The organism is Limosilactobacillus albertensis, assembly GCF_014145555.1.
Lineage (GTDB): Bacteria > Bacillota > Bacilli > Lactobacillales > Lactobacillaceae > Limosilactobacillus > Limosilactobacillus albertensis.
Genome location: NZ_JACIVD010000076.1, coordinates 57,672 through 111,518 on the forward strand (window position 1 = coordinate 57,672; position 53,847 = coordinate 111,518).

43 protein-coding genes and 1 pseudogene (1 of these 44 cut by a window edge) are annotated in these 53,847 nt (G+C 38.3%); 38 read left to right on the forward strand and 6 right to left on the reverse strand.

Features of this window, described 5'->3' with window-relative positions:
• Window positions 1-218: the end of a prenyltransferase gene (locus H5S41_RS11260; protein WP_182603371.1), read on the forward strand. 682 nt of this gene lie to the left of the window's left edge; the window shows 218 of its 900 coding nt (coding positions 683-900); its start codon lies beyond the left edge, outside the window; its stop codon occupies window positions 216-218.
• A gap of 79 nt (window positions 219-297) precedes the next feature.
• Here H5S41_RS11260 and ubiE read toward each other — a convergent pair whose 3' ends face one another.
• Together ubiE and H5S41_RS11270 are read right to left on the reverse strand one after the other, a co-directional pair.
• Complete coding sequence (gene ubiE / locus H5S41_RS11265) at window positions 298-999, reverse strand: bifunctional demethylmenaquinone methyltransferase/2-methoxy-6-polyprenyl-1,4-benzoquinol methylase UbiE (RefSeq protein WP_182603372.1); 702 nt, start codon at window positions 997-999, stop codon at window positions 298-300.
• Window positions 1,000-1,019: 20 nt separating this feature from the next.
• Window positions 1,020-2,243 carry an MFS transporter gene (locus H5S41_RS11270; RefSeq protein ID WP_510609832.1) on the reverse strand — a complete coding sequence of 408 codons (1,224 nt, stop codon included), beginning with the start codon at window positions 2,241-2,243 and terminating at the stop codon, window positions 1,020-1,022.
• A 173-nt stretch (window positions 2,244-2,416) separates the two neighbouring features.
• Between H5S41_RS11270 and H5S41_RS11275 the strand changes: the two genes are divergently transcribed.
• The 19 genes from H5S41_RS11275 (at window position 2,417) to H5S41_RS12030 (ending at window position 32,796) form a co-directional block, all read left to right on the forward strand.
• The gene (locus H5S41_RS11275) at window positions 2,417-3,268 is read left to right on the forward strand and encodes a metallophosphoesterase family protein (RefSeq protein ID WP_182603373.1); all 852 of its coding nucleotides are present in this window, start codon (window positions 2,417-2,419) and stop codon (window positions 3,266-3,268) included.
• A gap of 143 nt (window positions 3,269-3,411) precedes the next feature.
• The gene (rpsN, locus tag H5S41_RS11280) at window positions 3,412-3,681 is read left to right on the forward strand and encodes a 30S ribosomal protein S14 (protein ID WP_003667006.1); all 270 of its coding nucleotides are present in this window, start codon (window positions 3,412-3,414) and stop codon (window positions 3,679-3,681) included.
• Window positions 3,682-3,994: 313 nt separating this feature from the next.
• Window positions 3,995-4,690: a hypothetical protein gene (locus H5S41_RS11285; RefSeq protein ID WP_182598700.1), complete on the forward strand. Its 696-nt coding sequence runs from the start codon at window positions 3,995-3,997 to the stop codon at window positions 4,688-4,690.
• A gap of 95 nt (window positions 4,691-4,785) precedes the next feature.
• Window positions 4,786-5,448: a serine dehydratase beta chain gene (locus H5S41_RS11290; RefSeq protein ID WP_182603374.1), complete on the forward strand. Its 663-nt coding sequence runs from the start codon at window positions 4,786-4,788 to the stop codon at window positions 5,446-5,448.
• A gap of 17 nt (window positions 5,449-5,465) precedes the next feature.
• Window positions 5,466-6,347 (forward strand): L-serine ammonia-lyase, iron-sulfur-dependent, subunit alpha, encoded by an 882-nt coding sequence (sdaAA, locus tag H5S41_RS11295; protein WP_182603375.1) that lies wholly within the window; start codon window positions 5,466-5,468, stop codon window positions 6,345-6,347.
• A 96-nt stretch (window positions 6,348-6,443) separates the two neighbouring features.
• Window positions 6,444-7,007 carry an alkyl hydroperoxide reductase subunit C gene (gene ahpC, locus H5S41_RS11300; protein ID WP_153710659.1) on the forward strand — a complete coding sequence of 188 codons (564 nt, stop codon included), beginning with the start codon at window positions 6,444-6,446 and terminating at the stop codon, window positions 7,005-7,007.
• A 13-nt stretch (window positions 7,008-7,020) separates the two neighbouring features.
• Entirely contained in the window at window positions 7,021-8,688 is a 1,668-nt protein-coding gene (locus tag H5S41_RS11305; RefSeq protein WP_182603376.1) for an FAD-dependent oxidoreductase, read from the forward strand.
• A gap of 784 nt (window positions 8,689-9,472) precedes the next feature.
• The gene (locus tag H5S41_RS11310; protein ID WP_182603377.1) at window positions 9,473-14,539 is read left to right on the forward strand and encodes a mucin-binding protein; all 5,067 of its coding nucleotides are present in this window, start codon (window positions 9,473-9,475) and stop codon (window positions 14,537-14,539) included.
• A gap of 262 nt (window positions 14,540-14,801) precedes the next feature.
• Window positions 14,802-15,806 (forward strand): sugar transferase, encoded by a 1,005-nt coding sequence (locus H5S41_RS11315; protein WP_182603378.1) that lies wholly within the window; start codon window positions 14,802-14,804, stop codon window positions 15,804-15,806.
• Window positions 15,807-15,951: 145 nt separating this feature from the next.
• A complete protein-coding gene (gene secY2 / locus H5S41_RS11320; RefSeq protein ID WP_182603379.1) occupies window positions 15,952-17,142 on the forward strand; it encodes an accessory Sec system protein translocase subunit SecY2 in 1,191 nt (396 codons plus the stop codon).
• Window positions 17,143-17,144: 2 nt separating this feature from the next.
• Entirely contained in the window at window positions 17,145-18,668 is a 1,524-nt protein-coding gene (asp1, locus tag H5S41_RS11325) for an accessory Sec system protein Asp1 (RefSeq protein ID WP_182603380.1), read from the forward strand.
• Between the two features lie 10 nt (window positions 18,669-18,678).
• Window positions 18,679-20,166, forward strand: a complete 1,488-nt coding sequence (gene asp2, locus H5S41_RS11330; protein ID WP_182603381.1) for an accessory Sec system protein Asp2 — start codon at window positions 18,679-18,681, stop codon at window positions 20,164-20,166.
• A 2-nt stretch (window positions 20,167-20,168) separates the two neighbouring features.
• A complete protein-coding gene (gene asp3, locus H5S41_RS11335; RefSeq protein ID WP_182603382.1) occupies window positions 20,169-21,056 on the forward strand; it encodes an accessory Sec system protein Asp3 in 888 nt (295 codons plus the stop codon).
• Between the two features lie 3 nt (window positions 21,057-21,059).
• Window positions 21,060-23,408 carry an accessory Sec system translocase SecA2 gene (gene secA2, locus H5S41_RS11340; RefSeq protein ID WP_182603383.1) on the forward strand — a complete coding sequence of 783 codons (2,349 nt, stop codon included), beginning with the start codon at window positions 21,060-21,062 and terminating at the stop codon, window positions 23,406-23,408.
• Window positions 23,409-23,420: 12 nt separating this feature from the next.
• Window positions 23,421-24,959 (forward strand): accessory Sec system glycosyltransferase GtfA, encoded by a 1,539-nt coding sequence (gtfA, locus tag H5S41_RS11345; protein WP_182603384.1) that lies wholly within the window; start codon window positions 23,421-23,423, stop codon window positions 24,957-24,959.
• Complete coding sequence (gene gtfB / locus H5S41_RS11350) at window positions 24,952-26,283, forward strand: accessory Sec system glycosylation chaperone GtfB (RefSeq protein WP_182603385.1); 1,332 nt, start codon at window positions 24,952-24,954, stop codon at window positions 26,281-26,283. The genes gtfA and gtfB overlap by 8 nt, the downstream gene beginning before the upstream one ends.
• Complete coding sequence (locus tag H5S41_RS11355; RefSeq protein WP_182603386.1) at window positions 26,276-26,473, forward strand: hypothetical protein; 198 nt, start codon at window positions 26,276-26,278, stop codon at window positions 26,471-26,473. The genes gtfB and H5S41_RS11355 overlap by 8 nt, the downstream gene beginning before the upstream one ends.
• Before the next feature lie 72 nt (window positions 26,474-26,545).
• The gene (locus H5S41_RS11360) at window positions 26,546-28,615 is read left to right on the forward strand and encodes an SP_1767 family glycosyltransferase (protein WP_182603387.1); all 2,070 of its coding nucleotides are present in this window, start codon (window positions 26,546-26,548) and stop codon (window positions 28,613-28,615) included.
• 197 nt (window positions 28,616-28,812) lie between these two features.
• Entirely contained in the window at window positions 28,813-32,796 is a 3,984-nt protein-coding gene (locus H5S41_RS12030; RefSeq protein WP_231833134.1) for a serine-rich glycoprotein adhesin, read from the forward strand.
• Between the two features lie 77 nt (window positions 32,797-32,873).
• Here H5S41_RS12030 and H5S41_RS11375 read toward each other — a convergent pair whose 3' ends face one another.
• Window positions 32,874-34,277, reverse strand: coding sequence for a C69 family dipeptidase (locus H5S41_RS11375; RefSeq protein WP_182603388.1), 1,404 nt, complete (start codon window positions 34,275-34,277; stop codon window positions 32,874-32,876).
• Window positions 34,278-34,416: 139 nt separating this feature from the next.
• Here H5S41_RS11375 and H5S41_RS11380 point away from each other — a divergent pair, with 139 nt between their 5' ends.
• The 4 genes from H5S41_RS11380 (at window position 34,417) to H5S41_RS11395 (ending at window position 38,718) form a co-directional block, all read left to right on the forward strand.
• A complete protein-coding gene (locus H5S41_RS11380; protein WP_182603389.1) occupies window positions 34,417-36,246 on the forward strand; it encodes a cation:proton antiporter domain-containing protein in 1,830 nt (609 codons plus the stop codon).
• An 82-nt stretch (window positions 36,247-36,328) separates the two neighbouring features.
• Window positions 36,329-36,514, forward strand: coding sequence for a 2-hydroxymuconate tautomerase (gene thmT / locus H5S41_RS11385; protein WP_003663508.1), 186 nt, complete (start codon window positions 36,329-36,331; stop codon window positions 36,512-36,514).
• 136 nt (window positions 36,515-36,650) lie between these two features.
• Window positions 36,651-38,159 carry a glycerol kinase GlpK gene (glpK, locus tag H5S41_RS11390; protein ID WP_182603390.1) on the forward strand — a complete coding sequence of 503 codons (1,509 nt, stop codon included), beginning with the start codon at window positions 36,651-36,653 and terminating at the stop codon, window positions 38,157-38,159.
• Window positions 38,160-38,217: 58 nt separating this feature from the next.
• Window positions 38,218-38,718, forward strand: coding sequence for a hypothetical protein (locus H5S41_RS11395; RefSeq protein WP_182603391.1), 501 nt, complete (start codon window positions 38,218-38,220; stop codon window positions 38,716-38,718).
• A gap of 41 nt (window positions 38,719-38,759) precedes the next feature.
• Here the strand turns inward: H5S41_RS11395 and H5S41_RS11400 are convergent, their stop codons facing one another.
• Window positions 38,760-38,996: a hypothetical protein gene (locus tag H5S41_RS11400; RefSeq protein ID WP_182598683.1), complete on the reverse strand. Its 237-nt coding sequence runs from the start codon at window positions 38,994-38,996 to the stop codon at window positions 38,760-38,762.
• Window positions 38,997-39,005: 9 nt separating this feature from the next.
• On the reverse strand, window positions 39,006-39,581 hold the full coding sequence (locus H5S41_RS11405) for a sigma-70 RNA polymerase sigma factor region 4 domain-containing protein (protein ID WP_182603392.1): 576 nt from the start codon (window positions 39,579-39,581) through the stop codon (window positions 39,006-39,008).
• Between the two features lie 220 nt (window positions 39,582-39,801).
• Here H5S41_RS11405 and H5S41_RS11410 point away from each other — a divergent pair, with 220 nt between their 5' ends.
• The 12 genes from H5S41_RS11410 (at window position 39,802) to H5S41_RS11465 (ending at window position 51,226) form a co-directional block, all read left to right on the forward strand.
• On the forward strand, window positions 39,802-40,521 hold the full coding sequence (locus H5S41_RS11410) for a hypothetical protein (protein WP_231833135.1): 720 nt from the start codon (window positions 39,802-39,804) through the stop codon (window positions 40,519-40,521).
• Between the two features lie 109 nt (window positions 40,522-40,630).
• Entirely contained in the window at window positions 40,631-41,101 is a 471-nt protein-coding gene (locus tag H5S41_RS11415) for a winged helix-turn-helix transcriptional regulator (RefSeq protein ID WP_231833136.1), read from the forward strand.
• Between the two features lie 319 nt (window positions 41,102-41,420).
• Window positions 41,421-42,422: an LCP family protein gene (locus tag H5S41_RS11420; protein ID WP_182603393.1), complete on the forward strand. Its 1,002-nt coding sequence runs from the start codon at window positions 41,421-41,423 to the stop codon at window positions 42,420-42,422.
• 19 nt (window positions 42,423-42,441) lie between these two features.
• Window positions 42,442-43,317, forward strand: a complete 876-nt coding sequence (locus tag H5S41_RS11425) for a YveK family protein (protein WP_182603394.1) — start codon at window positions 42,442-42,444, stop codon at window positions 43,315-43,317.
• An 18-nt stretch (window positions 43,318-43,335) separates the two neighbouring features.
• Window positions 43,336-44,088, forward strand: coding sequence for a CpsD/CapB family tyrosine-protein kinase (locus tag H5S41_RS11430; protein WP_182603395.1), 753 nt, complete (start codon window positions 43,336-43,338; stop codon window positions 44,086-44,088).
• Between the two features lie 23 nt (window positions 44,089-44,111).
• Complete coding sequence (locus H5S41_RS11435) at window positions 44,112-44,771, forward strand: sugar transferase (protein WP_182603396.1); 660 nt, start codon at window positions 44,112-44,114, stop codon at window positions 44,769-44,771.
• 20 nt (window positions 44,772-44,791) lie between these two features.
• The gene (wecB, locus tag H5S41_RS11440; RefSeq protein WP_182603397.1) at window positions 44,792-45,934 is read left to right on the forward strand and encodes a non-hydrolyzing UDP-N-acetylglucosamine 2-epimerase; all 1,143 of its coding nucleotides are present in this window, start codon (window positions 44,792-44,794) and stop codon (window positions 45,932-45,934) included.
• A 5-nt stretch (window positions 45,935-45,939) separates the two neighbouring features.
• Window positions 45,940-46,713: a WecB/TagA/CpsF family glycosyltransferase gene (locus H5S41_RS11445; RefSeq protein WP_182603398.1), complete on the forward strand. Its 774-nt coding sequence runs from the start codon at window positions 45,940-45,942 to the stop codon at window positions 46,711-46,713.
• A gap of 87 nt (window positions 46,714-46,800) precedes the next feature.
• Window positions 46,801-47,322 carry an acyltransferase gene (locus tag H5S41_RS11450; RefSeq protein ID WP_182603399.1) on the forward strand — a complete coding sequence of 174 codons (522 nt, stop codon included), beginning with the start codon at window positions 46,801-46,803 and terminating at the stop codon, window positions 47,320-47,322.
• 10 nt (window positions 47,323-47,332) lie between these two features.
• Window positions 47,333-48,379, forward strand: a complete 1,047-nt coding sequence (locus tag H5S41_RS11455) for a glycosyltransferase family 4 protein (protein ID WP_182603400.1) — start codon at window positions 47,333-47,335, stop codon at window positions 48,377-48,379.
• A gap of 17 nt (window positions 48,380-48,396) precedes the next feature.
• Window positions 48,397-49,629 (forward strand): O-antigen ligase family protein, encoded by a 1,233-nt coding sequence (locus H5S41_RS11460; RefSeq protein ID WP_182603401.1) that lies wholly within the window; start codon window positions 48,397-48,399, stop codon window positions 49,627-49,629.
• Window positions 49,630-49,645: 16 nt separating this feature from the next.
• On the forward strand, window positions 49,646-51,226 hold the full coding sequence (locus H5S41_RS11465; protein WP_182603407.1) for a putative polysaccharide biosynthesis protein: 1,581 nt from the start codon (window positions 49,646-49,648) through the stop codon (window positions 51,224-51,226).
• A gap of 334 nt (window positions 51,227-51,560) precedes the next feature.
• Here H5S41_RS11465 and H5S41_RS11470 read toward each other — a convergent pair.
• Window positions 51,561-51,917, reverse strand: a pseudogene (locus H5S41_RS11470) (ATP-binding protein); the annotation flags it as partial.
• Window positions 51,918-52,204: 287 nt separating this feature from the next.
• Between H5S41_RS11470 and rfbB the strand changes: the two are divergent.
• Window positions 52,205-53,245 carry a dTDP-glucose 4,6-dehydratase gene (rfbB, locus tag H5S41_RS11475; RefSeq protein ID WP_182603402.1) on the forward strand — a complete coding sequence of 347 codons (1,041 nt, stop codon included), beginning with the start codon at window positions 52,205-52,207 and terminating at the stop codon, window positions 53,243-53,245.
• Between the two features lie 82 nt (window positions 53,246-53,327).
• On the forward strand, window positions 53,328-53,847 hold a 520-nt coding region (locus tag H5S41_RS11480), incomplete at its 3' end, for an SDR family oxidoreductase (protein ID WP_182601935.1).

Below are 53,847 nucleotides of genomic sequence, written 5' to 3' on the forward strand. Positions count from 1 at the left end.
AGAATGTCCTAGCGTTTTTAGCAATTATTTTTGCTGTTGTTCTGCGCTTGGCTCCCTGGACAGTTTTGCTTACGCTGTTAATTATCCCATTTGTTATCAAACAGACGCGAATGCTATTTGCTAAACAGGTAAAAAAAGAAACGTTTCCTTGCGCGGTTAAAATTTTATTAGTAGGATCACTAGTCCAAGTAGTTACATATGCAATTGGTTTGATTTAAAAAATAACTTTATTTTCGACAAAAACTCCAAGAATCGACGTTAACAAGTCAATCCTTGGAGTTTTTATATACTTTCTTTTTATTTATCACCAAAATGCAGTGCCGCAGCTCCCCAATTCAACGGCTGGTAATGAACTTTCTTAAAACCAGCAGCCTTCATCATTCGTGCCAATTGATGAGCAGAGACAAATTGCTGGCTGGTCTTTTTCAAGTATTGGTAGTCTTGATAATGCCCGCCAGCTAAAGATGCCATTAATGGGAAGGCGTTGAAATATGCTTTCCATCCTAACCGAACGACTGGATTAGTTGGCTGTGACATTTCGAGGCTTACAAATTGACCACCTGGCTTTAAGACGCGGTAGATTTCACTCAATGCTTGGTCAGCGTCGGGCACGTTGCGAAGGCCAAAACCAATTGTAACAATATCAAAAGTATTATCATCAAAAGGCAGGTGCATCGCATCCCCCTGAATTAAAAAGAGGTTGCCAATCATTTTTGTCTTTTCAAAAGCAAGCTTAAGCATTTTTTGGTTGAAATCTAATCCGGTAACACGACCGTCAGGAATCCGCTTAGCTAATTCAATTGCTAGGTCGCCGGTTCCGCAGCAAACATCAAGGGCATTGGCAGTTGGCTTGATTTGCAGCTGTTTAAAAAGGTCATGACGCCATAGCTTTTGTGTTCCAAGGCTAATTACGTTATTTAGCAGGTCGTAACGTGGTGCAACCCGTGAAAATAGGTCATTTACTTGGTGTTCATTTAATAGTTTATTTGTTTGAACCATAATTGTCTCTCTTCTTTTTATTATTTTGCAATTTGTTTCTTCGGCTTAACAAGCATGACAAGGATAAAGTTAATAAGAAGGGTTAATCCTGTAATGATAAAGACCATCTGATAACTAGAAATCCCGGAAATAAAGGAACCGAGGATTGAACCAAGAACAGCTCCTGCAGCTTGGAATGATTGATTATAACTAAAAATTCGCCCGAATGCTTCAGTTGGAACATCCAGAGTCAGAACGGTCTGCGTTGCAGGCATTAAGGCGGCGTTTGCTAATCCGAGGATAAATCGCCAAAATGCTAATGCCCATGGTGAGTGAGTAAAGGTCATTGGAATAAATAAGATGAACGCGGTCATAATTCCAATTCGTAATACTTTTTCAGGTCCGATCTGATCCATTGTATGACCGACTTTTGAAGCAGCAATTAGCGTCCCCAATCCCGGCGTGGCAGCAACGATTCCTGCAACTAATGCAATATTACCATGTCCGCCCATTAGTTGACGAACATATAAACTAATAATCGGGTCAATTGACATTGTTGAAGAAGTAACGATCATTGTAGTTAGAAACATTACGATAATAAGCGGCGGATTTTCAAGGTTGTGCATGATCTCTTTCATTGGTTTCATGGCTTCTTTTTTGATTGGGGTAAAATGCTCAATCGTTAGTAACCATGTACTAAGAAACACACAAAACATAAGGCCGCCAGTGATGAAAAATGGAATTCGGTAACCGAATATCCCAGATAGGAAACCACCCAATAAGGGGCCGACAAGATTACCAGCAACCCCGGCAGTTGTCATGGCAGCCATTACCCATCCGGAACGATTATGGGGAGTTTCACCAGCCATCATTGCGGTTGCGTTGTTAATATAACCGGAAAATACTCCTTGTAAAAATCGCATTCCGATAATCATCCAGACACTGCGGGCAAAACCGATTGCGCAAATTGTACAAGCCATTACACCAGACGCCCGCATACACATTAATTTCCGTCCTTTTTGATCAGCGAGGTTCCCCCAGAAAGGTGAGACAATCGCTTGACTAATAAAGGTAACGCCAAACGCTAATCCGGAATAGATGTTTAATTGAAAGCGAGTAAAACTACCCAACTCAGCAATAAATAATGAAATAAACGGCATCGTCATCGAGTAGCCCATCCCGGTGATAAACGCGCCGAGCCAAAGGGTATAAAAAGTTCGGTGCCAACCGTGAGGAAACTTTCCTCTTGCGACTTCCGAATCCATTTTGAATATCATCTCCTAAATTAAATGTGTTCATGCATAAAATATTATTATAACAAAATAAGCACAAATCTTCCTCTTCTGGAATAGATAAGGATAAAATCATTAAATATCTTTACCATTCTTTTGAAGAAATTTGCTATATTATTAATGAAGAAAGAAAGGGGATATCATTAGTGAAAAAGAGGATTGCGGTTTTTTCAGATACCCATGGAAATTTAACAGCGCTGCAAGCAATGTATCAAGATAGTATTCAACAACGTGCAAACGAATATTGGTTCATTGGCGACCTATTGATGCCCGGCCCAAGTGTCCGTGCAATCTGGGATATTTTGCAGGAAATGAAGCCAACAGTTATTGTGCGGGGTAACTGGGATGACCTTGTTGTTAGAGGGGCTCGTGGAATGATGGATATGGAACGTCCGTCACACATTTACTTTGCCCGGCTTGCCCAGTATGTTGCCGAACATTCTTCGGAAAATATGATTGATGAGATTGCTCGCTGGCCCATGCACGTCACGAAACGAGTTGGCGGACTTAATTTTGGTATTTCGCATAATTTGCCGTGGCTTAATATGGGACAAGATTTATTTCCAACACAAGCAAGTACAAATTTCGATAAATTATTTAATGTTGCGGGAGAACCGGTAGATGTAGCAATATACGCCCACGTTCATCATGACTTGCTGCGTTATGGCAGTGATGAACGAATTATTCTTAACCCTGGAGCAGTTGGAGAGCCGTTTAACCATTGGCAACCGCTTCAAAGAGACCTGCGAGCCCATTATTTAATGCTAGAAGTTGATGATATTGGGTTAGCAGAGACTAGCTTTCGTCATGTGCCATATAGTCGGGATCAAGAGAAAAAAATTGCAGATAATAGTGACCTCCCTTATCGTGATCTCTATAAAAAAATGATGGTTACTGGCCGTGCTTATACTCATGATGACGACTTGTTAACTAAGTATAATAGCCAGTACGATTATGCGGATGAATACCGTAAATACGCGCTAAAAATTAATGGTTAAGAAAAGTCAAAATGTAATGCGAAATCCTTGTATTTTTTGTAAGTATCAGTAATAATATAAAATGAAAAGAATTCGCAGATGTTTTAATTTTAAGCAGTAATGTAGTAGATATAGTTTTTAATATATAAAAGGAGAACTACTGAATGGCAAAAAAGTCAAAGATTGCTAAATTACATCACCAAGAAGCTTTAGTAAAGAAATACGCAGAAAAACGCAAGGAATTAAAGGCAAAGGGCGATTACATCGGTCTTTCTAAGCTTCCTCGTAATTCTAGCGCAGTTCGTCTTCATAACCGTGACCGTTATGATGGTCGTCCACATGCATATATGCGTAAATTTGGCATGTCACGAATTAAGTTCCGTGAACTCGCACATAAGGGACAAATTCCTGGTGTGCGTAAGGCCAGTTGGTAATAGATAGCTATAGTGATATAAGCTAAAACACTGATAAGTATTAGGCGGACTAGTTAGTGATTTTAACTATTATGTTTATAACATGCACGATGTCCGCGTTAGCTTACTCAAAAGTTGAGCGAAAGGTTTTGCTTTTCGCTCAATTTTTTTAAATTAATTGTCCAATTACAAGCGAATTTTGATAAGCAATTATGCAATCTTAAGCAAAAATTTTGATATTCTTCCAAAAAAATCGATTTTTTAGCTTCGTTTGGAGTCAATAACTGCTATACTAGGATTAGTATGACGAGTAAAATCGGGCGGTGGAAATATAATGAACGAAAAAGTAGTTTTTGATCAACTAAATAAAGATGTTGCTGATCAAGCACGTGTTAGACAAACGTACAAGTACTTTAATGGTACTGAGCGTTCTAAGGGCCTTTATGATGAGGCGATTAGAATGGGGGAAGATGTCCTTCAAGAGCACAAAGAGGGACATAATGAGCCTCAGGCAATGGTCGACCTTATCGATCAGGCGATTTATAACTCACGTAAGGCGTTAAATGGACAGCAGACTGATAAGCATTCGCTTCAAATGCAATTATCACGCGCTGGTCAATTCTTACGTAGTCAGGAGTTCACGGGTCTCCCAATTAAAACACAGCAATATTGGGAACGTGAGATTGCAGAAGCTCATAATATTGAGGTTGCTTCAAACACTGATCAAGCAATGGCTAATAAGACAGCGATTAAGGTCGCTACAATGTTTGATACAATGGAACAGATGCGTCCACAGTTAATGAAGGAAGCGGCTCAACAACGTGCAGCCCGTGCTAAAAGGGCAATTGCGGCTCGTAAAGAGGCTGAAAAAGAGCGTAAGAAGCGGGAAGCAATTCTTGCGGAACAAAAAGCGCTTGCTGAAAAGGCGGCTAAGGAACATAAAAAAGAAAAGAAATCACCAAAGAAGAAAAAGTCTGGTGGTATGCGCGGCTTTTGGTCATTCCTTGGCTTTCATAAGAGTAAAAAATAATTATAATGTAGAGGGTGAGGAATTAATCGATTTTCTCACCCTTTATTGTTAAAAAATTTAACGAATAGAAAATAAGGCTGACGAGGATAAAGAGAATGAGGAATAACTATAAAAGTGTTTTTGATATCATCGGTCCTATTATGATTGGACCGTCAAGTTCACATACTGCCGGTGCGGTTCAGATCGGGAGGGTAGCAAACAAGCTTTTTGAAACCATTCCGCCAAAAGTAACAGTACATTACTATGGGTCCTTCGCCCAGACTCATCGTGGACATGGGACGGACTATGCAATTGCAGCTGGTATTATGGGCTTTTCCGCCGATGATTCGCGAGTTCCGCTTGCACCGACGATTGCCCGAAAACGAGGGATGGACTTGCGATTCGTTGAAGAAGTTGGCGAAAGTCCAATTCATCATCCCAACACTGCCATCTTAAAAATGACTGATGGCACGAAGAAAATAACTGTTGCAGGCTGTTCAATTGGTGGCGGTGCTATTGAAATTAGGGCTATTAGCCTTAATGGGGTTGACATTTTGCCAGCCGGCCCGCTACCAATAGTTATTTTTCGGGATTACAGTAAAAAAATGGCAAATGCGCTAGCAATTAACGCGGATTTAGAAGAAAAGGCGCCATTTACACGACGACAAGTATTACGAGCAGAGAACTGCGATATTTATGTTTATGACATTCAAAATAAAATGCAGCCTGATACGATTGCCTATTTTGAAAATAAATATCCAAATATAGTTTGTCTTTAAAAGATGGAGAATGATTTATGTATGAGAGTGTTAGAGATTTAGTGCATGTTGCGAAAAAACGGAAAAAAGCCTTATCAGAATTGATAATCGAAGAGGAATGTCATGATTCTGGAATTAGTCGTAAAAAAGTATGGCAACGAATGCGAATAAATTTGTTGACGATGCAAAATGCAATTAAGCAAGGCGAAACAGGGGATGGTGTTCGCTCACGGACTGGCTTAACGGGTGGTGAGGCAATCAAACTTAAAAATTATCGTGAACGTGGCAAGACATTATCTGGAGATGCAATGATGGCGGCTGTTGAAAATGCTGTTGCAACGAATGAAGTTAATGCCGCGATGGGAGTTATCTGTGCAACCCCAACAGCTGGCTCATCAGGAACCTTGCCAGGGACATTATTTATGTTAAAGAAGCGGTTGCAGCTAACAGAAGAGCAGATGATTCGCTTCTTATTTACTGCTGGCGGATTTGGGCTGATTATCGCTAACCATGCTGGAATTGCCGGTGCAACTGGCGGCTGCCAAGAAGAAGTTGGTACAGCTTCAGCAATTGCAGCTGCCGCAGCGGTTGAAGCTGCAGGAGGAACACCTGAACAAAGCAGCCACGCTCTAGCAATTGCACTAAGCAACCTTTTAGGACTGGTTTGTGACCCGATTGCTGGTTTAGTCGAAGTTCCTTGTGTTAAGCGAAACGCAATTGGGGCAGGTAATTCATTAATTGCCGCCGATATGGCATTAGCGGGTTGTACTAGTGCAATCCCCGCTGATGAATGTATCGTTGCTCTTGACCGTGTGGGACGATCAATGTCAGTTGAATTACGTGAAACAGGGATAGGCGGATTGGCAGGAACACCAACGGGTCAAGCGATTAAAGCACGGATTTTTGGAAAAAAGCTTTAATTTCTTAGAATTATTCTAAAAAAGCTTGCAATAAAAATTAAATCGATTATACTTAAGGTGTAGTTAAGAATGATTCTAATTAAGGAGAGGATATATATGAATTTTGTTGGACACGAAATTGAAGACTTTAAGGTAAATGCTTATCAAGATGGTGAAACTACCGAAGTATCAAAGAAGGATGTTTTAGGTAAGTGGAGTATTTTCTTCTTCTACCCAGCAGATTTCTCCTTTGTTTGTCCTACCGAATTGGAAGCCTTACAAGATAAGTACGAAGACTTTAAGAAGGCTAATGCAGATATTTATTCTGTTTCAGAAGATACCGAGTTCGTTCACAAAGCATGGGCACAAGCTTCAGAAAAGATTGGCAAGATTAAGTACCCAATGCTTGCTGACCCTGCTGGTAAATTAGCACGGATGTTTGACGTCCTTGATGAAGATGCTGGTCAAGCATATCGTGGGGTCTTCATTGTTGATCCAGATGGAATTATCCAATCCTACACAATTAACAACATGGGTATTGGTCGGAGTGCTGACGAAATCTTACGGACTCTTCAAGCAGCTCAATTTGTTCGTGAACATGGTGACCGGGTATGCCCTGCAAACTGGAAGCCTGGTCAAGATTCAATTAAGCCAAGCCTTGACCTAGTTGGTAAGCTTTAATCTGGTGAGTGAAATGGCAGAACAACATTTATATGATTTGATCATTGTTGGTGCTGGTCCAGCTGGTTTGTCTGCCGGTTTATATGCTGGCCGGGCGACTTTAGATACCCTGATTATTGAAGGGGATACAGTTGGCGGACAGGTAACAACGACTTCTGTGGTATATAACTACCCAGCTGTTGAGAAGATTGATGGTACCCAACTGATGAATCAAATGCAAAAACAGGTTACTGATTTTGGCGTTGAGATTAAACACGATGAAATTACTGACTTTGATATTGACGGTGAAGTTAAGACATTAGTCGGTAAGAATGGACAAAAATATACCGCGCGAAGTGTCATTATTGCGACAGGGGCTAATCCGAAAAAGATTGGTTTCCCAGGTGAAAATGAATTTCGTGGACGGGGAATTGCCTACTGTTCAACCTGCGATGGTGAATTATTTACCGGTCTTCAAGTCTTTGTTGTTGGTGGCGGATACGCAGCCGCTGAGGAAGCCGATTACTTAAGTCGTTTTGCTAAACATGTCACTGTTTTAGTTCGTGGAGACCATTTTAGCTGTCCGGTATTGACTGCTAAGCGCGCTCTTGATAATCCTAAAGTAAGCGTTGAATATAATACTGAAGTCAAAGAGGTAAACGGGGATGATTATTTAACAACCGCGACCTTAGTTAATAATAAGACTGGTAAAGAAAATGTTTATCATGTAGATGATGGCGATCAAACGTTTGGAATGTTCATCTATATTGGGACGCAGCCAGCAACTAAACCATTGGCTAATACCTTAGACTTAGATGATCGTGGTTACATTAAAACTGACGAAAATGGCAAGACAAACGTTAATGGGGTATACGCTGCCGGGGACGTTATCGAAAAGAATTTACGCCAGATTGTTACCGCCGCCTCTGATGGTGCAATTGCCGCCACAGCAGCGGAACGATACATCATGATTCAAAAAGAAAAACAGGGTGTACCAATCCATGCTGAGATCAATAAGAAACCAGCAAAGCCAGTTGGTCAAACAAGTGAACTTGATCAACAGGAAAATACTACCCCGCACGAAGGTAATTGGCTGCCCGCAGAAATCGATCAACAATTACAACCGATTTTTGCCCGCTTAACCAAGGATGTTCAATTATTAGTCCTAACTAATGGTACTGACCTTAGTGATCAATTAGTTAGCTTTGTTGACGAATTTGCATCTCTTGATAACCACCTTCATGCTGAAAGAAAGCCAGCGCCAACAAATGTAAAATATTTGCCACAGCTGCGCTTAATCGATGCTGAGGGTAATGATACAGGTTTGCATTATGCCGGAATTCCAACTGGTCATGAACTGAATTCATTGGTTCTTGGCGTTTATAACGTTGCCGGCCCTGGTCAAACTATCGCGCCTGAAATGGTTGAACGCATTAAAAAGCTGCCTGCCACAAATATTCGGATTGGCGTTTCACTTACTTGTCACTTCTGTCCAGATGTAGTTGCTACATGTCAACGAATGGCATCATTAAATCCAGCAATTACGGCAACAATGATTGACTTGCAGCATTTTCCTGAGTTACGGAAAGAAAAGAAGATCATGAGTGTGCCGGCGACGATGATCGGTGATGATCCAGTTATCTTTGGTAGCCAGTCATTAGAAGAACTTGTAAGTGCTGTTGAGAAACATCATCAAATATAAATATCTAAAGAGGTTGAGCCGTTTCGACTCAGCCTTTTTCTTATACCTGGAGGGTAATTAGGGGAATGATATAATGCTTGCTTATCTAGGGGTAATTCATAAAGTGGTAATAAGAAAAAAGTGAGTGTGATGAAGACACTCGATAATTACGTGTTGTATGCTGGAGAGTCATCTTATCAATTGATAAAAGCTGAAAAAGCAGGCTCCTTAACTAGATACATGAAATAGTTATCATTTGTTGGTTGAAAAATAAATTTAATCTTTTTGCAACAATCCTCATAAAAGCTTTATTTATCAATGCTAAGAAAGTTTAAAATGCTGTTAATTGCTGAAAAAAGGCGAAAAGTTTTAATTATATATTGATATTTATTTAAATCCTGTTATTCTATAAGTGTAGATAAGTTATATATAATTTATCGCATGGTAATTATTATAACAATGCAGAGAGCAAAGGTTTATTGCTATGACTTAACATTTATGCAATGCTTGCTTAATTACTTACAGTAATACTCGATGCATTGTCTAAAAAAACTGACTTACGATAGTGGTGTCGTAAGTCAGTTTTTTTGTTAGCGCATTTTAAATTCATTTATCATCTTGTAATTATATTTAGAATGTTTTATTATATTTGTGAATTGATGTTTAAGCCATATGTATCAACCATCTATCAATAGAGAAGTTTAATAAATACTTATTAATCGATTTCTGTTGACTAATAATTAACCTTCTTTTATTAATGGATCGATCAGTAAAAAATTACTGTAACTTATGGGAGGAGTTTGTATTGACTTCAAAAAACAACCAGGTTGAGCGATTGGCTAAACGGATGCCACTAACTCAACGCTTTGCATTACGGAAATTAAGTATTGGTGTTGCCTCGGTCTTGCTGGGGACAAGTATTGCGATGGGGCTCAATGGTGAGATTGCACATGCTGATATGTCAAATAATCAATCCGTAACGATGGATAGTTCTTCAACCCCGGTACCGGCATTAGTGTCTATACCAACTGCTGGTAATGATCAGTCAGCTGCTTCCTCAACAGCTGCCGATGATATAAAGGCAACTGTTCCGGTCGATGATTCAGCATACACTGTTAATAATGTTAAGGCTAGTTCACTACAAGGCAATGGTACTGATCATACGGGTCAAACAAATTTATCATTTGACCTTAATGTTGATATTGCCCATCATGATATTAAAGCGGGTGACTATATCAATGTTTCGATGGGAATACCATACCGATTGACGGCAAACAATCAGCAATATACTTTGTCTTATGGCGGCAGTGCTAGTCAGCCGGTACCGATTAATGTTGAATATCAGACGACTAGCGGGCAAAACTATTCTTCCGTTATTGGTTACATGCGTCCAATAACTGCTAATAATCGTTCATACGCGGTTTCAAATCACCAGTCACCGGTACCTGATCCGCAAAATGTAACTTGGCGGCCAGCTACTAATGATAATAGCCTCGGAAGTAATGGTAACGGTGGGGCAAATGATTCTTATCAAATAGTTTTCAATGATAACCTCACAAATATTAAATCCCAGTATGGTGATGCAAATCTTTCAATGGCACGGATGCATTTTAATTTGACCTGGCATAATATTACTGGTTTTGATCTTGATGAGGCACCATTAGACACTCGGTACTTCCACCTGTATTCAGCCACGGCTGCTGTCCCGCGGATTTTAGTGCCAGAGAATGATATTCAAATCGGTGATAAAAAATTTACCAGCGGATTTAAGATTCCAATCGTCGCAAAGGCAAACCTAAAAGATAACTTTAATCAGACTATTCTGCCAGAAAGTGCAAGTAAGTATGCGGCACATACTTGGTATTATAACCTGCAAACTCAGGAGTGGACCTTAGGAGATGAGGCGCTTCGTTATCCTGATCATGTGGAAGCCGTTGGATTAGCTAGTCAAAATGCGGATGGAATTAAACTCGGCCAGCAATTTACAATTACTGTAACCAAACCAGCGCAAAATGATTATGTAGATTATCAGTTTATCAGTAATGATGATGTAAAAGCAGCAATTGAAAAGAATGTTGTTACTGATTTCCAAGATTACAACTTAGATCCAGTTACAGGAGCTACCGATACATATGTCACGCGGAAAATGCTCTCAGCGCTCCCTCCGCAGGTTACTGTTGAGAGTAGGGATGCTAGCGATGGCTTAACAAGAACTTATACGATTAAAATCGATGGTAATTATCAAGGATTTAAGAAAGATAGCGGCATCGGGTTAATTAGTTGGCGGCCTAAAGATTTAAATGGTGTACTGCCACCTGAAAATATTAAGAGTCCTAATGAAGATCGGATACTAACGAAAGGGTATTACCAGGGAGTCGCATTACGTAACACCGGATTACAAAGCTTCCTTGAACAGCATCCGTGGGAACTAACGGTTACTAATAATCAAGGGCAAGAACTTCTAAATCAGCAAGCTGGTTATTATATCCAACCATATGTTTACCGTGATGACGTGACAAGCAACAGTGGCTTATTGACGGGAACTGTAAATAACGTTGAAAATCGGCAGGTTAAAGAAACTATTCACTATGTATTTAAGGATAGCGGGAACGAAGCGGCACCAACATATACTGCTAATTTAGGGTTTGCGCGAATCAACGAAAACGGCACATGGCAAGCTTGGACCCCTGTTAACGATACTTTTGATGCTGTGGATGTTCCAGAGATTGCAGGATTTCATGCGGTCGATGAGAGCGGTAATCCTGTAAAGGCGATTGACAAGATAACTGTTCAGCATGATTCACCAGATATCGATATCACCGTTTATTATGTTGCAGATCCGCAATTGCTTACCTATACGGTTATTGATGATGATACCAAAGCGGTTTTAAAAGACCATGTTTTATTGGCAAAGGGATTAAGCGATGAAGCATTGCCAGCATCAACTTCAAATGATTACCAAAAGATTATTGATGGCTATCTTGCCAATGGCTACTACCTTGTTAAAGCAGATAAGTTGCCAGTAGCTTTTGATAATGACACGAGTGTTAATCAAAATGTGACGATTTATATTGCTAAGAAAAATCAGCTGCAAACTGATAAGCATCAAGTAACGCGGACGATTACCTATTATGACAAGAATACGGGTAAACAGCTCGCTATTAAGCCGGTTACGCAAACCGTCACCTTTACCCGCCAGGCAATTATTAGCGGGGCAAATGGAACCGTTGTTGGGTACACGCTTAATGGAAAACAAGATAAGAATGGTAATTATATTGTCGAGGAAAAAGATGGCAATAAAGCCTGGCAACTATCAGCTGGTAACTGGGCCGTTTCAGTTAACCCGGTCTTAACTGCTAAGGGATATGATTTAGCGGAAAATGAAAGTGGTCAATCTTATCCTGAAGTCGCAGCAGCGCAACCAACTGCTTTAACTGCGGATCAAGAAATTAAAGTCTTTTATCCGGAAAAGGTGTTAACCACTAATGAGCAGGCGGTAACAACACGGACAATTAATTACGTGTATGCAAATGGTCCGTCCAAGGGCAAGGAGGCTGCACCAAGTAAGCACCAACAAGTTGTATTTGAACGTACCAAGAGTGTTAATCAGGTAACTGGCAATACTGAATACGGAAATTGGACTGCGACTAACGACCGCTTTACCGCTGTTGTTTCGCCGACTATTAAATATTACGTTCCTGATCAAGAAGCAGTAGCAGCTTTCAGAGTAAAACCAGGTGATCCGGATGTCCTCGTTACCGTTGACTACAAAACGGCACCAAATGCTGTTACCTATACTGTAATTGATGATACAGATGGCAAGACATTAGTTGATCACCAAGCATTAGCAAGCGGTTTTGCTGAAGAAAAATTACCAGCAGGTGCCGATAATACCTACAGAACAGTAATTAGTCACTACCAGCAATTGGGTTATATTATTGTTAGCCAAGATAAGCTGCCAGCGATTTTTACACATGAAGATCAGAATATTGTAATTCATATTTTGCTAAAGAATAGCTTGCAGGCTGAACGGCAAACGACTACCCGGACAATTACTTATTACGATCGTTCAACAGGTAAACAAATTATGATTGACGGTATTACTGAACCGGTAATGCAACGGGCAACGTTCTTGCGCCAAGCAATTGTTGCTGGTCCAGATCACCAAGTCATTGGTTATACAATGGATGAAAAGCAAGATCATAATGGAAATTACCTGATTGAAGTGCCGGCAGGAGATGCGGATCAAGCCTGGAAATTGGTAAATGGCGGTTGGCCTGCTTCTCCTAACCCAGATCTTAGCTATTATGGCTACGGATCTGCAGAAAATGAAAGCGGCAATGACTATCCGGTCGTTTTGGCTGGTAACCCAACGGCATTAGAGCCAAGTCAAAGTATCAAGGTATACTATCAACCACAAATTAAATCAGGTGAAGAATGGACCAACGCACTGCGGACGATTCATTATGTATATGCAAACGGTCCGCACAAGGGTCAAACAGCTGCTCCTGACGTTCAACAATTAGTAACTTTCGCTCGGTCAGTGAAAACTAATGAAGTTACTAAAGAAATTAATCGCAGCGAGTGGCAGGCATTACAATCTGAAACGGTTAAAGATGGTAAGACCGTCACTGAAAAGGATTCAACAAGCTTTGCTACGGTTGATTCACCATCAGTTACTGGCTATACTCCCGACCAAGCAGTAGTTGCCAATGAACTTGCTATTCAGGGCGCACAGCCAATCGAAGTAACTGTAAATTATACTGCTGAACCGCATAAGATTACTTATTCCGTAATTGATGACACAACAAACCTAACACTGATCAATCACGCACAATTAGGAACAGGATATGCTGATGAGCAATTACCGCTTGCAATTAATGAGGCTTATCAAGATGCGGGAATGCATTATGAGCAGCTAGGCTATAAGCTTGTTAGTCAGGAACAATTGCCAAGCACATTTGCAGATCATGATTTAAATGTCGTTATTCACTTAGCTCATGGAACTAAGAAGGTAACAGATCAGCGAGTAGTTAATGAAGATATTAGCTATCAATTCGTGGATGGCGGAATAGCAGCGCCAACATATAATGCAGCCCCAATTGTCTTTACTAAGAACGGGGTAGTAGACCAAGTAACAGGAAAGACTAACTGGCAAGCATGGGAACCAGTAAACAATCACTTTACACCAGTTATTTCGCCATTGGTTGATGGTTATGCTACTGAAACTTTGCAAATTGGCGAGCAATATGTAACTGCTGATAGTCAAGACCTTCATTTTATTGTCTTGTATTCTAGAAAGCCGATTGTTCCGCACACAACACCTGAAAAGCCTGATACGCCAGTCGCGCCAATTAATCCAAATACGCCGACCTCTTCAGAAACTTCATCAAGTACGCCAGCTCAACCGAGTGATACGCCGAGGTCTGATGTACCGGCAACCTCATCTTCTGCTAGTGTACCAGGCTCATCAGCGGTACCGGATTCAAATATTCCGGTAATACCTGAAAAACCAACGGTACCGCCGTCATCTGCAACGCCAAGTTCAGATGTTCCAAGTTTACCAGAGCAACCTGCTGCCCCAACTAGCAATGTACCATCGACAGCGTCAGCAACACCTGCTTCAGAAGAGGGTATTCCTGATAGTACCGCCCAGCCGCAAGCTGCTAAGACAGTTGTTAGTGAACCTGCTGTACCAGTGACAGTTCATGCAACAGCTAGCGAAAAGGCTGCTGATAATACAAGTCAACCGTCAACAACCGAAAAATTACCACAAACCGGTAACCAGCATCAAAGCATTTGGCGGATAATTATTGGTGCATTCCTTGGATTATTTGGTATTAGTTTGGGAAAACGACGAAAGAGAAATTGATGATTTTAAGAAGGAATTAACAAAAACTTTATAACAAGCGAAAATTATAGCGTCCTCTAAGTAGATTGGTGAAAAAGCCTTTATATTTAGAGGACGCTTTTTTGGATAAGAAAGGCTGGTATTAACTTATCAGCCTATTACTATTTGAAACTATCACTTAGAAATCCTGAGTTTTTAATGAAGGCGGATGTTATGGTATCATTAGTTTATTACGATAATCACTTATTATAATAACTAATTAAATTTGACGGAGGAATTATCATTGACAGTTCATATTACTAATCTTTATGGTCAAAGCTTCCAAAGTACAGCGCAAATAGCGCAAAACCAAACGGCCCAAATTGGTCGCAAACTGGGCTTTAATGAACTTGGAATTTATAGTTATAGTTGGCCGGATGAGCCGCCAGTTGCTTTAGATACACGGTTTGACGGTATTATTGCTTCAGTTTCTAATAATGATACAGTTATTTTCCAGTCGCCAAGCTGGAATTCGATTGAATGGGACCAAGCCTTCATTGATCATTTAGCACCTTATAACGTTAAGAAGATTATCTTTATTCATGATATTATTCCGTTAATGTTTGAATCAAACCGTTACTTAATGCCACAATTTATTGACTATTATAATAAGGCTGATTTAATTATTGCCCCTTCACAGCCAATGGTCGATTTCCTTCGTACAAAGGGATTAACGGTGGAAAAGGTGGTGTTACAGCACATGTGGGATCACTGTGCTAGCGTTGACTTGACAGTGGCACCGCAAAATACAGGGGTAATCAATTTGGCTGGAAATCTTGAAAAATTTCAATTGGTAGGGCACTGGAATTACCCTGATAATCCCCTATATGCCTTTGCAAAGGTAATTGATATCGACCCAATGGATAATATCAAGTTTATGGGATGGCAATCAGATCCGGTTTTATTATCAAAATTACGGCATAATGGTGGATTTGGGTTAGTTTGGTCTAATGAATCATATTGGAAAAAATATATGTACCTTAATGCTAATCACAAATTGAGCACCTATTTAGCTGCAGGATTACCAGTTATTGTCAATGAAAACATTGCTGAAAGTGAAACGATTTTACGCAAAGGGTTAGGGATTGTAGCTGATAATTTAGATGAAGCGATGGCAAAAGTACAGGGAATGGATGACCAATCATATAATCAGATGGTTCAGCGGGTAAATGACTTTGCTCGTCTAATCCGAGAAGGATACTTTACCAAAAAAGCTTTAACGGAAGCAGTGTTTGACCTATATTACTAACATAAACGGAGATAGTTGAAACGTGAAAGAAAAAAGTTCAGCTATTGTTCCAGTATGTAGTGTGAAATTAGCAAACTTATAATAAAATTTTAGAGCTATTAGTTTGATTTATGTTAACAATAATCAATAGATATGAGGAATAATCGTGATAGAGAAAACGCAAGTAAAGAATCTAATTAATCGAGTTGGAATGACGCTGTTTATCTTAGCTGTTTATATCCTTGGGTGTACTGTTCCCGTACCATTAGCAAGGGCTTCAGCTACTTTTCACCATGTATTAGCACATAGTTCAGTTGGAATTATGAGCTTTATGAGCGGGGCAAACTTCCAACGCCTATCGCTGTTCATGGTGGGGCTAAATCCTTTAATGATTGCTATGCTGATTATTCAATTGTTAACGATGCTACGACTTTTTTACTTCGATACTCTTTCGATGAACCAACTAATGAAAATCCAACAATGGCTGACTTTAGCCTTTGCAATTATTCAGTCAACAGCTGTAACGCTTGGATTAAATATTACTGCAGGGACATTGGATAGTTTAGCGGTTATCTTGATGCTTACTACGGGAAGTATGTTTGTAGTGTGGCTAGGAAACATGAATATGAAATTCGGTATTGGCGGAACCATTACTTTAATTTTATTTAATATCATTTCGGGATCTTTCCCAACACTTTTACGATCGATTAAAAATTTAGCCCAGCAGTCTTATGGGCCGCTCTGGTTATCACTGGCGGCAATCGCTGGTTGCATTGTCTTAATCTTCTGGGTATCTTTTAACCGCGCCTATTATCCTTTGAAAATGATTAATACTTCAATGAGCAGTCATGACCGTCCCATTGTCTTGCCGATTGGTTTAAACATGGGAGCAATGATGACCTATATGGTAGGAATGTCCCTCTTGATGGTACCAACTATATTAGCTAATGTTTTGGGCCCCGAATCGTTATTTGCTAATCCCTATTTTGATATGGTAGTAAGCGGAGTTTTAGCTTTTGCCTTATTTTACTTTTTTACATTTGTTCAATTTGACCCTAAGGCACAGGCTAAGGCGATGCTGCAAGGCAATAACTATATTTTAGGCATTCGCCCTGGTGAACCGACAAGAAAATATTTACAACATATTCTCCTCCACATTGCCTTTGTAGGTGCAATTTTAAATGCAGTACAGCTTAGCTTTGGTTTGCTGGGGGGACAGGTTTTAGGCAATTTTGCTGGCCTTGCAATCATTCCAATGAATATGATCATGATTGTAATGTTTATGCAAGGGATCAAAGACCAGCTCTTGGTATTGATGTTCCCATTAAAATATGAACGATTAATGAAAGAAGAATAATTATGAACTACCTAGTTCCTGCCTGGCATCGGCTGCTTGATGACTGGAGTTGGACTATTCCACGAATTGAATTTGATGATGCGGTTAGTCACATTAAAGTTTTTCAAGAAAGTCAAGTGCCATATTCATTAGTAATTACAGATTACCAACCACAATTATCAACTAAATTAAATCAATTAACGGTTTCCCCATCTGAAATCTTGAATGTTTTTGATTATTTACAAGGGATTGATCATCTGGATAATCAGATAGTAACTTACCATGATTTTACTTGGCCGGCTGATGCATATTTTGACTTTACCAGTTTCCGAATAATAGTAATAGTAAAGGGACGCCTTTATGCCAAAATAACATTTGATACACAAGGCAAAATCCTCTGGGTTGATTATTTTGTTAACGACAAGCGTACTCGCCGTTTGCTGCTCGATAGTCGGGGCTTTGTTTCTCGTGAAGAGTTATTTGATGACCATGACCAGCCGATTCAACATATTTACTATGATGAACAAGGCTATTGGCGGATTAAACATAACCTCAGCACAGACCAAGTAGAAGTAAATGATTTATTTTCAAGTCTAACTAAGCAATTGCATTATGACCACTTAAGCGAATTGATAGTTGAAGTAGTTCAAGACCATTTGCTATCCCGCTTTAATTTTGACGAGGACAATTTAATTGTGACTTTAGACGACCAAGCTCAAATTGATCCGGCTAAATACCTACAATATCAGCCATTGTTTTCGCTTAGCCACTGGCATCCCTATCAGCAGAGTCTAGCAAAAATCAATGCTAAAAGTGGTGATAGGTTAAAGTTATTAGCAGACAATGAAGAAACGCATGCGGTCATAAAGCAGCAAACGGATATTGATGCACCGATCATCCCGCTTTTTCAATCGCGCTTTAACCTAGGGCACAGTCAGCGATTAAGCCAAGAGCGAATAGGTTTATTTATTGAAAATATGACTGATGAAGAGGTTCATCAAGTCGTCGAACTAATCTATCAACGGTTAGTCAAGAAACCGGCTGCGGAAGCTTTAACTATTTTGACCTATAGTGTTGAAAAAATGCAACTAGCGCAAAAATGTATTAACCAGTTAAAGGATAAGCATCAGGGCGAATTCATTCTTGCTAGTGAAGCTCCTGATGAAGTTGAAGAGATTCTAACTAAGCAGACGGAAATTCCTAAATTAACCATTGATGCTCAAAGAATTACAACCCCAGCTGAGATTGGCCGGCAGTTTGACTCGCTACGAATAATAATTGACTGGGGAACAACACTTGATGAGTTTTTACAGATCACTGCTATTAGCACCGGAATACCACAATTATGCCGGCAACCTAATCGGCGGGTTAAGGATTATAAAAATGGGATTGTTTGTTCAACTATCCCCGATATTAACGACGGATTAAATTATTTTATTGGTAACTTAAAACACTGGAATCAATCATTAGTTTACGATGTTCAACTAATGAACCAGTATTCTGCTGCTGAATTAATGACTAAATGGCAGCCACTATTAAAAAAGTGAGATGATATAAGTGCAGGTTTTACAACTTGGTGCAGAAAATTGGGCCGATAAGTACCATCTTCCAAGTGAGATTACTTGGATTTACAACCAATATCCATTAGAGAAAGTTAAACAAATTGACCTTGTTATTATTACCGCAGGGGTCCGATTAGCTGATTGTCTATGGGAAAAAATGCACTGGCAGGTTGATCCTTACCGTGTATTATATGAGCCGTTAGCTGAAAAAGAGCTAAGTTCGGCTGGACAGCATTTTTTGGCTTCTCAAGAGGCACGACAGATTGTTGAAGAACCGCAAGAACTAATTAATAATTTGACTATTCGCTATTTTTCCGGACAGTCAGGAATGCGGATTCCGCCAACTAATTTATTGCTTGGTTCATTTGAAAGTACCTTAATTGATGGCGGTCATCTGCGAGTTAATGTTGATACTAATCACTGGGTAAAGATCGGAAATTACCGTCAACAAATTTATATTGATCCTAACCGCCTATTAAAATTTAATCTTGAATATAATCAGGAGACAGATATCAAAGTTCGCTTACGGTTATTTATTCAGGAAGGTGGAGGAGATGGAAATTTAGCTAATAATTATCTTCTGGATTTTTCAACGGCTGATGAAGAACAAATCCTGCCGCTAAAACCAGCAAATATTCATCGATTTGCTAGCGTGGGACTTGAAGTAATGGGGAAAGGCGAACTTACTATTGGGATGTTACATTCACGCTGGTCTAGGGATGGAAAAGGAGAATTCCTACCAGGGGGTAAACGTTTGGTAGATCCTGATACCGGTGCTGATATTGCTTATTATTTTAATCCTGGGGACTTGCGACCACCGTTACATGTTTATTTTTCAGGGGCAAGAGAACTAGAAGGTTTTGAAGCTTACCCGCTTTTTCGCCGTAATCATACACCAGCGTTATTATTTACTGACCCTCGCTTGATGGTTGGTCAATTTTATACTGGTAAGGCGATTGAGAATCAAATCAAGGTTACAATTACTAAAACCTTGAAAAAATTAGGGTTTAGTCGGCAGCAGCTAGTGATGAATGGAATCTCGATGGGAACCTATCCGGCTATTAAATTAGGAGCGCAATTGTCAGCTTACGCGATCAATGTTGCTAAGCCAACCGTTAATTTAGGCCGAGTAGCTATTCGTGCTAGGTTACAACGTCCTGATGAATTTGATACGATTTTTGACATTGACCGTCAACTAGTATCAGAATTAACGGCTACGCAATTGACGCAACTCGACACTGATTTTTGGAAATTGATGGATAAAAATGATTTAACCCAGACGCGTTTTTATGTCGGCTACATGGCTAATGATGATTACGATGATTTAGCAGTACCGCGAATGCAAACCAATGGGGCAATCCAACAAGCTCCATTATTTGTTAGCAAAGGTTTTCCAGGCCGTCATAATGATGATCCATCGGTGGTTTACTGGTTTATTAGTAGGTTAGCGGAAATTAATCAGGCATTTGGAAGAGGAGACTAAGAATGCAACAGTATGTTAATCAAGGCTATTGGGAACCAACTAACGAATATCCTGCTGGCTCACAGGTAACAATTAATGATGATGCAAGTGTTGAGTTTCATAATTCTCTTATGGCTCCTGGCAAGGTCATTATGGCATGGGAGTCGGTGCATTCATACCAAGCAACAAAATTAGTTCCCCAATTACCAATATTGCGTAATGATCATCATTATCGGCTACGGGTAAATGCTCAAGCGCAGCCCATCTATTCCTTGATTATACGGATAACTTTTTTTGATGCGCAAGAACATGAGATTAGTCATTTGGAATTTCAGCAAAAGGCGCTTGAATTTGTTTATCCGGCATCAGCTGTACAGTATCGGGTTGAATTAATTAACAACGGACTCACCGATTTAACTTTTCAACGCTTTGAAATTTGCGATGCTGATCTTCCAGTAACTGTGCATGAAGATGTCTGGATCCATAATCTGCTAAATGAAAATAAGCCAGGAAAGTTGAATGTTTTATTAGTTGCTGATAGTAAGCGGACGCGTAAAACCTTAGGAGGGCTTAAGGATTATAGCCCATATCGGGTTCAACCGATTAGTATTGCCTGGCAATCGAATGTCGATTCCGTAGAGACAATAAAAAGCTGGTTGATTAATAGTCGCGAATTGAACGCTAATGTGATTAGTACGACTCCCAAGCTTGATCATGTTGCGCTAAGCTTAAAAATGGCAATTCCATCGATTACGGCTGTGGTTACTAACCGTGTAACTTCTGATTCTGACCTTGCCGATGTGACTTATCCTGTAGTAGTGCCGTTATTTTGGAGTTCATCAGTGTTGGTTAATCCTGATTGGCCAATTATTTTTTCTACAATTCAAAAAATTAATTCGAAAGAAGAATAGTCAATGGTACATGATAGTTATCGTTTAGTAAAAATTAAACGCATTTTACGTAAGGTTAATGCCCTAACCTCCCAGATGCGCGCAATGAGTGACAAGGAGCTTCAGTCCCAGACACAAATTTTAAAGAGTGAGTTAGCCAACGGTAAGACAGTTGATGATATCTTGCCCCGTGCTTTTGCTACTATTCGGGAAGCGGACTATCGCATTTTGGGAATGTTTCCCTATGATGTTCAAGTAATGGGTGCCATTGTCTTAAATCAGGGTAATATTGCAGAAATGAAGACGGGCGAAGGGAAGACATTGACGGCGACGATGCCGCTATACTTAAATGCGTTAACCGGTAAAGGGGCAATGTTACTAACTCCAAATGATTACCTTGCTCAGCGTGATAAGGAGCAATTACAGCCAGTCTATGAGTGGTTAGGACTAACGGTGAGTCTGGGCTTTTCGACAGATGATCAAAAGGCAACACCAAAAATTAAGCGTAGTTGGTATAATGCTGATATTACTTATACCACTGCTAGTAGCTTAGCCTTTGATTACCTTTTTAATAACCTAGCTACCCGTCGAGAAGATCAATATTTACGACCATTTAACTATGTTATTATCGATGAAGTTGACGCAATCCTGCTAGATGAAGCAACATCGCCTTTTGTGGTGTCAAGCCGGCCAACCGTACAATCAAATCTATATGGACTTGCTGATGAATTTGTACATACTCTTCAACCTAAAATAGACTATAAATTAAATGAAGACCAGAATGCAGTTTGGCTAACTCTTCACGGTATTCGTCAAGCACAACGGTTTTTCAGAGTTCCTGACTTGTTTACCAATGAAACACGTGAAATTTATCGACATATTGCATTAGCATTACGAGCGCACTTTATTATGAAAAACGGCCATGATTATTTGGTTAGTGAGGGGGAAGTTGTTCTTCTTGATGAAGCTAATGGTCGTTTAAAAAAAGGAGTTAAAGTTAACACTGGATTACATCAAGCAATTGAAGCTAAGGAACATGTTGACTTAACCCCTAATCAGCAAGTGGCAGCCTCGATTACTTTCCCGAGTTTATTTGGTTTATTTAATAAAATCTCTGGAATGAGCGGAACTGCTAAAAGTGATGAACACGAATTCTTTGAAGTATATAAGATGCGAGTAATCCAAATTCCGACTCGCAGACCAGTGATTCGCCATGATTATCCCGAAGAAATTTATGTAACTACCCGCCAAAAATTAATCCAGGCGCTTGATGAGGCGATTACGCTTCACAAGGCTGGCCGGCCGATTTTGTTGGTTGCTGGTTCAGTAGAAAATTCTGAGATTATTTCCGAATTATTGTTGGATCGCGGAATCCCGCATAATGTTTTAAATGCTTTTAATATTGCACGGGAGGCTGCTATTATCAAAGATGCCGGTCAAAAAGGGGCGGTGACTGTCGCTACCAATATGGCTGGACGGGGAACTGATATTAAACTTGGTTCTGGAGTTAAAGAACTTGGTGGCTTGGCGGTTATCGGGACCGAAATGCTGCCAACACGGGTGAAATTACAGCTTGCTGGGCGGGCAGGACGCCAAGGTGATCCCGGATCAAGCAAATTCTATATTTCCCTTGAAGATAGCTATCTTGCGCAAAACAGTACGAAGCGATTTAAAAATTACTATCGTCACTTGCAAAAGCGATCAACGAATAGGGCATTAAAAAGTCCTCGTTTAAAAATGAGCATTATGATGCTAAAAGATCGGGTAGCGGCTAATCAGCAAATGTCACGGAGCAACGTTAATAAAAATGAAGCTGCCTTAAAGATTCAGCGTCGCGACCTTTATCAGCGTCGTGACCAGTTAATGGACAATCCGCACCTGGAAAAAGTGGTAGGTAAGTGGCTGCATCGCGGAATCTCACTATATTTGGCTAGTAAAAAGCAGTGGGATGCACAGGATCTTCGGCGTTTGATGAATCAGCATTTTACTTATGAGGTTGTTGAATTACCAACTGATCTGGAATACAGCATAACTAGTTTACAAGCATACTTGGAACAATTTTGCCAGACTACCTTAAGAAAACATGCGCAAAAACTAGTTAATCGTCAACAATTGAACCAGTTTTATCGAACGGCACTTCTTAATGCTCTTGATAGTAGCTGGATGGACCAAATGGACTATTTATCCAAACTAACAGCAAGGGTTCAGCCATGGGGAAATGCCCAGCGTAATCCAAACTTCTTATACCAGGAAAAAGCCTACCAAGCATTTGAAAAGATGTTTGATTATGCGGCACAAAAAACAGTGGATAATTTGATGCTAAGTAATATCGGTTTAAATGATGATAATAACTTAGTCGTTCATTTCAATTAACGGAGGGACAAGATGACTGTATATAATATTAATTTAGGAATTGGTTGGGCTAGCAGCGGGGTTGAATATGCTCAGGCTTACCGTGCTCAGGCATTTCGCCAGGCTAAAATTCATGCTAAATTTATTTTTTCAGATTTAATCTTAGGAAATAATATTGCCGACTTAACGGAGAATATTGGCTTTGATGATAATCAGATTATCTGGCTGTATAATTTCTTTACTGATATAAAGATTGCCCCATCAACGTTTCCCTTATCTTCATTTTTAGAGCAAGAAGAATTGTCACAACGGGGTTTTAAAGTACAAAATGGTTCCGATAGTAAAGAAGTCCGTTATCAGTCGGATCAAGAGACGTTAACAATTATCCCCCGTTATAGTGATCGGCAAAAACAGACCATTGATCAAGTGAGCTATGTTGCTAACAACCTGCTTATTAAGCGTGATTTCTATTCTTATACGAAATACGCAACGGAATACTATAGCGGGGATACTAAAGGCAATCACGTAATCTTTCGCGAGTTTTATAATGAAGATGGTTCTATTGCTTATACCCAGCATCTTGACAGTAATAATCAGGAATTGTTCGAGTTTCCTCAGCAATATTTTTACACTAAGAGTGATTTATATCGTGAAATGTTGCGCCAACTAGATTTTAAAGCAACTGATACTATTATTTTGGATCGAATGGATGAGGATAAGCAATTAATCAATGGTCCGCTAATTTTTGCTCATCATGGACAAGCTAAGCTATTCGTGGCAGTTCATGCTGATCACTATGATAAACACTATACTAATGAGCAGCAGGTGTTATGGAACAATTTTTATGAATATCAATTTACCCACTACAATGATGTTGATTGTTTTATTGTGGCGACTGATCAGCAACGGCAATTATTAGGTAAGCAGTTTAAGCATTATTATCATGTTCAACCGCAGATTGCGACCATTCCAGTTGGAAGTTTAAGTAAATTGATAAAACCGACTGAACAACGGAAGAAGCATTCATTAATCACGGCTTCACGGTTGGCTAATGAAAAACATATTGATTGGTTGATTTCTGCAGTAGTGGCTGCCCGCAAGGTGATTTCTGATGTTACACTTGATATCTATGGTGCTGGCGGTCAAGCTGGGCGATTGCAGGAACTAATTAAAAAAAATCATGCTGATAATTATATCAAGCTAATGGGACAGCATGATTTAAGTCAAGTTTATCAACGATATGAGATCTATATTGCTGGTTCGACTAGTGAAGGCTTTGGCTTGAGTTTGTTGGAAGCAGTTGGTTCAGGACTTTCAATGATTGGTTTTGACGTTCCATATGGTAATCAGACTTTTATTGGTGACCAGCAAAATGGCTACCTATTACCGTATGAAGAAGACTGGAGTAATGCTAAGAAGGAAAGAGCATTAACTGATGCCATTATCAAAACATTTAGTACTGCTGACTTAACTAAGTTCCATGAACATTCTTATGCGTTAGCTGAACCTTACTTGACGAAAAATGTTGCTAAGCAATGGCAGCAGTTATTAAAGGAGGATACCCATGCTTAATCTATTTGATAATTTTGATCAAGCTTCATTTGATTTGCTCCGTTCTCAAAGATCTGCCCAGATTAAAATTCCAACGGTTGTGATAAATGATGATGGCTTCCTTCCGGCTGAGGTTGAATCACCAATTAAATTTTTTGGTCAATACAATGAAAATAAATTGCCGCTATATTTTGATCAATTGCCGGTACCAAAATATTGGCGGATTTTGAGCACGTCCTCGCAAGGAGAAGTTTACGATTTAGATCAAAAGCGGGCAGATATTATTTATCGCTCAAATGATAATTCACGCCAGGTTAAAGAAGTGCGGTGGCTAGATCGACAAGGAAAGATTAATTGGGCCGACCACTATAATAATAACGGTTATCACTTTGCTACAACTTTTTATGAGCAGGGTCAGCCAATTTGGCGTAAATATTATAATAAGTATCAGGAATGTTTTTTAGCATGGAACTTACGTGCTGGTAGTCTTTTCCTTACTGATAACGGACAGAAACGTTATTTTGCTTCGTGGATTGAGTTTGTAAAGTATTATTTAACAGTTCGCCATTTTAAACTTGATCATATTTTTTATAATACTTTGAACCAAGGTCTAAGTGTGACACTAGCCTTGCCTGATAATGGAACAGATACTCTCTTTTGGCACGAACCGTTGCTAGATAATAAACTGCCTGGAAATATGCAGTTTTTAATGGAACATTCAACGCGGACGAAGCATATTATTTTTCAGCGTTATTCTGACTGGCAGCAAATGAAGCCCACACTGACCGGTAATAAATACGTTGATTTTAGTTATCTGGGAATGATCTATCCGCATCCACGGGGAAACAAGCTCCGTCCAGAAGCACTTATCCTTACTAACTCGGACGAAATTGTTGCGGCCACGACGTTAGTTAAACAGTTACCCCAGGTTAAGTTTCATATCGCAGCTGTTACAGAAATGTCAGAAAAATTGCTTGCTTATCAACAATATTCAAATGTTGAACTTTATCCCAACGTTAGCCGGCAACGAGTTAAACAGTTGATTGCTGACTGTGATATTTACCTTGATATCAATCGCCAAAATGAAATTTTAGATGCAGTGCGGGGAGCCTTTGAGCAAAACATGTTAATTGTTGGTTTTGATGAGACTTTACATGAACCGCAATTCGTAGCTCCGCAAAATGTTTTTAAGGTTACCGAAGCAAGCCAAATGGGAGAACGAATCCTAAATGCATTACTGAAGCCGGCTTTAATGAAAGAATTGATTGATACGCAGCGAAAATTAGCCAGTGAGGTTAGCGTTCAGGATTACCGTAACCAGATAGGAGCATTAGAGCATGAATAAAAAAGATGAAGAGCGCCCGAAAACATCTTTAGCCCAACAAGACGCTTTAAAACGACTAGACAAGGTAGAAAAAGAAAAAAGAAAACCTTATAAAAAGAAAAAAGAACCGAAAAGCTTTCGCGCGGTCTTGATGACATTACTGCTAATTTTGGTACTAGGTTTAATGATTGGGAGTTATTTTCTTCATTAAAGGCTTGAACTGGAATCAATTGCTAGGACTGGGACGCTTTCCTGGTCTTTTTATGTATATGAGGAGGTAAAAATGAAAGTAATAGCGTTAAGTGGAGATTGTGGGTATATAAATCAGATTGAGACAACAATTAAATCGGTCATGTCACATAATCGTAATGTGAAAATTTATGTGATTAATCCAGATATCCCGCACGAATGGTTTGTTAATTTGAATTACTATCTAAAACAGGTCGGATCAAAAGTTGTTGATAAAAAGGTCGATCCCGGACTTTTAAATCAAATGCATGTCTCATTTGATCATATTAGTACAGCATCTTTCGGAAGAATATTAATTCCTAATCTAATTTCAGAAGATAAAGTACTTTATTTAGATTCTGATACTATTGTAGATAGTAATATAGATAGCGTTTTTGATCTTGAGTTTGGCGATAAGATGATTTATGCTGTTCCAGATTTTTATACTCCGCTTAAATTTGACAAGAATGGCTACGTTATTGATAGCGAAATTGGCGAATATAATACCGGTGTGTTATTAATAAATAATAAAAAATGGCGAGCGGAGAAAGTGGTTGATAAACTACTTGAAATGGGGAAAAATAATAACTTGGCCAATGGTGATCAAACTATTATTAATGAATTTTTTAAAGGACAGATAGGTCAATTAAATCCAAGATATAATTACCAAATAGGTTATGAATTTATGAGTTCAATTCATAACCATATTTTAAGGTCACTGAAGAAAGTTATTAATCCTAAAATTATCCACTATATTTCTAAACAAAAACCATATAAGTTAATTTCTATTGGTAGCTTGAGAAAGAAATGGTGGAGTTATTATACTTTAGAATGGTCTGATATTATTGCTTTTGGTGAGTCTAATAAATATGAAGTTAAAGAGATATCTTTTGATGGGGAAGCTTTTTTGTTTACCAGAATGGCAGAGACACAGAATGTTGAACAATTAATAAAAAAATTACCAAACGTTCACTTCAACATTGCGGCGTATACTAATATGGCATTTTTGTTGTTAAAGCTGACTCAATACGATAACGTTACTCTCTATCCTAATATTTTGGGCAAAACACTTACTAAACTGATTAATCAAGCAAATGTTTATTTAGATATTAATTACAATCCGAAAGCAAATGAGGTAATCGACAGAATAATGGCTAGGAAAATTCCGATGTTTGCTTTTGATCAAACCAAATCACAAGAATTAAATTATGATAATTATCATGTATTCCATGATGGTCAAATTGATGAAATGGCAGCTGCGATTAGTGACGCAATCAAAAATAAGACTGAACATAAGCCAAAATTTAATATTGAAGTAAAAGATATTAATAAATCGCTAGACTTGATTTTAGAAAACCATAAATCTGTTGTTCGCTTCGGGGATGGGGAATTTGATTTAATCAGCGGGCAGTCAATTCCGTATCAAACTTATGAACCAGCGCTTGCCGAAAGACTAAAGGACATTATTTTGCGGGGGAATTTTAATAATACGTTAGTTTGCTTGCCAGATGTATTTCAAGGTTTAGATCGTTATAATGACTATGCTGAAGATTTTTATGAATCTAATTTCTTCCCTAAAAACTATAATTTTTTGAAGGAAATTGGAAAAACTAATAACTGGTATGGCTCGACCTTTATCTCACGGCCGTATATTGACTTGGTTGATAAAAGCAAGAGTTCTGATGCTTTTGCAAAATTGAAGCGCCTTTGGGAAGAAAAAGATATATTGATTGTAGAAGGGGCTTTAACAAGGTCAGGAGTTGGTAACGATTTATTTGCCAATGCCAATTCAATTAAACGGATTATTTGTCCAGCCAAAGATTCGTATCAACAAATAAAACAAATTGAACAGGCAATTAAAGAAAATGCAGAGAATCGATTAGTCTTACTAATGCTAGGACCAACGGCAAAAGTGATTGTCGATGACTTGCAAGACTTAGGTAATCAAATGATAGATATTGGTCACATTGATTCAGAATATGAGTGGTTTAAAATGGGAGCTACGCATAAAATTAAGCTGGCGAATAAGCATACAGCAGAATTCAATTTTGATGAGGAAATTTCTGCGGTGCATGACCAGGCTTATCAAAATGAAATTGTGACGAAGATTATAGGTGGAAAATAACTTAGTAAAAGCTGAGAAAGTATCTTTCTCGGCTTTTTGTTTATGACTATTTAAATGAAAAATTAGACTGTTATTAAAAGTATAAAGCTTGTTATAAGATGTTTTATTTTTGATGTTAGTAGGTGTACAATGTTTAAAAATAATAAAATCGCTTATCAGTAGATTAAGCCAGCTGATTAAGCAGAGAGGTGGATTATATGTCTAAGTATAAGAATGAACAGGAGAATGGAAGCAAAGTTAAACTGTATAAGACTAAGCATGGTTGGTTTAGCGCTTTAACTCGCTTCTTTAAACTATTCTCTTTTAGGTCCAAAAAAGAAGTTAAGCCTACTAACTTTAACGACCTTGACTCAATCAAAGACAAAAATGATACGATACCTGATGCTTATAAAAAAGGTGCTGCAACAATGGCAACCTTGCTGGGAGCAGGAGTTGTAGGCACTACAAGCCCAACAGAGGCTCATGCGGCTACCACCACGGTTGATCAGAATTCACAAATTGTTGGATCCGGTTCAACTTCAACTAGTACCTCAACAAGTCAAACAGCTGGCTCAACTTCAACTAGCACCTCAACTGTATCTGGCTCGGCTTCTACTATGACCAGCACAACTAGTTCTACATCTACTAGTACATCCACGACCACTAGTACCAGCAAGTCAACTTCGACTAGTCAGTCAACAGGGTCTACAAGTACATCGACGAGCACATCTACTAGTACTTCAACTGTTTTGCAATCTGCATCTAATTCAATTAGTACTAGTGGCAGCGCTAGTTTAACTTCGATAAGCGGGTCCTTGGCTAATGGGAATAGCACTGTCAGTGACAATGCGTCTACTATAATTCCCACTGATGAAGTCCAAACATCCGTTACTCAAAGTTTATTGACGCAAAATACCGTTAATAATGCTACTACTGCCGCAACCGCCATGCTTTATAACACTAATCTGATTCAATCCAAAGCAGCCAATGGCGAATCTATTACGGTTGATAATAGTAATGATTTTGATAAAGCACTGACCAATACTAATATCAGTGAAATTAATTTAGCGGGAGACGTTACTAGTACCGGAACTACGGTACTTAATCGCGACCTTACAATTAATGGTGGGGGACACCGTATTTATGTTGATAATGACGGATCACGTACGATAATCAACAACGGTTCAGTAACCGTTAATGATGCTACGATTTATAATGCTGGTGTGCATGGTGCTTTCGACCTTGAAACGTCAGCTGGGCCTGCAACATTAACTTATAATAATGTAACTGCATATGGCGGAACGGCAGTATTTACTGATACAACAACTGCAAATAATAAGACATTTGAAGTACAGGGTAAAACTACTATTAACTATGTCGCTAGTTACACGAACCAGAGTGGCAAAACAATTAATACGACTACTTTTACTGTTAACTCTGCGGGGAGTTCCCAAGTATACGTTGGTGGTACCGTAATTGTTCATGATGGTGCTCAGTTTACAGTTAATGGTACTAATCAAATTAATAACAACATTGAAATTAAAGGGAATGTAACTGATCATGGCTTAATCATTGGTCAAAATGCAACGGTTAACCTTAACGGTGCTAACCGTGGAAACGTTTTGATTGACCAAGTTGGCGCTGGATATTCTGGATACCAAAATACTATTTCTGTCGGTGAAAACTCCAAAGTTGATATGGAAGCCGGCCACGTTAATATTTTGATCAATAATCAAGGACCAAAGGATATTAACTTTGCTTCAAACTCCCAAGTTAACTTGACGGTAAACCATTCATTAGATTCGGCAAATAATATCTATGTCGGCGATGGAAACATTGTAACCTACAGTTCGAATGTCTACTATAATGCTGCTTCTTGGGGTGCAACAAACGCAGCACAGAATCAAAATTCATATACAACTAACATTACTTTTGCAAAAGATTCAAGTGCTACCCTTACTGTAGATAACATAGATTCTAATAATATTGCTTCTGCGGACAGAATAAATGTCAATATTACTGATCCAAGCATAGTTACGTTGAATAATACTGGTGGAAATGCATACTCGACATTAAAGGATGCTAGTGGGGTGCTTGCAAATCAGTCCGCATACGATAATCTTGCTTACACCACAAATAATTTTAATGTTAGTGTTAATAATAGTAGTGTTCGAATAGTTAATAACGGAAATGTTGAGCAATCAGACTACATGGCATCAAATGTTGATCAAGTTACAGGCGATAAGTTGACAACGAATGCCGGAAATATGGTTATGATAAATGGCGATAGCACCGCTCAACAAAATGCTGTGGACATTACTAACAAGATTTCCGATGATGGAACAACCCAAGTAGTTTATAATAGCTGGTCAATTCCATCAGCAAGTGCTTCGACAAGTGAGAGTATTGCAATTTCACAATCTACTTCCACTGAACAATCAGTATCCGAAAGCCAACAAATTAGTCAATCTACATCAAATTCTATTAGTAATCGAGCAAGTACCTCAGTTTCAGAAAGCTTAAGTAACTCTACGTCAAATAGTGGCTCGGTAAGTATCAGCGAAAGTATGAGTACTTCTGGGTCAATAAGTGAAAGCCTAAGTAATTCAGTGTCAATGAGCGGAAGTTTAAGTAATTCAACATCGCTGAGTGAAAGTTTAAGCGACTCAGTGTCAACGAGTGAGAGTTTAAGCAATTCCGTCTCAACGAGCGAAAGCCTCAGTAACTCAGTATCAATGAGCGAAAGTCTAAGTAATTCGGTATCGCTAAGTGAGAGCTTAAGTAGTTCAATATCACTGAGCGAAAGTATGAGTAACTCGGTATCACTGAGTGAGAGCTTAAGTAATTCCGTATCGCTGAGCGAAAGCATGAGTAATTCAACATCACTGAGTGAAAGTTTAAGTAATTCAGTCTCAACGAGTGAAAGTCTAAGTAACTCGGTCTCAATGAGCGAAAGTCTCAGTAATTCAGTTTCACTGAGTGAGAGCCTAAGCACCTCGGTATCGACGAGCGAAAGTCTCAGTAATTCAGTCTCGATGAGTGAAAGTCTCAGTAATTCGGTATCAACGAGTGAGAGTCTAAGTAACTCAGTGTCAACGAGCGAAAGTCTCAGTAATTCAGTCTCACTGAGTGAGAGTTTAAGTACCTCAGTATCAACGAGTGAAAGTCTAAGCAATTCAGTCTCGCTAAGCGAAAGCATGAGTAATTCGGTCTCAACGAGTGAAAGCTTAAGTAATTCAGTCTCACTGAGTGAAAGTTTAAGTAATTCAACATCACTGAGTGAAAGCTTCAGTAACTCAGTATCGCTGAGCGAAAGCTTAAGCAACTCGGTATCAATGAGTGAGAGCTTAAGCAACTCGGTATCAATGAGTGAGAGCTTAAGCAATTCAGTATCACTAAGTGAAAGTCTCAGTAACTCAGTGTCAATGAGCGAGAGCCTCAGTAACTCAGTATCAACGAGTGAAAGTTTAAGCAATTCAACATCGCTGAGTGAAAGTTTAAGTACCTCAGTATCAACGAGTGAAAGCTTAAGTAATTCAGTCTCAACGAGCGAAAGTCTAAGTAATTCAGTATCACTAAGTGAAAGTTTAAGCAACTCAATCTCGCTAAGTGAGTCTGCCTCAACCAGCGGATCAACGTCGACTAGTGGTTCACCAATTAAGCCACAACCGGATAATCCATCTACATCGGCTAGTGATTCAGAGTCAATGTCAATTAGTATGAGCGATTCGGTTTCAGTAAGTACTTCGGCATCGACATCATTGAGTGAAAGTTCTTCAATTTCTAACTCATTGAGTACTAGTCTTTCAACTAGTGCAAGTGCTTCTGAAAATAGCAGTACTTCAACCTCTACTAGCGGTAGTCAAGCACCAGTAACACCACTACCTGATAACAGTGAATCTGCTTCAAACTCAGCAAACGGTTCAACTTCACTGAGTTTGAGTATCACAAATAGTACAAACACGAGTGGCCTGGAAAACACTAATGTTTCGGTTGCTGACAACCACATGACGGTCAACTTGACTGACACTAACTCGGTTGATAACAATGCAGGCAGTCAAAAGCCAAGTTCACAGAATAAGAAGCTTCCACAAACCGGTAATACTAGTCAAACAACGGCTGAATTACTTGGTCTAATGTCACTAGAAGCAGTCTTACTCTTGTTGATTGGTAAGAAGAAAAAGAATAGCGAAAATAAATAATCTAATTATTTAAGTCAAACAAAAAAGCAGCTCCTAAGTTGGAAATTCCAGCTTAGGGGCTGCTTCTTTAAATAAAATTATAAGTTTTCATCTGTCTTGAAGTTCAATTGGCAGTAGTCAGTCATCTTTGTAATTAGTTCAAGGCTCAATTTCTTATACGCATTCAAAGTATCAGTCGCGTAGTCATCACTTTGTCGTGTTAAGAAAGCTGCACGGGCGTCCCCTTTTAGACTAGGAAGTCGGTGGTCAGTTTCCGCGATCATCTTAATGGCAGCTGCATTTCGTTCTTTTTGGACATCGCGTAGTAATGGTAGAAAATCGTGGAGGTGACTATCAACTAATACGCTCGCATGTTTGAAAATCCAGTAGGCAGAATTGAGTTGTGCGGGAAGCTTTCCGCGTTTATAAGGAGCAGGAGTATCGGTGATGCCGTTAAAGAATGGCACATAGGTACTTTCGGCAGCCACGCCCATTGCTAGCCAATGAATATTAGCTCCTGGCCGATTCATTTGCAGAATGTGCGATTCTTGCGTCTTTGCTAAACTAATTGGCCGATACTTGTGTGCATATTTACCGTGACCAAGCGGATCAAATTCTGTTCCCTCATAATGGTTACTGAGGTAGGCTTGTGCGTCGAAAATTGACAGCTTGTGATCTGGTTTCATGATAAATGGCAACGCGGTCGATTCAGGTGTCTCATCAGTTGCTTGAAGGGGACTGAACATTTGGTGCCCAGCCCATACCCGTGGTTCCGAATAAATCGCATCTGAGCGGTCAGCGGTCCCAAAAATTTTGCGGAAATTAAAAGTTGTTGGGTCGGGATTTAGCTGATATTTTTCAACAAACTCTTGAATGCCGGGGTGGAACATGAAATTGTCTGAGTCATTAAAATCAATTTCTTGAATTGCCAGTTGGTTAGCAACCACCGCATAGCAATCATCGGGAATCCGTTGTGCAACCCAGTAGTGACCCGCGCCAGTTTCAAAGTACCATGCCTCGTCATTGTCGGCGAATAAAACCCCATTTGTTTCGCCAGTTCCGTATTTTGCAATCAAGTTACCGAGCCGCTGAACCCCTTCACGTGCGGTCTTAACATATGGCAGGACAACTGTAATCATCGCTTCTTCATTCAAGCCGTTTTCTACTAACGGGTCATAGCCAAGAACTAATGAGTTAGAATAGGCGCTTTCCGTTGCACTCATCGCTACGTCATATTCGTTAATCCCGTCTTCTTCAAATAGTCCGTCTTTGTCCGTCCATTCCGGCGTTGCAGTATAACGAGCGCTTTCTTCTGGCAAGTCAAGCTCTAAACGGGTATCCTTAGAGATGAAGTGGCTTGGCATCTCGCCGTGTTGGTGGACGACCATGTGTTTAGGCCATGCTGCCTTAGCATCTTCATTTCGCCCAATCATAATGGTGCCGTCAATGCTGGCCTCCTTACCAATCAAAATACTTGTACATGCAGTTAATTTATTCCCCATAGATAATAAATTCTCCTTTTGTATAATACATTAATTGTACCGCGAACCAGGTTGCAAGTCGATTTTAGCGGAATATTTTAATTTGTTGCTTAGAAGTATATAATATATTGCTGTATAAAATAGGAAGGGAGAGGATAATATGCAACAATTATCGATGCTAATTGTAATGTTAGCGGCGTTAATTATTCCTATTATTATGGCACGGTTTAGAGTTTCCTCGATTCCGACTGCCGTTGCCGAAATCCTTACCGGTATTATTCTCGGTAAAAGTTGTTTAAATGTTGTTAATCCTAGCTGGACGCTGAACCTCCTATCGTCACTAGGGGTGATTATGCTGATGTTCTTATCTGGGATGGAGATCAATTTTGAACTTTTCCGGAAGACACCAGGAAAAAAGCAGGCGAAAGACTCACCAGTAGTGATGGCTTCCCAAGCATTTGGCCTAGTTGTAGTTACTTCATTTGTCCTTGCGGTTGTCATTAGTCAGTTGCACTTATTTAATGATATTTTATTAGCAACGATTCTTTTCTCAACGATTGCCTTAGGAGTGGTTATTGCAACATTAAAGGAAAAGGATATTTTGCAAAAGCCGGTTGGACAGACACTGCTACTAACAGCTGTCCTTGGGGAAGTTACCCCGATGCTTGCCTTGACCTTTTATGCATCGATTAACGGGGGAAATGCAGGGCGGCTATGGTTAATCGTCCTCCTTTTTCTCGCTGCAATCTTTCTTCTTCAGCGGTTTAAGCAACCGTTCATCTGGTTCAATAAAATTTCTAAGTCCACGACCCAGCTCGATATCCGCTTAGCCTTTTTCCTGATCTTTACATTAGTGACGATTGCGGAAACAGTTGGTGCAGAAAACATTCTTGGAGCCTTTTTAGCCGGGATGGTAATGAAACTTCTTGAGCCAAGTGAGGCAACTGAAGACCGGCTAAACTCAATTGGTTATGGTTTCTTAATTCCATTTTTCTTCATTATGACTGGAGACCGGCTTGATTTAAAAAACCTATTTGCTAACCGCCAAGCACTAGCCTTAATTCCAATTTTGGTTATTGGCTTTATCTTAGCGAAGATGCCAACGATGTTAGTTTTCAGACGGCGGTTCAAACCCCGTAATTCGTTTGCGGGAAGCTTCCTCGTTGTCACCACAATTACATTAGTTTTGCCAACCCTGCAAGTTGCGCGGAACCTTCATGCAATTACGACCGCCCAGTCTGATGCTTTTACTTTAGCCGCAATTATTGTCTGCATTATCGCACCGGTTGTCTTTAATTCAGTCTTTAAGCCGGAAAAAGCTGATTTAATCAAGCAGAAGGTTAATTTTATTGGTACAAATACCTTAACTGTTCCAATCTCCCAGCAATTGTATAAGAACTGGTATGATGTGCGGATGGTTACGGATAACGAAAAAAACTTTAAGACTTATAATAGTGAAGTTAAGCATCTTGAGTACTTGCCTACGCTTGATGCGGAATCCCTAAAACATGGCGGATACTTTGATTGTGACATTATGGTTGTTGGATTCTTAAACGATCATAAGTCTGCACGGCTTGCTCAAATTGCAAAAGAGCATGGGGTTAAACGGGTGATTGCTAGTCAGAATAATCCCCGTCTTGATCCTAAAGACGTTAATGCCCTGCGTGATAAGGGAGTCGAAATTTTCAATAGTTTCAATGTGCAGAGCAGTGTCTTGCGGGCGTTGATTGAATCACCATTAATCTTGCGGATGCTGACTGATACGGAAGCGGGACTATATGAAGCAACTGTCCTTAATTCTCGCTATATTGGTCGTGAGCTTCATACGTTACCATTCATCAACCATATTACGGTTAGCCGGATTTTCCGTAAGCGTAAGCCGATTGATCCTCATGGCGATACGGTCATTGAATTTGGTGACCACATTGTCTTTACTGGGAACCGCCAGGCAGCCGAGGAAGTTCGGGAAGAATTACGAAAGTCAAATTAATTTAATAATTTGACCTAATCTAATTGCTGTAAAAGCGCTATTATGGTAAGATTTTAAATGAATTTATAAGGAGGCACGCATTATGCCATTAGTTCATATCGACTTAATTGAAGGCCGGACCGATGAGCAGTTAAAGGCTCTCGTAAAGGATGTTACAGCAGCAATTTCAAAAGATGCCAATGTTCCTGCCGAACGGGTGCATATCGTGTTGAATGAGATGCGTAAGGACCGCTATAGTGTAGCTGGTAAGATGGTCAGCGACAAGTAACAAACAAGAGAGAGTCATCGGGGGAGAACGGATAGCGTCTTTTCACGATGGCTTTTTTGTGTAATTTAAATCCATCAAGTTTCTTCATATTATAGGTAGAAACTACTCGCAAGTAATAGCGAAAGGATGAACATAATTGAGCGAACAACAATATATTATGGCGATTGACCAGGGGACGACGAGCTCACGGGCGATTGTCTTTGACCACGAGGGAACCAAAGTGGCGATTAGTCAGCAGGAATTTCCCCAGTATTTTCCTAAGCCAGGGTGGGTAGAGCATGACCCGTTAGAGATTTGGGACAGTGTTCAGTCGGTGATTTCTAATGTGATGATCAAATCCCAGATTAAGCCATATAAGATTGCGGCGATTGGGATTACTAACCAGCGGGAAACAACTGTTATTTGGGATCGTCATACTGGTAAGCCGATCTATAACGCAATTGTTTGGCAATCAAAACAAACGAGCGCGATTGCTGAACAATTGATTAAAGATGGTTATAAAGAGATGGTCCATAAAAAGACGGGGCTGGTTATTGATTCTTACTTTGCCGCAACTAAGATTAAGTGGATTCTTGACCATGTCCCTGGCGCTCGCCAAAAAGCGGCTGATGGGGACTTGATGTTTGGAACCATTGATACTTGGTTGCTTTGGAACTTGTCTGGTCACCGTGTCCATGCGACTGATGTTACTAATGCTAGTCGGACGATGCTTTTCAATATCCATACCCTTGATTGGGACCAGGACATTTTAGACTTACTGGATATTCCACGGTCAATTCTTCCAGAAGTTAAGCCGAGTTCTGCTATCTATGGTTACACTGGCGATTACCACTTTTATGGGGTTCAGATTCCGATTGCGGGCATTGCTGGTGATCAACAGGCGGCACTTTTTGGTCAGGCAGCTTATGATAAGGGGTCCATTAAAAATACTTATGGCACTGGAGCCTTTATTGTAATGAATACTGGTCTAAAGCCGACACTATCTGATAATGGTCTTTTAACGACGATTGCTTATGGCTTAAATGGGCAGATTCATTATGCCCTTGAAGGAAGTATCTTTGTTGCTGGCTCAGCCGTACAATGGTTACGAGATGGGCTTAAAATGTTTGATAAGGCGAGTGAGTCTGAACAGATGGCGGTTAATGCGAAGACGACTGGCGGAGTTTATGTTGTCCCTGCGTTCACTGGTCTTGGTGCCCCATACTGGGATCAAGAAGTACGGGGAGCCATGTTTGGATTGACGCGGGGAACTGACCGGGGTAACATCATTCGGGCAACTCTTGAAGCAATTGCCTATCAGACAAAAGACGTGGTTGATACTATGGTTAAGGATACCCAGTTACCATTACAAGCACTAACGGTTAACGGTGGCGCGTCACGAAATAATTTTATGATGCAGTTCCAGGCCGATATCCTTCAAACACCAATTAAACGAGCAGCCATGGAAGAGACGACCGCACTAGGGGCAGCCTTTTTGGCGGGACTGGCGGTTGATTTCTGGGAAGATCAAGACGAGTTGCGCAAGCTCTCGAAGATTGGCGATGAATTTGATCCGCAAATGGATGAGAAAGTTGCAGCCGACTTATACCAGGGGTGGCAACGGGCCATCGCAGCTGCGCAATTCTATGGTAAAGACAAACAATAATATATAATTTGATACCAAACACCATTCAATAAACTAATATAAAAAAGGAAAATGAGAAATGAAAAAGAAGACGCCGGTTCAAATGACTGATGATTTGGCACGATTTATTAAGGAAACCCGTGAAGATGTGGCGCTTCCTCATGAGTCATTGTATGTTGATTTATTAGAACAGTGGAAAGTTTTAAGTCGTTATCAGTTGGAGTTTGCTGATGCGCAGAGTAAGAAGCTTTATAATGCTTATTGGAATTCAATGACACGGTGGTATGAAGTTTTCGATAAGGAACGTGAAGACCTTTTAGAACCTGCTGCGATGACTAGCCTTGATCTAGTCGACTTCTATTCAGGCCTGATTAGTGATTTGATGGATCACGTCATTAGCTTGGTACCATCATATCCGCACAATAATGTTATTAAGCTAACCGACTTCCGCGTTTTGTTGAGTAATGAATTACAAAAGATTACCCAGCTTAACTTGGGAATGCAGGGGCCAATTGATTTTGCAATGATTATGGATTATTGGAAATTAATGGGGGATGCCTTTGACAAAGAGGTATCGTAAAAGGAAAAAGCTGAGAAAAGCAAAAACTTTTCTCAGCTTTTTTAGTTAAGCCAGTCTTGTAAGTATTTTACTAATAACCTTGCATCATCCTTGGTTAGAGCAAAAGTATTATCATGACTGATATTATTAAAGTCAACATTTGATACAAGCATTTGGAGTTCAGGATCATCGTTATTTTGGTAAATGCTGAGTTCATTAACGCACTCATCATCACGATCTTCTCCGTCATACTTGATATGAAGCCAATTAGCTTGGCGGTCAATTTCATGTTTTTCCAAATTCTCACCTCAAAACTCTCCTTTCATTTTAGCACGAAGCTGGTGTGCGCGGGTGATTACACCACGACGCCAGTACGAAACGGCAGCTCGGGTAACCCCGTATTCGCGGGCAATTTTACGGTCGCTTAGGTGGTGGTTAAGTTTGGCGACCAGGTAACGTTGTTGATTAAGATTACTATGCTGGTAGAGGTAGCCGAGGAAACTGCTATTTTCTAAGTGGGTAAAGGGATGACTAGCTAGTTGATCTACTAAAATATCGTCGTAGTCGTGATCATCTTCCGGATTGTCAAGCGAGTAAGAGAAAAGGATTCCTTCTAGCTGCTGATGGCGGAGACGGTCAAGTAGGCGCCACCGCATCCGTTGATACGCAAAACACATCAGGTCCCGTTCGTTAGCAGAGTGGTCAGAGTCGCGAAGAAAGTCTGCGTATGCTTGGGCAAAGATGATCGATGCGTCTTGAACGAAATCATCATAATCATCACGGCGGGGAGAGATTCCTAAACTTTTTAAGACACCGTGAACGATCGTAATCCGCTTATCAGTCATCAGGAAAGTTAAGCCATCAGAAATTTTTTTATAATCCATTATTTGAGAACATCCTTTAGAAATATTCTCAAGAGCTCTTGAGTACGATCAATTTATCGCAAATAGAACATCTTAGCGAACGATAAAAACGCTTGATTGTCCTTTGAAAAGACGTTGACAGGAATGGAATAAGCCAGTATCTTATTATTCATGTTAAAAGTGAATCGTTTTACAAGCGATTTGGTTTATTTTAAGAATTGACATAAGGAGTTTCGTAAAGATGAGAAAGAAAATTGACTTAATGGAATTACATCGGTTAGCGATTGATGGGGAGCCGGCTAATTATCAGGTGAGGTGGGATAATACCCTGTTGATTGCCGCTTATGACCAGGACCACACCTTTATTTTGACAACTGAGGGTGAAAAGCTGGTTTTAAAACGGCGGTTAAATGAAGTGTTAGATCGGTTCGCTGAGGAAAATTCGATTCACAGTCACGAAATGGGAGCTCTTTATGATTTAGTCGGGTGTCGTACGAGAGGATATATCGCTGGTCACCATCGCTTAGTGCCAACTTGTGGCCGATCAAATAATCAAGTTGTTTATTACATGGTTCATTTCTTAGATGACGCAGCTGAGTTAATAGATGATAAGAGAGTTGAGATGCTATTAAGGGGCAAAAATGAAACCTATCATGTGCAGGTTAATACTAGTTATCGGACATTTAGACGGATAGTCGGGGCAGCAGATGATGTCGCAAAAATCCAATTACAAATCTACGAATATTGCCGTCATCAGTACGGAAAGAAAAAGCAAGAAGATATTCATGAACGGACATATGACAGCGATTATTGCGTGATTCAGGAGCATCGGCGGATCAGTGAGAAAGTATTAATGGCAACGATCTTACATATTGTTGGGCTTGCCTATGAGGAAACATACGGGGAGATGATTGCACCAGAGTTTGTCGAACGGCTAAAGCGGGTGATAAATCGTTTTTAGGATAAAAATTGCTAAAAAATGCACAATAATTAAACATTAGTCCATTAGCTTGTTATAATAGTAGGTGAAGGGAAGAGAATTAGCTAAGCAATGGAATGGAGCAATTTTTATGACTGAAAGAAAAGATCAGTGTGGAGTAAACTACACATTAGATGTTTTAGAGGATAAGTGGCAACCGCGAATTATCTATTGGTTAGGCTTTCGGCCATTCACCATTGATGAGTTGCATCGGTTGTTACCAGAATTAACCTTAGTAGCACTAAATGATGAGATAGCCTCCTTGCAGAACTTACGGATTGTTAATTCAAACAAGGACGAAAATGATAAGTATACATTGACTGATAACGGCACTGACTTACGGAATATGGTCGTAACGATGGGCGTATGGGGTCGTCAACAGATGGATGACTCTGCTAACCAGATTTCCGATCAGATTGTCGAGCCAGAAGCCGATGCAAGTATATCGAGTACAATAAAAAACTTGATAAGTACTTGTAGTGCTTATAAGGATGTTAAGAAAGGGAACTTGGATAAGTCCAAGCTCTTTTTTTGTTACAGTGAGTATCTAAAATGTAATTAAAGTGAAATAAACCGGTAATCAACTATTAAATTGTATTTTAAATTCTTGCAAACACTGTGATTGCAACAACTTACAAGATAATGAAATTTATACTTTTGGTGTATTTGTGAAAAAAGTTTGAAATTATAGCTTGACTAAATAGGCTCCATTCCTAATAATGTATTAAGTAATTATTAAAATTGATTGGCTGACAATTGATATAAAAAAGTCTGCAGCTTGTTATTTACCATTGTTAGTGTAGGTTTCCGGTAATGTAACTTGTTGCACTAGTGGACTTTTTTAGGTTATGAGGTTAGCCACGGTATGGGAGAATTTATTTATGTCAGACGAAAATAATCAGCCCTTAAATAACGATGAAGATATTCATCAACATGAGCATCATCACCATCACCACCACCGTCATCATCGACGCCATCGCGGCTGGAAGATTTTTTGGTCGATTGTGGGGGTACTGGTACTAGTTGCCCTCTTCTTTGCGGGGATGGCATGGCATAATCTGAAGTCAACGACAGATGATATGTATAGTAATGCTGGTGCTACCAAGTCGCGGGATGCGCAAAAAGTGCTTGAACAAAAAAAGCCAGTATCGATTCTCTTATTAGGAACAGATACCGGAGCACTTGGCCGGGACTATAAAGGTCGGACGGATACAATGATGATCATGACCTTGAATCCAAAGACAAAGACGACAACCATTGTCAGTTTGCCACGGGATATGAAGGTTAACTTGCCTGATTACCCACAATATTCGCCAGCCAAGATCAACGCTGCTTATACCTATGGGGGAGTTAAGGAAAGTATTAATACGATCCAAGAACACTTCGATATTCCAATTGACTACTATGTCTTGGTTAACATGGGTGGCCTTGAGAAAGCAATTAACCAGGTCGGCGGGGTTGATGTAAAGTCACCACTGACGTTTGACTATGAAGGCTACAGTTTTGAAAAGGGCGAGACCTACCATATGAATGGAAAGAAAGCCTTAGCCTTTAGTCGAATGCGGTATGACGATCCTGAGGGTGATTATGGTCGTCAGTCACGGCAACGGTTAGTAATTATGGCGCTATTAAAGAAGTCAATATCATACAAGACCGTGCTTAATCGGTCATTCTTACGGTCAGTATCTGATAGTTCACAAACTGACTTAACTTTTGACGATATGATGCGCTTAGCACAAAGCTATCGTGATACGAATGAACATATTGTCCAAGATCATGCTCAAGGACGAGGTCAAAATGAAGATGGTCAAGCCTTTGAAGTTGTTCCAACTAGTGAACAACAACGAATTACTAACCTGTTGCAAAATAGCTTAAAAAATTAAACATTGAGGAGTAGAAGTCGTGAATAGTTCACAACAAACGTTAAATAATACGATTGATTTGCATCGTTTGATGATGCTCTGTCGCAAGCACGTGAAGATGTTGATTGTCTGGACCCTATTGGCAGGGATTTTGGGCTTTGTTGTTGCCCAATTTGTCGTTGTACCGAAATATACGGCAACAACCGAAATTTTGGTCAATCAAAAACATTCTAATGATAATAACGGTCAAGCTTTTAATAACCAACAAGCTGATATCCAGATGATTAACACTTATAAGGATATCATTACAAACCAAGTAATCTTAAGTAAGGCTAGTAAGGAATTAAAAAATCCGGTAAAGGTGATCAAACCAGCTGAACCAGCCGAATACCGCCGGAATGCAGATGGAACACGAAAGTTAATTAAGGAAGCTCAACCAGCAGTCGTAGAACGTGGTGGTAAAAGTTACAATATGTCAACAGATGAGTTGAAGAAGGCAATTAGCGTCTCAACCCAGCAGAATTCCCAAGTCTTCTCCTTACAAGTCAAGACTGATAGTCCAGAAAAATCTGCGGCAGTTGCTAATACGGTTGCTAATGTCTTTAAGGGACAAATTAAGAAGATTATGAGCGTTAATAACGTGACAATTGTTTCACGGGCAAGTACTCCTGATGCACCTTCATTTCCAAATAAGAAGTTATTTGCTTTAGCAGGGGCGGTATTAGGGTTAATTCTTAGTTTCCTTTACATCTTAATTGGTGATTTAATGGATACAAGTATTCATGACGATGACTACTTAACTAATGATTTAGGATTAACTAATCTTGGCCAAGTAAACCACATTAATATGAGTCGTGACTTTAAGGTTAACCAACAAGAAAGTCGCCGTAGTGATTCTGGTAGTCGACGGGTTTAAAGGAGGAGAGTAATAGATATGTCATTATTTCATCGCACACAAAAGCAATCAACGGACACCATGGATAATGGGGCCAAGTTGATTACCGTTGCTCATCCCAAGAGCCCAATCTCTGAACAGTTCCGAACAATTCGGACAAATATTAACTTTATGGCAATTGATAAGCCGATTAAGACGCTGGCTTTAACGTCAGCTAACGTGTCAGAAGGTAAGTCAACGGTTACCGATAATATAGCGGTTGTTTGGGCACAAACTGGTCAAAAAGTGTTGTTGATTGATTCTGATTTACGTCGCCCGACACTTCATGCAACATTTAATAAGAGTAATCAGCATGGTTTAACCACTATTTTAACTAGTGGCACTAATTCTGTTGATTTACGAGAGATTATTCAACCAAGTGGGGTTGATAATCTTGATATCTTAACAGCGGGGCCAATTCCACCTAATCCAGCAGAATTGTTGAATTCTCAACGGATGAAAACATTGCTGGATACGGTTAAAGGCATTTACGACATGGTGATCGTTGATGTACCACCAATGCTAGAAGTTACTGATACGCAAATTTTGTCCCGTCATCTAGATGCGGTTGTTTTGGTTGTAAAGCAAGGACAAACACAGAAATTAGCTGTTAAACGGGCAGTCGAATTATTAAAGTTGGCCCATGCTAATTTATTGGGGTATGTGATGAATGATGTCAATGCCGATGGCGATGCTGGATATGGCTACGGTTACGGATATGGCTACGGTTACGGTGAGGATGCTGGAAAATAGAATAGCTTGGATTAAGGGAGGTTATGGTTTCGTTGGAAAGTAAAACAGTTCTATTGGATAAAGTGAAGATAGATGCACGGCCAGTTTATCATACAGTGAAACGGTGCTTTGACCTTGTCGCAGCAACTTGTGGGCTAGTTTTATTAAGTCCGGTTATGTTGTGGATTGCTTTTTTAATAAAAAGAGAGGACCATGGCCCAGTTTTCTATAAGCAAGTTCGTGTAGGGAAAAATGGAAAAACTTTTAAAATGTACAAATTTCGGTCAATGTTTGTCAATGCTGATCAGATGTTAGATAAACTGAAGGATCAAAATGATGTTGACGGACCGATGTTTAAAATGAAAAAAGATCCACGGATAACAAAGGTTGGTCACTTCATTCGGGAACACAGTTTGGATGAGTTACCACAATTTATTAATGTGATTAAGGGTGATATGAGTTTAGTTGGTCCACGCCCACCGCTACCTTCTGAGGTTGCTGAGTATAGCGATTATGATAAACAACGCTTGTATGTAATCCCAGGTTGTACTGGGTTATGGCAGGCAACAGAACGGAATGAAGTTGGGTTTAATGAAATGGTTCAGTTAGATATTAAATATATTCTGCAAGCCAATTGTTTGTTAGACTTATGGATTATTTGGAAGACTGTGGAAATTGTAATTAAGCCCAATGGTTCTTATTAATGAATAGTATGGAGAAGACAATGAAAAAAATTAAAATTATGACAGTATTTGGAACACGTCCTGAAGCAATAAAAATGGCTCCTTTAATTTTAGAAGCTAAAAAGAGAAATAATGAATTTGAAGTTATTACTACTGTAACTGGTCAGCATAAGGAAATGCTAGATCAAGTGTTAGATATTTTTAATATCACACCAGACTATAATTTGAAAATTATGCACTCTAAACAAACTTTAACAGATATTACAATTAATATTTTAGCTAAATTAGATAAAATTCTTAATATGGAAAAGCCGGATATTATTCTTGTACATGGTGATACAACGAGTACTTTAGCTGCAAGCATCTCCTCTTTCTATCATAAAATTGCTGTGGGGCATGTGGAGGCAGGCCTAAGAACATGGAAAAAATATTCACCATTCCCTGAAGAAATGAACAGGCAAATGACTGATGTCTTGAGTGATCTTTACTTTGCTCCTACCCAACTTAGTAAAGATAATTTATTAAAAGAAAGTCATAATGAAAAATCAATTTTTGTTACAGGAAATACTGCAATAGATGCATTAAAAAACACCGTTAATGAGAATTATCATCATTCTGTATTAGACAAAGTAAAAAAAGATAATAAGCTAATTTTAGTTACAATGCATAGACGTGAAAATTTGGGTAAACCAATGGAAAACGTTTTTAACGCCATAAAAGAAATGGTTTTATCGAATAGTAATATTGAGATTGTTTACCCTGTTCACTTGAATCCAGTAGTGCAAGATACGGCTAATCGTATCTTAGGCCATACTGAAAGAATACATTTAATCGATCCTTTAGATGTAGTTGACTTTCATAATTTAATTGCACGAAGTTACTTTGTTATGACAGATTCTGGTGGTGTACAAGAAGAAGCGCCGTCCTTAGGAAAACCAGTATTGGTTTTAAGGGATGCGACAGAGAGACCCGAAGGTGTAAAAGCAGGTACTTTAATGATTGCTGGTACTGAGAAAAATCATGTTAAGAACCTGATGAATAACTTGTTGCATGATCATACCCTATATCAAAAAATGTCTAAAGCTTCTAATCCATATGGAGACGGTTTAGCTTCGAAAAGAATATTAGATGATATTCGATACTACTTTACTAAAGAAGGAAAAATTTCTGAATTTAAGGGGTAGAATAAATGCAAAATCTAATAGTAAAACAAGAAAAACGATTGGGATCAAATAGTAGAATCCAAATTTTAGGTACTAGTATAGATGTTCTTGATAGTAAAGATACAATTTCTTTAGTTGAACAATATGTAATTACCAAGACTCCATTACACTTAATGGGAGTAAATGCTGATAAAATTAATGCAGCTAATGATAATAAATTATTACGAGAAATAATTAATGGGTGTGGAATTATAAATGCGGATGGTGCCTCAGTAATACTTGCTAGTAAGTTCTTAAAAAAACCGTTACCTGAAAGAGTAGCAGGAATAGATTTAATGCAAGACCTAGTAGCATTAAGTGCAAAGAAAAATTATAGTATTTTTCTTTTGGGAGCTAAAAAAAATATTGTTGAAGATACTGCAAAAGTATTAAAAACTAAATATGACAAATTAAACATTGTCGGAATTCATGACGGATACTTTAAAGAAAATGATTGGGATAGTATAGCTGACTTGTTATCAAGCAAAAATCCTGACTTTGTTTTTGTTGGAATTACTTCTCCTATAAAAGAATATTTAATTGAATACTTACAAAATAAAGGACTAAATAGTGTTTTTATGGGTGTGGGAGGAAGTTTTGATGTAATTTCTGGTAAAATTCCAAGAGCACCAAAATGGATGCAGAAAGCTAATTTAGAATGGTTATTTAGAGTTAGTTGTGAGCCTAAACGCCTATTTAAACGATACTTTATTGGAAATACAAAATTTATAAAAAACGTTATCGAAGAGAAATCAAATTAAGTTTTGATTGATTTTAAAACGGGCCTTTCTTTGTAATAGAGAGACCTGTTTCTTTCTATAATTAAGAAATTATTTTAGGAGATAAAGATGCAAAAAGTAAAAAAATCAGTGGGATATTTAATGTATATTTTATTAGGAAGTTGGTTGCCTCACTATCAATTGCATCATACTTGGAGAATAGCTAAGCTAATTCGAATGTTTTGCGGATTTCTTATATTTAATAAATGTGGGAAAAATATTGATATAGGAAGACATATCTCTTTTTCAAACAATATAGAAATTGGAAATAATTCTAGTATTGGGGATTATGCGCATATTCAAGGCGCAATCAATATAGGCAATAATGTAATGATTGCACCACATTGTGCATTAATTGGTACGGATCATAATATTACTAAGACTACAATTCCAATGAATAAACAAGGAGAATATAATAGTTTAATTACTATTGAAGATGATGTTTGGATAGGGTATGGCGTGATAATCTTAAAAGGTGTTCATATTGGTAAGGGTTCAGTGTGCGCTGCTGGAGCAGTAGTAACTAAAGATGTACCTAGTTATACAATTGTTGGTGGAGTTCCAGCAAAAATAATAAAGACAAGAAAGTGAGTTGCCTATAATGAAAAAATATATTTGCGAAATTGGACCTGGAAATAGTTATCCTGGAGGAATTTTGACTGTAATTAATAGCTATATTAATAGTAGTTATTTAAATAGCTTTAATTTAAAACATATTGTTACAGCTTCAAAAAGGTATAAATTCTTAATTTTCATTACAGGAATAAGTTATTATGTAGTATTATGTTTGTTAAAACAAGTACAAATTTCTCATATACATATGTCAGAAAGAGGAAGCTGTACGAGAGCGATGGTCATTATAAAAATAAACAACTTTTTTGGAATTCCAACGATTGTTCATTCGCATGGAAGCGAAATTGTGGAGTACTATAATTCTCTTAGTGAAAGCATGAAAAAAAAATTTAGAAATAGAATGCGAGATGCAAAAAAAATTATAGTTCTAACACCTGGCTGGCGAGAGTTCTGGGGTAAGATAGTTGATTCCAAAAATATAGTAGTTATTCCGAATTATGTTAAAATCCCTAAAATAACAAAAAATTATTATGCAGATAATAAAATAAATCTTTTATTTTTAGGCTATATTGGGGATAGAAAAGGGACGTATGATTTAATTGATGCAATTAAATTGTTAGTTTCAAGAGGAACTAACAATATTATTCTTAGAATTGCGGGAAATGGAGAGATAGAAAAATGTAAGAAAATAATTAAAGAGAAGAAGTTGGAAGAATATATTAAAGTTATTGGATGGGCTAATGCAGAAAAGAAAGATGAACTTCTAAGAAAATCAGACATTTTGATTCTTCCCTCACATTTTGAATCATTTGGAATAGTTGTTTTAGAGGCAATGTCCTATAAATTACCTGTTATTTGCGGAGATAAAGGATTTACTAAAGAACTAATAACTAGTGGTAAAGATGGGGTTATTGCTGAAACGGGAAATCCTGAGAGCATTGCTAAAGCAATTTGTTCTATTTCAAAAAATATTAGTACTTTTGGTAAAAATGGATTTACTAAAGTGAGTCAGAATTTTTCTGAAGAAAGAGTTCTAAAACAGCTGTCAAATTTATATAGTAAACTACTTAAATGAAATAATGGAGATAATAAATGCTAAGTTCAAAGGGAAAAGTTGCCGCAACATATATTTTTCTACTGGTTATTTTGCCTATTATGGATTCACTGAACGGCCTATTAAATGGTGGTGGAAATGAAAACGGCCTTTCATTAGGGATTGTTTATCGATTGATTATTGTAGTAGTAAGTGTTATGTATTGGTGCTTTTATGGCCTTAATAAAAGAGCTTTAATATACTTACTACTTATATTTGTTTATTTATTACTTTCTGTGATTGGAAGTACGGATTATGGAACAACTTATATTATTTTATTATTTAAATTAATGTTGCCTATTATTATTATTGAAACTATAAGGAGTTTATATAATAATAATAAATTAAATAGCAGGAATATTAATTTTATTATGAATTCTTGGCTTCTTCTTTTTCCATTGACAATGATTATCCCTTATTTTCTCGGGATTGGTTTCTCAACATATGGGGATAGTACTAGTATTAGTCAGCAAGCACAGGCAGGTTTTAAGGGACTCTACTATGCGCAAAATGATATTTCTTATGTCATTGATATTTTATATTTATACGTTATAAATAAAGTATCAATGAATACAAAGATACTTTATATAGCAGAATATATAATGGTACTAATTGTTTCATTAATAATGGGATTAAAAGGAAACTACTTAATAATTGCAGTGGTAACTGTATATTATGTTTTTAAAGGGAGTAAAGACTCAAAAAGTAGGTTGCAAAAATTTATATTACTAATTATGGTAATTATTGGAATTGCTGCCATTTTTACTTTTTTTATGAATGATTTAAACACTATTATTCAACGTTGGCAATATTTTTATAATAAAAATGGTTTCCTATCCTTTTTTACTAGTACCCGATCAGATAGAATTGCCCCTACATATAATTGGATTTCTGAAATTGCTGGTATAAAAGGTTTTCTCTTTGGGACTGGATATAATTACACAATTATGATTCCTATTTTTAAGTTTGTTGAAATGGATATATTTGATATATTATTTCAATTAGGAATTGTTGGAGCTGTTTTAATTTATGGATATTATTTTTCTATCTATCTCAAAAATAAACATATTAAATTTTATTCTGGAGCATTTTTATTAACTATTTTAATTAGTACATTAAGTGGTCATGTATTTGAAACGGCTTTATCTGGAGTCTTTTTTGCTGTAATTTGTTCGGGCCTAATTGTGAATTCGAATAGTGACTTTAAGGGGGAAAGCTTAAGTGAGGGATAGAAGTAGGCAAGAAGAAATGCTTAAGGGATCAGCATGGATGACAGCTGGAAGCATAGGTTCCAGATTGCTGGGAGCTATTTATACAATTCCCTGGGTAACGTGGATGGGCGTTCATAGTAATGAAGCTAATTCATTATTTGCGCAAGGATATAATATTTATAATTTATTTTTAATTATCGCAACTGCTGGAATTCCTGCTGCAGTATCTAGGTTGGTTGCTCAATACAATGGGGAAAAGAATTATGCTTTGAGTCAGCATTTATACCGATCGGGGTTATATGTCGCCTTATTAATGGGGATTATAAGTGCATTTATTATGATAGCAGGAGCAAGGCTAATGGACAATGGCGATAAGGATGTTATCCCAGTCATTAATTCATTGGCATTTGCTGTATTAATTATGCCAACGATTTCAGTAACTAGAGGTTATTTTCAAGGGTATGGGTTGATGGCCCCATCAGCTATTTCGCAATTTACAGAACAATTTTTCAGAGTTATATATATGTTAGTTATAACTTATTTCATTATGAAAATAATACGTGGCGATTGGAAAAATGCGGTTACTCAATCAACTTTTGCTGCTTTTATAGGGGCTTTCAGTGGTTTAGTCGTACTATTAATTGCTTTAGTAAAATATAGAAAAATTTTAAATGTTGGTGTTACTCAAAATAAAAGTTTAAATTCAACGCGAAAATTGATGTTGAAAGTCATCTACCAGTCAATTCCCTTTATTATAATTGAATCCGGTATTACGATATATCAGTTAATTGATCAATATACTTTTTTCAAGATAATGAAGATGTTTAATAGTATTTCTAAATATAAATTGAATGTTTACTATGCGTTATTTTCTTTTAATGCTAATAAACTTTATATGATAATTATTTCTATTGCAATGTCAATTGCTGCTACCGTAATTCCGATATTAGCAATGTTAAGAAGCAAAAACGATGTAAAAAATATAGAAATTCAAATAAAAAACGTTCAATTATTATTTCTTTTTATTATGGTACCGACGGCTTTGGGATTATATTCAGTTGCACAACAAATTTATACAGTATTTTATAAATATGATGATTTAGGCATAATGGTATTAGAGTTTTCAGCATTTATTGCTTTACCACTCGGATTATATACAGTTAATGCAGCTGTTATGCAAGGGCTTTCGAAAAGCAAACAAATGCTGAAGTATCTATTAATTGGAATACTTTTGAAATTAATATTTCAATTACCATCTATATATTTTTTTCAAGTATTTGGACCTTTACTTTCTACTGGTATATCAATGATAGTGGTAAATTATTTAATATTAAGATACTTTTATTTGAACTATAATTTTAGAATTTCATATATATTAAAAACTATTAATAAAATTGTTCTATTTTCACTTATTATGAGTTTCTTTACAAAAAATTTCATAAGTTTGATTAATTCACCCTTTGATATATATAATCGATATATAGCATTTGTTTGTTTAATTTTTGCTGTATTTATTGGTGGGATTATATATTTATTCTTAGTATTAAAATTCAGACTTGCTGATAAAATTATAGGTTATAAGGCTGAAGCTTTAAGAACTAAGTTAAATATTAAATAGTTACTGTACATCTATCTTTTCAATGATTTTATGGCTCTACGTCAAGTAGTGTTGATACACAAATATAAATTTTCGCTAACTAAATTAGTCTGGTTAGAATCGTCAATTTGTGACGGTTCTTTTTATTAATGTCTTTAGACCTAGTTGAGTGCGTGAGCGAAGCGAGTGCACGAAACAAAAAGTCACCTGCTATGCGGGCGGGCGATAAAAATTATATAAAAAAGGCCTCTTTTGACTTAAGATGTAGGTGTTCAAGCCAAAATTAAATAAGGGTGTCAAGGGCGGTTTTAAATTGTCATTTTATGGCGGTTTAAAAATGTATGATTTAGGCGGTTTAGGAATTGACCGATGCTAAGCGATATGACTTTCCTTTGATCTTAATCACATGTGAGTGATAGACAAGTCGGTCTAAAATGGCCTCTGCGGTTGCCGTACTATGGAGAACAGCTCCCCAACTTGATAATGGTACATTGGTCGTTATGATTGTTAATTTACGTTCATAGCGACCATTTATTAGTTGAAATAATAGTTTTGCTTCCTCTGCTGATATTGGTAAATAACCTAATTCATCAATGATTAACAGGTCATATCGCTCATATCGTCGCATTACGCGCTCTAAGTGTTGCTTTTTTTGAGCTGCCTTTAATCTAAGAATTAGTTCATAGCAATTAATAAATAGTATTTGTACATCAGTGTTGTTCACCTATTAATTGATGATAGTGACGGGAAATGTTAGGCCTTGATTAAGGCATGAAAATCATCTTTCTAAATTTAAAAAGTTGCGTCATAACCCTATACTATAGACAATAAAGTATATAATCTTTTTGGATTCGTTTATAAAATGTGTATTTTGATATAGAAATTTATTTTATGTATAGTAAGATATTTTTAATTGGCATCGGATTTTTTTGCAAACGATTATTTAACATTTTGTTATAGTTTCTCATCAGATTTTCTTAACATACTTTGGGGAGTATTATGGAAACATTTAAAAATATTATTGTTACCGGTGGTGCTGGTTTTATTGGTTCTAACTTTGTCCACTATGTCGTTAAGGATCACCCGGAAGTTGAACACATCACGGTTTTAGATAAATTAACTTATGCTGGTAATCCTGCTAACCTTGATGGCCTGCCTAAAGATAAGGTAGAGTTAGTAGTTGGCGATATTTGCGATAAGGACTTAGTTGATAAGCTAGTAAGCAAAGCAGATGCCGTGGTTCATTATGCGGCCGAAAGTCATAATGATAATTCATTAATTGATCCAACACCATTTATTAAGACGAATATTGAAGGAACCTTTACCTTAATCCAAGCTTGCCGGAAATATGATGTCCGTTACCACCATATTTCAACTGATGAAGTCTATGGTGACTTACCATTGCGGGAAGACTTACCAGGTCATGGTGAAGGAAAAGGCGAGAAGTTTACGCCAGATTCCCCATACCGTCCATCAAGTCCTTACTCGTCATCTAAGGCTAGTTCTGACTTATTAGTAAGGGCGTGGGTTCGGTCGTTTGGCTTACGGGCTACAATTTCTAATTGCTCGAATAACTATGGTCCTTACCAACACATCGAAAAGTTTATTCCGCGTCAAATTACGAATATCTTAAGCGGTATTCGGCCGAAGCTCTACGGTTCAGGTAAAAACGTCCGTGACTGGATTCACACCAATGACCATTCCCGAGCAGTATGGGACATTTTAACTAAGGGTAAGATTGGTGAAACCTACCTGATTGGTGCTGATGGTGAAAAGAACAATAAGGAAGTTCTGGAAATGATCCTGGAACTAATGGGTCAGTCCAAAGATGCGTATGATCATGTAAAGGATCGTCCTGGTCATGACTTGCGGTATGCAATTGACGCGACTAAGCTACGAACTGAATTAGGCTGGGAACCAGAATACACTGACTTCAAGACCGGCTTGCAACATACTATTGATTGGTATACAGAACACCAAGATTGGTGGAAAGATGAGAAGGCCGCCGTTGAAGCAAAGTATGCTAAGAATGGACAATAATAATTAATAAAAATAGTCGTGATATTCTAATCGATTACCGATGAACATCACGACTATTAATTTAAAAGAGAGGAGAAAAGCGATGACAAAAATTTTAATCACCGGTGCCAATGGTCAACTCGGTTCTGAATTACGTAATTTATTAGATGAACGGGGTATTGAGTATGATGCCTTTGATTCCAAGCAAATGGATATTACTAACAAAAAGATTGTGGACGAAAAGATCAACGCATTAAACCCAGTTGTTATTTACCATTGTGCGGCCTATACTGCCGTTGACAATGCCGAAGATGTGGCTAAAGAGTTAAATTGGCAGGTAAATGAAGTTGGTACGCGAAATGTTGCCGAAGCAGCGAAAAAGGTTGGTGCTAAGATGGTCTATATCAGCACTGACTATGTTTTTGATGGTACTAATGAGGGAGAATATAAAGTTGATGCCCCGGTCAACCCAAAGAATGAATACGGTAAGGCTAAGTTAGCAGGTGAAGAAGCAGTTAAGTCAATTCTTGACGATTATTATATTATCCGTACTTCTTGGGTTTTTGGTAAGTATGGCAAGAACTTTGTCTACACCATGTTACGACTTGCCAAGGATCACGATA

What these genes read in the sequence shown, in the direction of transcription:
- H5S41_RS11270 (WP_510609832.1), bottom strand. Translation starts at nt 2,243, where the DNA reads ATGGATTCGGAAGTCGCAAGAGGAAAGTTTCCTCACGGTTGGCACCGA.
- H5S41_RS11445 (WP_182603398.1), top strand. Translation starts at nt 45,940, where the DNA reads ATGCAAAATCTAATAGTAAAACAAGAAAAACGATTGGGATCAAATAGT.
- H5S41_RS11420 (WP_182603393.1), top strand. Translation starts at nt 41,421, where the DNA reads ATGTCAGACGAAAATAATCAGCCCTTAAATAACGATGAAGATATTCAT.
- rfbB (WP_182603402.1), top strand. Translation starts at nt 52,205, where the DNA reads ATGGAAACATTTAAAAATATTATTGTTACCGGTGGTGCTGGTTTTATT.
- rpsN (WP_003667006.1), top strand. Translation starts at nt 3,412, where the DNA reads ATGGCAAAAAAGTCAAAGATTGCTAAATTACATCACCAAGAAGCTTTA.
- thmT (WP_003663508.1), top strand. Translation starts at nt 36,329, where the DNA reads ATGCCATTAGTTCATATCGACTTAATTGAAGGCCGGACCGATGAGCAG.
- H5S41_RS11435 (WP_182603396.1), top strand. Translation starts at nt 44,112, where the DNA reads ATGGTTTCGTTGGAAAGTAAAACAGTTCTATTGGATAAAGTGAAGATA.
- asp3 (WP_182603382.1), top strand. Translation starts at nt 20,169, where the DNA reads ATGCAACAGTATGTTAATCAAGGCTATTGGGAACCAACTAACGAATAT.
- H5S41_RS11290 (WP_182603374.1), top strand. Translation starts at nt 4,786, where the DNA reads ATGAGGAATAACTATAAAAGTGTTTTTGATATCATCGGTCCTATTATG.
- H5S41_RS11465 (WP_182603407.1), top strand. Translation starts at nt 49,646, where the DNA reads ATGCTTAAGGGATCAGCATGGATGACAGCTGGAAGCATAGGTTCCAGA.
- H5S41_RS11305 (WP_182603376.1), top strand. Translation starts at nt 7,021, where the DNA reads ATGGCAGAACAACATTTATATGATTTGATCATTGTTGGTGCTGGTCCA.
- H5S41_RS11380 (WP_182603389.1), top strand. Translation starts at nt 34,417, where the DNA reads ATGCAACAATTATCGATGCTAATTGTAATGTTAGCGGCGTTAATTATT.
- H5S41_RS11355 (WP_182603386.1), top strand. Translation starts at nt 26,276, where the DNA reads ATGAATAAAAAAGATGAAGAGCGCCCGAAAACATCTTTAGCCCAACAA.
- ahpC (WP_153710659.1), top strand. Translation starts at nt 6,444, where the DNA reads ATGAATTTTGTTGGACACGAAATTGAAGACTTTAAGGTAAATGCTTAT.
- H5S41_RS11410 (WP_231833135.1), top strand. Translation starts at nt 39,802, where the DNA reads ATGAGAAAGAAAATTGACTTAATGGAATTACATCGGTTAGCGATTGAT.
- H5S41_RS11360 (WP_182603387.1), top strand. Translation starts at nt 26,546, where the DNA reads ATGAAAGTAATAGCGTTAAGTGGAGATTGTGGGTATATAAATCAGATT.
- H5S41_RS11455 (WP_182603400.1), top strand. Translation starts at nt 47,333, where the DNA reads ATGAAAAAATATATTTGCGAAATTGGACCTGGAAATAGTTATCCTGGA.
- H5S41_RS11415 (WP_231833136.1), top strand. Translation starts at nt 40,631, where the DNA reads ATGACTGAAAGAAAAGATCAGTGTGGAGTAAACTACACATTAGATGTT.
- H5S41_RS11395 (WP_182603391.1), top strand. Translation starts at nt 38,218, where the DNA reads ATGAAAAAGAAGACGCCGGTTCAAATGACTGATGATTTGGCACGATTT.
- ubiE (WP_182603372.1), bottom strand. Translation starts at nt 999, where the DNA reads ATGGTTCAAACAAATAAACTATTAAATGAACACCAAGTAAATGACCTA.
- asp1 (WP_182603380.1), top strand. Translation starts at nt 17,145, where the DNA reads ATGAACTACCTAGTTCCTGCCTGGCATCGGCTGCTTGATGACTGGAGT.
- H5S41_RS12030 (WP_231833134.1), top strand. Translation starts at nt 28,813, where the DNA reads ATGTCTAAGTATAAGAATGAACAGGAGAATGGAAGCAAAGTTAAACTG.
- wecB (WP_182603397.1), top strand. Translation starts at nt 44,792, where the DNA reads ATGAAAAAAATTAAAATTATGACAGTATTTGGAACACGTCCTGAAGCA.
- secA2 (WP_182603383.1), top strand. Translation starts at nt 21,060, where the DNA reads ATGGTACATGATAGTTATCGTTTAGTAAAAATTAAACGCATTTTACGT.
- gtfA (WP_182603384.1), top strand. Translation starts at nt 23,421, where the DNA reads ATGACTGTATATAATATTAATTTAGGAATTGGTTGGGCTAGCAGCGGG.
- H5S41_RS11450 (WP_182603399.1), top strand. Translation starts at nt 46,801, where the DNA reads ATGCAAAAAGTAAAAAAATCAGTGGGATATTTAATGTATATTTTATTA.
- gtfB (WP_182603385.1), top strand. Translation starts at nt 24,952, where the DNA reads ATGCTTAATCTATTTGATAATTTTGATCAAGCTTCATTTGATTTGCTC.
- H5S41_RS11375 (WP_182603388.1), bottom strand. Translation starts at nt 34,277, where the DNA reads ATGGGGAATAAATTAACTGCATGTACAAGTATTTTGATTGGTAAGGAG.
- H5S41_RS11285 (WP_182598700.1), top strand. Translation starts at nt 3,995, where the DNA reads ATGAACGAAAAAGTAGTTTTTGATCAACTAAATAAAGATGTTGCTGAT.
- H5S41_RS11460 (WP_182603401.1), top strand. Translation starts at nt 48,397, where the DNA reads ATGCTAAGTTCAAAGGGAAAAGTTGCCGCAACATATATTTTTCTACTG.
- H5S41_RS11430 (WP_182603395.1), top strand. Translation starts at nt 43,336, where the DNA reads ATGTCATTATTTCATCGCACACAAAAGCAATCAACGGACACCATGGAT.
- sdaAA (WP_182603375.1), top strand. Translation starts at nt 5,466, where the DNA reads ATGTATGAGAGTGTTAGAGATTTAGTGCATGTTGCGAAAAAACGGAAA.
- H5S41_RS11405 (WP_182603392.1), bottom strand. Translation starts at nt 39,581, where the DNA reads ATGGATTATAAAAAAATTTCTGATGGCTTAACTTTCCTGATGACTGAT.